This is a genomic window from Clostridium sp. AF29-8BH (assembly GCF_003478145.1).
Classification (GTDB): Bacteria; Bacillota; Clostridia; order Lachnospirales; family Lachnospiraceae; genus Otoolea; species Otoolea fessa.
The window spans coordinates 1-53697 of record NZ_QUEL01000018.1 but is presented as its reverse complement, the minus strand read 5'-3'; the positions used below and the strand labels follow the sequence as shown (position 1 = coordinate 53697).

General features: G+C 42.3%; 77 protein-coding genes, 2 tRNA genes and 1 pseudogene. 71 read left to right on the top strand and 9 right to left on the bottom strand.

The features are described from left to right. Window positions 1-123 precede the first annotated feature (123 nt). From DWZ16_RS11130 to DWZ16_RS10925, 42 genes and pseudogenes are all read left to right on the top strand, one after another. Window positions 124-324, top strand: a complete 201-nt coding sequence (locus tag DWZ16_RS11130) for a hypothetical protein (protein ID WP_118522844.1) — start codon at window positions 124-126, stop codon at window positions 322-324. Between the two features lie 20 nt (window positions 325-344). Next, window positions 345-417: transfer RNA gene (locus tag DWZ16_RS11125), tRNA-Gln, on the top strand. Between the two features lie 93 nt (window positions 418-510). Beyond that, window positions 511-582 (top strand) — tRNA-Ile (locus DWZ16_RS11120). A gap of 68 nt (window positions 583-650) precedes the next feature. Beyond that, a pseudogene (locus DWZ16_RS11115) lies at window positions 651-723 on the top strand. Between the two features lie 135 nt (window positions 724-858). Then, complete coding sequence (locus DWZ16_RS11110; RefSeq protein WP_118522843.1) at window positions 859-1083, top strand: DUF3310 domain-containing protein; 225 nt, start codon at window positions 859-861, stop codon at window positions 1081-1083. A gap of 221 nt (window positions 1084-1304) precedes the next feature. Further along, window positions 1305-3038 (top strand): hypothetical protein, encoded by a 1734-nt coding sequence (locus DWZ16_RS11100; RefSeq protein WP_118522841.1) that lies wholly within the window; start codon window positions 1305-1307, stop codon window positions 3036-3038. Next, a complete protein-coding gene (locus DWZ16_RS11095) occupies window positions 3035-3451 on the top strand; it encodes a hypothetical protein (RefSeq protein ID WP_118522840.1) in 417 nt (138 codons plus the stop codon). The genes DWZ16_RS11100 and DWZ16_RS11095 overlap by 4 nt, the downstream gene beginning before the upstream one ends. Before the next feature lie 356 nt (window positions 3452-3807). Beyond that, window positions 3808-5649: a hypothetical protein gene (locus tag DWZ16_RS11090; RefSeq protein ID WP_118522839.1), complete on the top strand. Its 1842-nt coding sequence runs from the start codon at window positions 3808-3810 to the stop codon at window positions 5647-5649. Window positions 5650-6053: 404 nt separating this feature from the next. Continuing rightward, window positions 6054-7397, top strand: coding sequence for an RNA-directed DNA polymerase (locus DWZ16_RS11085; protein WP_118522838.1), 1344 nt, complete (start codon window positions 6054-6056; stop codon window positions 7395-7397). Next, window positions 7390-7572 carry a hypothetical protein gene (locus tag DWZ16_RS15535; RefSeq protein ID WP_118522837.1) on the top strand — a complete coding sequence of 61 codons (183 nt, stop codon included), beginning with the start codon at window positions 7390-7392 and terminating at the stop codon, window positions 7570-7572. Before DWZ16_RS11085 ends, DWZ16_RS15535 begins: the two co-directional genes overlap by 8 nt. 94 nt (window positions 7573-7666) lie before the next feature. Then, window positions 7667-7801, top strand: a complete 135-nt coding sequence (locus DWZ16_RS16910) for a hypothetical protein (protein ID WP_412694335.1) — start codon at window positions 7667-7669, stop codon at window positions 7799-7801. Between the two features lie 198 nt (window positions 7802-7999). Then, on the top strand, window positions 8000-9445 hold the full coding sequence (locus tag DWZ16_RS11070) for a phage portal protein (RefSeq protein WP_118522835.1): 1446 nt from the start codon (window positions 8000-8002) through the stop codon (window positions 9443-9445). A 17-nt stretch (window positions 9446-9462) separates the two neighbouring features. Continuing rightward, window positions 9463-9714, top strand: a complete 252-nt coding sequence (locus DWZ16_RS11065) for a hypothetical protein (RefSeq protein WP_118522834.1) — start codon at window positions 9463-9465, stop codon at window positions 9712-9714. After that, window positions 9715-9906: a hypothetical protein gene (locus DWZ16_RS11060; RefSeq protein WP_118522833.1), complete on the top strand. Its 192-nt coding sequence runs from the start codon at window positions 9715-9717 to the stop codon at window positions 9904-9906. Between the two features lie 8 nt (window positions 9907-9914). Continuing rightward, window positions 9915-10529, top strand: coding sequence for a phage minor head protein (locus DWZ16_RS11055; RefSeq protein WP_118522832.1), 615 nt, complete (start codon window positions 9915-9917; stop codon window positions 10527-10529). 114 nt (window positions 10530-10643) lie between these two features. Continuing rightward, entirely contained in the window at window positions 10644-11204 is a 561-nt protein-coding gene (locus DWZ16_RS11050) for a hypothetical protein (protein WP_118522831.1), read from the top strand. A 12-nt stretch (window positions 11205-11216) separates the two neighbouring features. Next, complete coding sequence (locus DWZ16_RS11045; RefSeq protein WP_118522830.1) at window positions 11217-11561, top strand: hypothetical protein; 345 nt, start codon at window positions 11217-11219, stop codon at window positions 11559-11561. Window positions 11562-11580: 19 nt separating this feature from the next. Next, the gene (locus tag DWZ16_RS15530; RefSeq protein WP_182427348.1) at window positions 11581-11718 is read left to right on the top strand and encodes a hypothetical protein; all 138 of its coding nucleotides are present in this window, start codon (window positions 11581-11583) and stop codon (window positions 11716-11718) included. Next, window positions 11685-12677, top strand: coding sequence for a major capsid protein (locus DWZ16_RS11040; RefSeq protein WP_118522829.1), 993 nt, complete (start codon window positions 11685-11687; stop codon window positions 12675-12677). Before DWZ16_RS15530 ends, DWZ16_RS11040 begins: the two co-directional genes overlap by 34 nt. Before the next feature lie 16 nt (window positions 12678-12693). After that, window positions 12694-12960 (top strand): Rho termination factor N-terminal domain-containing protein, encoded by a 267-nt coding sequence (locus tag DWZ16_RS11035; protein ID WP_118522828.1) that lies wholly within the window; start codon window positions 12694-12696, stop codon window positions 12958-12960. 13 nt (window positions 12961-12973) lie between these two features. After that, window positions 12974-13336: a hypothetical protein gene (locus DWZ16_RS11030; protein WP_118522827.1), complete on the top strand. Its 363-nt coding sequence runs from the start codon at window positions 12974-12976 to the stop codon at window positions 13334-13336. 127 nt (window positions 13337-13463) lie between these two features. After that, a complete protein-coding gene (locus DWZ16_RS11025; RefSeq protein ID WP_118522826.1) occupies window positions 13464-13769 on the top strand; it encodes a hypothetical protein in 306 nt (101 codons plus the stop codon). After that, window positions 13769-14032 carry a phage holin family protein gene (locus DWZ16_RS11020; RefSeq protein WP_118522825.1) on the top strand — a complete coding sequence of 88 codons (264 nt, stop codon included), beginning with the start codon at window positions 13769-13771 and terminating at the stop codon, window positions 14030-14032. The genes DWZ16_RS11025 and DWZ16_RS11020 overlap by 1 nt, the downstream gene beginning before the upstream one ends. A gap of 20 nt (window positions 14033-14052) precedes the next feature. Continuing rightward, complete coding sequence (locus DWZ16_RS11015) at window positions 14053-14478, top strand: hypothetical protein (protein WP_118522824.1); 426 nt, start codon at window positions 14053-14055, stop codon at window positions 14476-14478. Next, entirely contained in the window at window positions 14478-14987 is a 510-nt protein-coding gene (locus tag DWZ16_RS11010; protein ID WP_118522823.1) for an HK97 gp10 family phage protein, read from the top strand. The genes DWZ16_RS11015 and DWZ16_RS11010 overlap by 1 nt, the downstream gene beginning before the upstream one ends. Before the next feature lie 40 nt (window positions 14988-15027). Further along, window positions 15028-15441, top strand: coding sequence for a hypothetical protein (locus DWZ16_RS11005; RefSeq protein WP_118522822.1), 414 nt, complete (start codon window positions 15028-15030; stop codon window positions 15439-15441). Window positions 15442-15500: 59 nt separating this feature from the next. Beyond that, complete coding sequence (locus tag DWZ16_RS11000) at window positions 15501-15998, top strand: hypothetical protein (RefSeq protein ID WP_118522821.1); 498 nt, start codon at window positions 15501-15503, stop codon at window positions 15996-15998. Window positions 15999-16126: 128 nt separating this feature from the next. Further along, window positions 16127-16549 (top strand): hypothetical protein, encoded by a 423-nt coding sequence (locus tag DWZ16_RS10995; protein WP_182427347.1) that lies wholly within the window; start codon window positions 16127-16129, stop codon window positions 16547-16549. A 44-nt stretch (window positions 16550-16593) separates the two neighbouring features. Beyond that, a complete protein-coding gene (locus DWZ16_RS10990) occupies window positions 16594-16929 on the top strand; it encodes a hypothetical protein (protein ID WP_118522819.1) in 336 nt (111 codons plus the stop codon). Between the two features lie 10 nt (window positions 16930-16939). Then, a complete protein-coding gene (locus DWZ16_RS10985) occupies window positions 16940-17722 on the top strand; it encodes a CHAP domain-containing protein (RefSeq protein WP_118522818.1) in 783 nt (260 codons plus the stop codon). Window positions 17723-17807: 85 nt separating this feature from the next. Next, window positions 17808-19793: a hypothetical protein gene (locus DWZ16_RS10980; protein ID WP_118522817.1), complete on the top strand. Its 1986-nt coding sequence runs from the start codon at window positions 17808-17810 to the stop codon at window positions 19791-19793. A 65-nt stretch (window positions 19794-19858) separates the two neighbouring features. Beyond that, window positions 19859-23125 carry a hypothetical protein gene (locus DWZ16_RS10975; RefSeq protein WP_118522816.1) on the top strand — a complete coding sequence of 1089 codons (3267 nt, stop codon included), beginning with the start codon at window positions 19859-19861 and terminating at the stop codon, window positions 23123-23125. Next, window positions 23106-23408: a hypothetical protein gene (locus DWZ16_RS10970; RefSeq protein WP_118522815.1), complete on the top strand. Its 303-nt coding sequence runs from the start codon at window positions 23106-23108 to the stop codon at window positions 23406-23408. The genes DWZ16_RS10975 and DWZ16_RS10970 overlap by 20 nt, the downstream gene beginning before the upstream one ends. 252 nt (window positions 23409-23660) lie before the next feature. Further along, window positions 23661-24275, top strand: a complete 615-nt coding sequence (locus DWZ16_RS10965) for an ORF6N domain-containing protein (RefSeq protein ID WP_118522814.1) — start codon at window positions 23661-23663, stop codon at window positions 24273-24275. Between the two features lie 14 nt (window positions 24276-24289). Further along, window positions 24290-24511 (top strand): hypothetical protein, encoded by a 222-nt coding sequence (locus tag DWZ16_RS10960; RefSeq protein WP_118522813.1) that lies wholly within the window; start codon window positions 24290-24292, stop codon window positions 24509-24511. Between the two features lie 317 nt (window positions 24512-24828). Next, window positions 24829-25242, top strand: coding sequence for a hypothetical protein (locus DWZ16_RS10955; protein ID WP_118522812.1), 414 nt, complete (start codon window positions 24829-24831; stop codon window positions 25240-25242). Between the two features lie 6 nt (window positions 25243-25248). After that, window positions 25249-26235, top strand: coding sequence for a hypothetical protein (locus DWZ16_RS10950; RefSeq protein ID WP_118522811.1), 987 nt, complete (start codon window positions 25249-25251; stop codon window positions 26233-26235). Then, the gene (locus tag DWZ16_RS10945; RefSeq protein WP_147353422.1) at window positions 26181-27467 is read left to right on the top strand and encodes a hypothetical protein; all 1287 of its coding nucleotides are present in this window, start codon (window positions 26181-26183) and stop codon (window positions 27465-27467) included. Before DWZ16_RS10950 ends, DWZ16_RS10945 begins: the two co-directional genes overlap by 55 nt. Before the next feature lie 2 nt (window positions 27468-27469). Continuing rightward, complete coding sequence (locus DWZ16_RS10940; RefSeq protein ID WP_147353421.1) at window positions 27470-27880, top strand: hypothetical protein; 411 nt, start codon at window positions 27470-27472, stop codon at window positions 27878-27880. Beyond that, a complete protein-coding gene (locus tag DWZ16_RS10935; protein WP_118522808.1) occupies window positions 27880-28341 on the top strand; it encodes a hypothetical protein in 462 nt (153 codons plus the stop codon). Before DWZ16_RS10940 ends, DWZ16_RS10935 begins: the two co-directional genes overlap by 1 nt. A gap of 1 nt (window position 28342) precedes the next feature. Continuing rightward, entirely contained in the window at window positions 28343-28771 is a 429-nt protein-coding gene (locus DWZ16_RS10930; protein ID WP_118522807.1) for a hypothetical protein, read from the top strand. A 13-nt stretch (window positions 28772-28784) separates the two neighbouring features. After that, a complete protein-coding gene (locus DWZ16_RS10925; RefSeq protein ID WP_118522806.1) occupies window positions 28785-29744 on the top strand; it encodes a hypothetical protein in 960 nt (319 codons plus the stop codon). On the opposite strand, the gene DWZ16_RS10920 is transcribed toward DWZ16_RS10925, so the two are convergent. Then, window positions 29741-30511, bottom strand: coding sequence for a helix-turn-helix domain-containing protein (locus DWZ16_RS10920; protein ID WP_182427346.1), 771 nt, complete (start codon window positions 30509-30511; stop codon window positions 29741-29743). The two genes, DWZ16_RS10925 and DWZ16_RS10920, sit on opposite strands and share 4 nt — an antisense overlap. Window positions 30512-30763: 252 nt before the next feature. On the opposite strand from DWZ16_RS10920, the gene DWZ16_RS15525 reads away from it, so the two are divergent. From DWZ16_RS15525 to DWZ16_RS10910, 3 genes are all read left to right on the top strand, one after another. Further along, window positions 30764-30904 (top strand): hypothetical protein, encoded by a 141-nt coding sequence (locus DWZ16_RS15525; protein ID WP_182427345.1) that lies wholly within the window; start codon window positions 30764-30766, stop codon window positions 30902-30904. After that, on the top strand, window positions 30879-31124 hold the full coding sequence (locus tag DWZ16_RS10915; protein WP_147353420.1) for a hypothetical protein: 246 nt from the start codon (window positions 30879-30881) through the stop codon (window positions 31122-31124). The genes DWZ16_RS15525 and DWZ16_RS10915 overlap by 26 nt, the downstream gene beginning before the upstream one ends. A gap of 118 nt (window positions 31125-31242) precedes the next feature. Further along, window positions 31243-31422, top strand: coding sequence for a hypothetical protein (locus DWZ16_RS10910; RefSeq protein ID WP_118522803.1), 180 nt, complete (start codon window positions 31243-31245; stop codon window positions 31420-31422). On the opposite strand, the gene DWZ16_RS10905 is transcribed toward DWZ16_RS10910, so the two are convergent. The 3 genes from DWZ16_RS10905 to DWZ16_RS10895 all read right to left on the bottom strand — a co-directional run bounded on the left by DWZ16_RS10905 (window position 31419) and on the right by DWZ16_RS10895 (window position 32339). Continuing rightward, window positions 31419-31598, bottom strand: coding sequence for a hypothetical protein (locus DWZ16_RS10905; protein ID WP_118522802.1), 180 nt, complete (start codon window positions 31596-31598; stop codon window positions 31419-31421). The two genes, DWZ16_RS10910 and DWZ16_RS10905, sit on opposite strands and share 4 nt — an antisense overlap. A gap of 202 nt (window positions 31599-31800) precedes the next feature. Next, the gene (locus DWZ16_RS15360) at window positions 31801-31998 is read right to left on the bottom strand and encodes a hypothetical protein (protein ID WP_147353419.1); all 198 of its coding nucleotides are present in this window, start codon (window positions 31996-31998) and stop codon (window positions 31801-31803) included. A gap of 2 nt (window positions 31999-32000) precedes the next feature. Beyond that, window positions 32001-32339 carry a helix-turn-helix domain-containing protein gene (locus DWZ16_RS10895; RefSeq protein WP_118522800.1) on the bottom strand — a complete coding sequence of 113 codons (339 nt, stop codon included), beginning with the start codon at window positions 32337-32339 and terminating at the stop codon, window positions 32001-32003. A gap of 216 nt (window positions 32340-32555) precedes the next feature. Between DWZ16_RS10895 and DWZ16_RS10890 the strand changes: the two genes are divergently transcribed. Beyond that, a complete protein-coding gene (locus DWZ16_RS10890; RefSeq protein WP_118522799.1) occupies window positions 32556-32744 on the top strand; it encodes a helix-turn-helix domain-containing protein in 189 nt (62 codons plus the stop codon). Window positions 32745-32757: 13 nt separating this feature from the next. After that, window positions 32758-33540, top strand: a complete 783-nt coding sequence (locus tag DWZ16_RS10885; protein WP_118522798.1) for a phage antirepressor — start codon at window positions 32758-32760, stop codon at window positions 33538-33540. A gap of 156 nt (window positions 33541-33696) precedes the next feature. On the opposite strand, the gene DWZ16_RS10880 is transcribed toward DWZ16_RS10885, so the two are convergent. Next, window positions 33697-34119, bottom strand: coding sequence for a hypothetical protein (locus DWZ16_RS10880; RefSeq protein WP_118522797.1), 423 nt, complete (start codon window positions 34117-34119; stop codon window positions 33697-33699). 194 nt (window positions 34120-34313) lie between these two features. Here DWZ16_RS10880 and DWZ16_RS10875 point away from each other — a divergent pair, with 194 nt between their 5' ends. The 24 genes from DWZ16_RS10875 to DWZ16_RS10770 all read left to right on the top strand — a co-directional run bounded on the left by DWZ16_RS10875 (window position 34314) and on the right by DWZ16_RS10770 (window position 48953). After that, on the top strand, window positions 34314-34592 hold the full coding sequence (locus DWZ16_RS10875; RefSeq protein ID WP_243022004.1) for an antA/AntB antirepressor family protein: 279 nt from the start codon (window positions 34314-34316) through the stop codon (window positions 34590-34592). Window positions 34593-34791: 199 nt separating this feature from the next. After that, window positions 34792-34965, top strand: coding sequence for a hypothetical protein (locus DWZ16_RS15520; protein ID WP_182427344.1), 174 nt, complete (start codon window positions 34792-34794; stop codon window positions 34963-34965). Then, complete coding sequence (locus DWZ16_RS10870) at window positions 34958-35680, top strand: hypothetical protein (RefSeq protein WP_118522795.1); 723 nt, start codon at window positions 34958-34960, stop codon at window positions 35678-35680. The genes DWZ16_RS15520 and DWZ16_RS10870 overlap by 8 nt, the downstream gene beginning before the upstream one ends. A 281-nt stretch (window positions 35681-35961) precedes the next feature. Next, entirely contained in the window at window positions 35962-36144 is a 183-nt protein-coding gene (locus tag DWZ16_RS15515; protein ID WP_182427343.1) for a hypothetical protein, read from the top strand. Window positions 36145-36240: 96 nt separating this feature from the next. Next, window positions 36241-36411, top strand: coding sequence for a hypothetical protein (locus tag DWZ16_RS15510; protein WP_182427342.1), 171 nt, complete (start codon window positions 36241-36243; stop codon window positions 36409-36411). Then, on the top strand, window positions 36402-37451 hold the full coding sequence (locus DWZ16_RS10855) for an AAA family ATPase (RefSeq protein ID WP_118522792.1): 1050 nt from the start codon (window positions 36402-36404) through the stop codon (window positions 37449-37451). Before DWZ16_RS15510 ends, DWZ16_RS10855 begins: the two co-directional genes overlap by 10 nt. Before the next feature lie 152 nt (window positions 37452-37603). Then, window positions 37604-38338, top strand: coding sequence for a hypothetical protein (locus tag DWZ16_RS10850; protein ID WP_118522791.1), 735 nt, complete (start codon window positions 37604-37606; stop codon window positions 38336-38338). Next, entirely contained in the window at window positions 38339-39088 is a 750-nt protein-coding gene (locus tag DWZ16_RS10845; protein ID WP_118522790.1) for a recombinase RecT, read from the top strand. A 12-nt stretch (window positions 39089-39100) separates the two neighbouring features. Beyond that, window positions 39101-39493 carry a hypothetical protein gene (locus tag DWZ16_RS10840; RefSeq protein ID WP_118522789.1) on the top strand — a complete coding sequence of 131 codons (393 nt, stop codon included), beginning with the start codon at window positions 39101-39103 and terminating at the stop codon, window positions 39491-39493. Window positions 39494-39502: 9 nt separating this feature from the next. Further along, a complete protein-coding gene (locus DWZ16_RS10835; RefSeq protein WP_118522788.1) occupies window positions 39503-39817 on the top strand; it encodes a hypothetical protein in 315 nt (104 codons plus the stop codon). A 3-nt stretch (window positions 39818-39820) separates the two neighbouring features. After that, window positions 39821-40525 carry an MBL fold metallo-hydrolase gene (locus DWZ16_RS10830; protein ID WP_118522787.1) on the top strand — a complete coding sequence of 235 codons (705 nt, stop codon included), beginning with the start codon at window positions 39821-39823 and terminating at the stop codon, window positions 40523-40525. An 18-nt stretch (window positions 40526-40543) separates the two neighbouring features. After that, window positions 40544-40957 (top strand): single-stranded DNA-binding protein, encoded by a 414-nt coding sequence (locus tag DWZ16_RS10825; RefSeq protein ID WP_118522786.1) that lies wholly within the window; start codon window positions 40544-40546, stop codon window positions 40955-40957. Window positions 40958-41035: 78 nt separating this feature from the next. Next, window positions 41036-41887 carry a site-specific DNA-methyltransferase gene (locus tag DWZ16_RS10820; protein WP_243022003.1) on the top strand — a complete coding sequence of 284 codons (852 nt, stop codon included), beginning with the start codon at window positions 41036-41038 and terminating at the stop codon, window positions 41885-41887. After that, window positions 41884-42024, top strand: coding sequence for a hypothetical protein (locus DWZ16_RS15505; RefSeq protein ID WP_182427355.1), 141 nt, complete (start codon window positions 41884-41886; stop codon window positions 42022-42024). Before DWZ16_RS10820 ends, DWZ16_RS15505 begins: the two co-directional genes overlap by 4 nt. A 106-nt stretch (window positions 42025-42130) precedes the next feature. Further along, window positions 42131-43336 carry a hypothetical protein gene (locus DWZ16_RS10815; protein ID WP_243022002.1) on the top strand — a complete coding sequence of 402 codons (1206 nt, stop codon included), beginning with the start codon at window positions 42131-42133 and terminating at the stop codon, window positions 43334-43336. 448 nt (window positions 43337-43784) lie between these two features. Then, entirely contained in the window at window positions 43785-43985 is a 201-nt protein-coding gene (locus DWZ16_RS10810; RefSeq protein ID WP_118522784.1) for a hypothetical protein, read from the top strand. Next, window positions 43982-44329: a hypothetical protein gene (locus DWZ16_RS10805; RefSeq protein ID WP_118522783.1), complete on the top strand. Its 348-nt coding sequence runs from the start codon at window positions 43982-43984 to the stop codon at window positions 44327-44329. The genes DWZ16_RS10810 and DWZ16_RS10805 overlap by 4 nt, the downstream gene beginning before the upstream one ends. Next, window positions 44322-44663: a hypothetical protein gene (locus DWZ16_RS10800; protein ID WP_118522782.1), complete on the top strand. Its 342-nt coding sequence runs from the start codon at window positions 44322-44324 to the stop codon at window positions 44661-44663. Before DWZ16_RS10805 ends, DWZ16_RS10800 begins: the two co-directional genes overlap by 8 nt. After that, complete coding sequence (locus DWZ16_RS10795) at window positions 44664-45254, top strand: GIY-YIG nuclease family protein (RefSeq protein ID WP_118522781.1); 591 nt, start codon at window positions 44664-44666, stop codon at window positions 45252-45254. Window positions 45255-45270: 16 nt separating this feature from the next. Then, entirely contained in the window at window positions 45271-45912 is a 642-nt protein-coding gene (locus DWZ16_RS10790; protein WP_118522780.1) for a hypothetical protein, read from the top strand. 10 nt (window positions 45913-45922) lie between these two features. Next, on the top strand, window positions 45923-46588 hold the full coding sequence (locus DWZ16_RS10785; RefSeq protein WP_182427340.1) for a replicative helicase loader/inhibitor: 666 nt from the start codon (window positions 45923-45925) through the stop codon (window positions 46586-46588). Next, complete coding sequence (locus DWZ16_RS10780; protein WP_118522778.1) at window positions 46585-47256, top strand: hypothetical protein; 672 nt, start codon at window positions 46585-46587, stop codon at window positions 47254-47256. Before DWZ16_RS10785 ends, DWZ16_RS10780 begins: the two co-directional genes overlap by 4 nt. A gap of 14 nt (window positions 47257-47270) precedes the next feature. Continuing rightward, a complete protein-coding gene (locus tag DWZ16_RS16905) occupies window positions 47271-47675 on the top strand; it encodes an excisionase (RefSeq protein ID WP_118522777.1) in 405 nt (134 codons plus the stop codon). Window positions 47676-47756: 81 nt separating this feature from the next. Beyond that, window positions 47757-48953: a tyrosine-type recombinase/integrase gene (locus DWZ16_RS10770; RefSeq protein ID WP_118522776.1), complete on the top strand. Its 1197-nt coding sequence runs from the start codon at window positions 47757-47759 to the stop codon at window positions 48951-48953. A 449-nt stretch (window positions 48954-49402) separates the two neighbouring features. Here DWZ16_RS10770 and DWZ16_RS10760 read toward each other — a convergent pair whose 3' ends face one another. The 4 genes from DWZ16_RS10760 to DWZ16_RS10745 form a co-directional block, all read right to left on the bottom strand. Beyond that, the gene (locus DWZ16_RS10760) at window positions 49403-50818 is read right to left on the bottom strand and encodes an alanine/glycine:cation symporter family protein (RefSeq protein WP_117796004.1); all 1416 of its coding nucleotides are present in this window, start codon (window positions 50816-50818) and stop codon (window positions 49403-49405) included. Between the two features lie 40 nt (window positions 50819-50858). After that, a complete protein-coding gene (gene glsA / locus DWZ16_RS10755; protein WP_107001281.1) occupies window positions 50859-51791 on the bottom strand; it encodes a glutaminase A in 933 nt (310 codons plus the stop codon). Between the two features lie 233 nt (window positions 51792-52024). Next, on the bottom strand, window positions 52025-52957 hold the full coding sequence (locus DWZ16_RS10750; RefSeq protein WP_118467010.1) for a LysR family transcriptional regulator: 933 nt from the start codon (window positions 52955-52957) through the stop codon (window positions 52025-52027). Between the two features lie 118 nt (window positions 52958-53075). Beyond that, on the bottom strand, window positions 53076-53697 hold a 622-nt coding region (locus DWZ16_RS10745; RefSeq protein ID WP_182427339.1), incomplete at its 5' end, for a polysaccharide biosynthesis C-terminal domain-containing protein.

Here is a 53697-nt window from a genome sequence, read left to right as displayed (position 1 = left end):
CGGAGGTATTAACCTGCATTCTGTGTAGGCAGGGGCATGGCGCTGACGGGAAAAGAGAAAATATAACAGAGATGTTCAAGTGCCAATTAAGGCACATTGACAATAAAAAAGGAGGTTCTGAAAATGAATTGTAAAAAACACAAAGTTCATGATGTAAACCACTACAAAAACGAAAAGCCGGATACCAGATGCAATTGTGAGGGCGAAGGTGGTTCAGAGCGCGGCGTTGGCATGGGGCCGGCTACGGATCCTGAGCTGGTAGCAAAAAGCAAAGCACCATTAGAGCATCCGAAGCAGCCGGAAGCGACAGGCCCGGCGAAATAAGCAGGTGGAAACACCTGTTTTGGGTCATGGCCAAGCGGTTAAGGCACAGGACTTTGACTCCTGTATTCGTTGGTTCGAATCCAACTGGCCCAGTTGGGAACGTGATTCCCGAAAAGACATTTTTCTCCTCACTCCACTAGCGGAAAGCTGAATAAAGGATCGTCACAAGGTTCGGTGGAGTTCTATTGGGATTTAATTCAGTGGTAGAAGCTATGTCTTATAAACAGAGTATCGCAGGTTCGATTCCTGCAATCCCAATTTGTAAGATTTAGTCTTACAATTTTCATACTTTTTGTCCTTTCCGAAACTAAAAAAATGGTGTGGTTTCTCTGGTAGCTCAATTGGAAGAGCAGTGAACAAACATTCATATCGTTGGAGGTTCAACTCCTCCCCAGAGAAAGAGGTTGGGTAGCGCCCAACTAGCAGGAGACTAGCGAAATGCCCTGCGAAGATAAAAAGTTCCGGTGGCTGTAAAAGTTGTCTTCTTGAAGATGGCAATTACAGCGCTGGAATCGCTCAAAAGGAGGACTGTCTATGGAGACAATCAATCCAAATCATTATACAAGGCTGAAACCAGAACCAAAAGATGTTATTAGGTCCTGGGATTTAAACTATAATCTTGGATGTGCGGTAAAGTACATATCGCGTGCAGGTTATAAGGATGATGCGATAGAAGATTTACGGAAAGCACAGACATATTTACAGTTCGAAATTGATGCATTGCAAGCGGGAGGTGTTTTGGATAGCGAAATTAAGTGAAAAAAGATTCTGTGAAGCATATATGGAATTTTACAATGGGAAAATGTCTATTAATAAGGCATCAGAATATCTGGGGATATCTAGGCCTACCACTACAAAATATTTTTCTATGGTGCTGTTAGGACAGCCACTCCCAAAGGATCTATTCAAAAAAAAATTCAAGAAAAAGAGTCGTAAAAATCCATAGTGCCTCTAATTTCTGTGAGGTGTAAAACTGTTTAATGTTATCTACAAGTCTGCAAAAAACAGTCGGGTCGTATGAAAACTACATTTCAAACCGTGGACTTGATGAAAGTGTGGTATACGCTTATTGTGATGCTGCACAGGTGGCATTTAATGAAAAAGACATCGAAAATGCGTTGAAAATATCAGGAAGAGCAAAAACGCTAATAGAAAGTTTCGTGCAAAAAACAGCTGGCGGATCGGTATGGGATTTAGAAAAATTTGCGTTTGCACATGATATGCATTATGACATTATTGATAAATTCTATTCGGTATTACTTCCTGAAGCTCAGAATCAGGTTGTTGACAGCGCTTTTAGATACCTTGAGAAGAATCGGGAACCGAAAGAACGTTTCTATTTGCCTAGAAAAAAACAGTTCATGAAAATTGGACTGATAGATGCGCTTCAAGGCATGATAGATGATAAGTACAACATTCTTTGCATTTCGTTGCCACCTGGAACAGGAAAAACTACAGTGGAGAAATTCTTTCATGCATTGGTTATAGGCTGGTTTTCAAGTGGATTTAATTTGTTTTATTCCCACAGTAGTGAAATTACAAGAATGTATTATGATGGCGTTTACGACATAGTAACGAATGCGGAAGAATATACGTGGAATGAAATTTTTCCGAGACTGAGCGTAACTTCCCAAAACGCAGCAATACAGCAATTCAATGTTGGAAAATATAAGCCTTTCCAATCTGTACAATGTACATCCGTTGGAAGTAAAAATGCCGGTAAGGTTCGTGCGAATAAATATCTGCTGGTTGATGATATGATCGGTGGAATTGAGGAAGCATTGAACCCTTTGTACCTTGATAAGCTATGGAGTAAATATTCTGTAGATGCTCGACAAAGAAAAATACCAGATAATGATGGAAAGCCGTGTAAGGAGATACATATTGCGACCAGATGGAGCGTAAGAGATGTCATTGGGCGGATTATACGTGCATACGAAGGCAATCCACATATAAAGGTTATTTCGGTTCCGGATATCGATCCTGTAAGCGGAGAAAGCAACTTTGATTATGAGTTTGGCGGATACACAGTAGAAGATTTCAAGGATATTGAAAGGTTGATGGATCCTATATCATATCGTTGCTTATACAAGCAGGATCCTATAGAACGTGAAGGTCTATTGTTCCCGGATGATAAGATTAGGAGGTACCTGAATTTACCGCATGGGAAGGCTGATATCGTTACGGGACAATGTGATACAAAGGGAAAGGGAACGGATTTCTTTGTTCTCCCAGTTTTACAAAAATATGGAGATGATTATTATTGTGTCGATTGTGTTTGCGATAACACGGCTGACTATGAGCTGCAATATGAGAATGCCGCAAATGTTTTGGTAAATAATGAAGTCCAAGAATGTGAATTTGAACGGAACGCGGGCGGAGACAGGGTCGCGATGGAAGTTAATAAGCGTGTTTTACAAAAAGGGTGGATTTGCAACATAACAGATACACCTACGGAAAGCAATAAAGAGGCACGCATTTTCCAGTGTTCTAACTGGATATTACAACATGTTATTTTTAAGGATCCGTCATTATATGAGCCGCAAGAACCGTATGGAATTATGATGTCATTGCTGAAGCAGTATTCTGTATCAGGAAAAAAACAGTTGGATGATGTGCCGGATGTTTTTTCTAACTTTGCATTAAGAGTTACGCAAGGAGCTAGGATGGCAAAAGTGGAAGCGGCAGTAAATCCGTTTAGGAGGAGAGCATGACAACAAAGGAGTATTTATCACAGGTTAGAAGATATGATACTATAATATCAAATAAGCTGGAAGAATTGACAGAGTTGCGAATTATGGCATATGGACCTAGAGGGTACAATTTCGGAGAAAGGGTTCAAACATCCAAAAGCAATGATAGGGCATTTGCTGATCTTATAAAAATAGCTGACTTAGAACGTGAAGTTGATAAACTCGTCGATAAGAGAGTTGATATTATCCAACAAATCGAAAGTTTGGAGAATACAGATTTATATGATGTGATTGCAAAAAGATATATTTTGAACAAGGACATCAAAACGATTTCAATGGAAACTAATAAATCAACCCGTCAGGTTTTTAATCTTATTGACGAAGCGATAGATTATTTCGAAAAAAAGTATGGAAAGCTTTATCTTTTGCATTAAATTTCATAAAATTGCAGTATAATTCATATTGTAAACTAAAAACAGGTATTATATAATATGATTGTAAAATTCAAATCCACGAATACCCGGCGAGAGGCATTGTCATTTTTTGACAGTGCCTCTTTTGCGTTGAAAGAGGAAAATTATGAAACATGAACCTAAGATCATTTATTGTCCCATATGTAAACGAAGAACCGGAATGTGGGATGGGAAGTCAACAACAAACATAATTGTAACACGTTGTGAAAAATGTTGGAAAAGGGTTATTTATTATACAGATTCGGAAGAAATAAAAGTAGCTCCTGTGCCAAAAAGAAGCACTTCTTCTGGCATGACTTTTTTGTAATGGAGGGAATATGAGACTAGATAGTGTTAAGGAATATGCTGCTAAAAAATGGGAAAATGCGCCATCAACTGCTACTCCTATTACAGCTGAGAATCTTAATCATATGGAAGATGGAATTAAGGATAATTCTGTTGCTATTAAAACAATAGTTGAATCTGTTGGTGATGATGTGTCAGAAGATCCGAATAAGATTGCTAGCATGGTGGCATTGTATAAAATTGATAAGAAAATAGGAAGTGAAACACTTCCTGGTGGAACGGCTGACTTGTCTGCCTCTGTCAATTGGATAAATGAAAGAAAAGTGGACAAGCTTGACGCTATGACGTGGTCTAATTGGTTCGACGCGCATCGTACCGGCTGGCATGGAGGCGTGACATTCCCACAGTTTTCCACCTCTCAGTCTACGCTTGGTACGAAGAGCGGGGATAACGCAGACATGGTAGCTGAAACATCAACCAACACCGCAAAGGGTCGTAATGATTACGCGGACAAGCCGGTCACTGACCTGATGTTTAACGGCATCGAGGTCAACGGATACATCGACGATGAAGGAGAGCCGCATATTACGGCAGTCAAAGGATCCCCCGGCTTTGCACGTGACGGAAGCAATGGCGATGTGTGGATGGCATACATGACTCCGTACTATAAGCGCATTTACACTGACACAGAGGAAGGTTGGGACTTTGCAGACCACCAGGTAGATGATCTCGTGCCGTGGCCGGATAGTGTCAGACCGGACGGAACTGTCAGAAGCTTTTACTTTAAATCAAAGTATCCGGGTGTAATCGGAAAAGATGGCTTAGTATCCTCCATCTCCGGCAAACCATTGATTAGAAACGTATCCCACAACGGGCAGCTTACCGAGATTGCAAAGAAAGGCGCTCAGTACTGCGGCATGACAACCACAGACATGGCTTGGGCGCAGTGGATGTTTGATATGAAATTTGCTAATCACAACTCCGAACTGATTATGGCCGGGATGACGGGCTACAGTGGTCAGTATGCAGCAACCGTAGTTGAGGAAGGCGTGAGACGTATTATTATCCGGAAAGAGGATGCGAAGCAGCTTCTGGTCGGCTCCTATGTCTCTATTGGCTATGGAGCCATCTCGAACGGAACTATATCAAACGACCGAGGTAACCAGTCGATGCATGCATATGCAGACGATGTAAAACTCCTCAAAATCGAGGACTATGATGCAAATAACAGTGCAGTCTATGTGGATGCTGCATCCACCTTTAGCACTGCCAGGGTCAAGCTAAACGACACCCTAGAGTCTCCGGTCTACATCTCAACCATGCACTGGTGGTCCGGATCCTGTGACGATGTAAAGGGATCGGACGGAAGCCCCAGCGATTGCAAATCCAGAAAAGAGCCGTTTATCCTGTCCGGTGTAGAATTTGGTCATGGCGGATACTACGTCCTGGCAGATATTGTCATGTCCGGAACCTATGATGCAGAGGCGGACGTATACGGTCAGACCCCGTACATCGTCAATGACTCCCGTAAGATTGCCACCAGTCTGACGGATGACTATGCAAAGATGGGCATCACAACACCAAACTTGCAGGACGGATGGAACTATATCTCCAAGGAGGGCTACGACCCGAAAGCGCCTTGGCTGCAGATCCCCATCGAGGCAAAGGCCACATCCAGCACCGGCTTTGCGGACAGTATCAATACCGGTAATAGAAGTACCGGCTTGCGTGAAGTCCTCTGGTTCGGCTCTCTGGTCAATTGGTCGGGTACGGGCCTCCGGTGCGTGCGTCTGTTCAACTGGCTGGGCAGGGGGTGGTGGGACTGCCTGTGTCGCCTTTCCTGTCTCCGTCGTGGCGTAGCCACACGGGGGTGAATCCGCTTTGCGGAGAGGGGATCGCCCCTCAAATAAAAAAATAAAAAAATTAGATAGATATCAAGGGCTGCAAGGTGCCTACTCGTCAGGGTTTGATCCTCTTGCCTCTGGTTCGGCAATCTGAACAATTGGTCGAATACGGGCCTCCGGTGCGTGAATCTGAACAACAGGCTGGGCAGGAGGTGGTGGAACTACCTGTGTCGCAATTCTGAAAAACATTTGATCGCATGTTGTGATTGCATCTTGCAGCGCCCCGCAACAGACATGCCGAAAGGCATCCTGGGAGAAATCCCGAAATTGATCGAGACGGCATCGGGATGGAAACATCCTGACGGCATGGCGAATGGGACATGCCAGGGGGTTAGTAGTAAAACCGAAAGCCCTTGAGATCAGAAAGGTTAACTATGAGACGTTACTGTCAAAACGTCGATATCACAGATATAGGCTTTATTGAGCGCTGCATATATCTCTGGATGGAGAATAAGAAGTCCAGAAGAGATGTGCAGCGTTTCTTTGCTCACTATACGACATTTACCTATCAGCAGATCCGAAAGATGGTAAGAATCGGCGAATATAGCTGGCTCCTGGACTGTGTGCACAAGATTGCAGAGGACGTACAAAAAAGGCTAATCGATGAGAGACTAGACCTTCCACCGATTGAATTTAAGGATAAATACGACGATGTTTGCGGAAAGTGGAGACGGATCGGCATCCAGAAGCCCATCCATCAAATCTTTGATTACATCGCCGTAGAAGCCTGCAAAGATATGTTTATGGCCAAGATTGGCCCGTATCAGATGGCATCCATCCGAGGCAGAGGCCAGGAGCGTGGAGCAAAGCGAGTCAAGGAGTGGATCCGGGTTGACAAGAAAAACTGCCGGTACTGGGTCAAAGGAGATGTAAGGAAATGCTATCCGTCCATACCGCATGACAAGATAAAGGCCCTGTTTGCCCGTGATGTGAAAAATAAAAAATTGCTTTGGCTGATACATGAGCTGATTGATTCATTCCCAGAAGGGCTGTCAATCGGCTCTTATTTTAGCCAGTTTGCATGCAATTATTATTTATCGCAGGCATACAGATACGTCTCCGAGCTCCGCAAGGCAAGGAGAAAAAGAAGTGGAGGGGTCACATCCGTAAGGCTCGTACATCACGAGATATGGTTTATGGATGATGTTCTTTTGTTGGGCTCATCCATCAAAGACCTGGAGCAGGCTATGCGATTGCTTGCGGGCTACATGGAGTCCTGCTTAGGGCTGACCATCAAACCGACTTGGAGAGTGTACGAGACAGACTACATCGGTCCGGATGGAGAGCATCACGGCAGAGATATCGACATGATGGGCTACAGAATATACTGCGATCACCTTACAATACGCCGCAGAACATTTAAGCGCCACAGGCGAGCACTTTTGAGGGTCAAGGCTAAGATAGGTCGGGGCGAGGAGTTAACCCTTGCAGAAGCCCGTAAGGTAATGTCTTTTAAGGGCAAATTTAAGCACAGCAACTCTTTCGGAATCCGAAAGAGCCTGAAGCTGGATAAGGTATCTGCCAAAGCCAGAGCCGTTATCTCAGCATATGATAGAGCAAGACAAGACAAAATCAACGATGAAAGGAGACAATGGGATGATTACAAAAGCACATGCTGCGGAGAAACCGCAGGAAATCCAGTACACGGCCCGTTCGGATGGTTATTCAGATGTTTGGATCAGAAAAAATATCACCAAGCAAAAATCGGATTTGGATGATGGTTCTGAAGAGTATGTGTATGATGAAATATTTTTCAGAACTGCTTTAACACAGGGCGAAGTCGAATCTAACATTGATAATCGGATCGATGAATGGGAAAAATGGGAGCCAATGATACCTATGACAAAAGAGGAACAGCAGGCTGCCAAAATTTCCGAACTTGAAGCGGAGTAAAACAGGCCAAAACGGATAATAACATGGCAATAGCAGAGCTTACCATCCTGATGTCTTCTATGACAAATGGCGTGTAAGAAATGGAGGATAACTAATGTTTGATAAAAATAGTCAATTGGTAAAAATATGGGTCAGCCTAATTATTAGTGGCACATACAAAAAAGAACAGGTTCCAAAGCTTTCAAATTTGCAGGAAGTAGTAAGCGAGGTAGTAGATTCTCTTACCTAATTGGATATGGATATAAGTGAAGTATTTGACGTGCAACAAACCATTATAGAGTTGCAAGCAAAAGTTATAAACGATTTGCTCTTGACCGTCATGCAGCACGTGACAACCGATGAGGCTGACAACATGAAGTGTATAGGGCATATAAAAGAGTCTGAAAAGCTTAAGAGCGAAATTGACGTCGAGTAAAGGTGTATAATGATGGATTATTTGAGAAACACGATGAAGTTCCAGGACTTGGTCCTAGGTGCATATGGACGAAAAGTCGCATATACAGATGTTGAGAAAATAACGGTTGATAATGTTGTTAAGGTTATTGGAAATTGCATTGGCGTATTCAATTATAACAAGCCGATTATTCGTTATCTATGGAGATATTACAAAGGGGATCAACCGATTAAGTATCGTGAAAAACTCATTCGGGATGATATTTGCAATAAAATCGAAGAAAATCATGCATATGAAATTGTCCAGTTTAAGGTGGGCCAAACTTATGGGGAGCCGGTTCAATTTATCAGCCGCAAGGATGATGAAAAAATAAATAAGGCAGTAGATGAACTGAATGATTACCTGGTTGATGCCAATAAACAGGACAAAGATATTAAGGGTGGGGAATGGCAGTCTGCCACAGGAACGTCTTTTAAAGCGATTCAGCGTATTGTGGATGGAGACATCCCATTTAGGATAGTTGTTCCAAGCCCACTAAACACGTTTGTGATTTACAACCGGAACACAGAAGAACCGGTTCTGGCGGTGCAGGAATTGAAGGATGAAGATGGAAGATACTATAAGATGGCTTTTTCCGACACAATGTCCTTTAAAATCGTTGATAGTAAAGTGACTGAAGCGAAACTTCATACATATGGTGGAATTCCGATTATTGAGTATCCCAACAATCATGAACGCCTTTCTGACATTGAGCTTGTTATTGATTTGCTAGATGCTATCAATAACATGCAGTCGAATAGAATGGATGGTGTTGAGCAATTTGTTCAAAGCTGGATAAAATTTGTAAACTGCGAAGTTGACACAGAAGCTTTTGAAAAGATGAAGCAAGCTGGTGCACTGGTCGTGAAATCTATCAATAAAGACTATAAGTCTGAAGTGGATGTAATGACTCAAGAGTTAGATCAGACGCAGTGCCAGATTTCCAAAGATGATTTGTGGGACAATGCATTGTCCGTTCTTGCAATCCCTACGAAGCAAAGCAACACAGGCGGAGATACGCAGGGAGCTGTTGAGCTTAGAAATGGATGGGATTTTTCTAAAACAAGAGCAAAACTGAAAGATTCTCTTGTGAAATCATCAGAAAAGCGTCTTGCTGTAGCGGTTCTGAACACCCTGCGAATATCTGGGAATGATTTAAAGCTATCTGTTAGAGACTTCGATGTGCAGATTAACCATAGCCCACAGGATAACATGTATACGAAATCACAGACTTTGTTACAGCTTCTGCAATGTGGAATCCATCCGCTTATCGCAATCAAAACTGTTGGACTGTGGGGAGACGCAGAAAAGACATTCCTGCTGTCTAAATCATATCTTGATAATTTGTGGAAGACTATCGATGATGCAGAAGAGCAAGAAAGAAAAGCACAGGAAATCGTAAACCGAATGCAGGACAACGACTTTCCTGATAATACATAAAGGAGGAGTGCTAAGAGATGAAATATGGGTATGCAGTGATGCAAGATGGCTACACCTACGAGCCGGGCGTGGAAGTGCCCGATTTGGGAAGTGTAAGATGCATTCAAAAAAATGGAAATAAAAGAAAATATGCGTTTTTAAGCAAGGACTTAGACAAACTCCCTACTTATGACAATCTTTCAAGCGGAAGTGCGGCTCTTGCTACAGATACAAATAAGGTTTACGTCTATGAATCTACATCTAAAACATGGTATCAGCAGGGAGAATAGATGATGGAAATCGTAAATGATATGCTTGTAGGCAAATTGTTTCCACAAAAGCAATTGATTTATGATGGATTGCATCCTTCTAGCAAAATATACCCGGGAGAAGATGTTTATCCATTAGAGATGAGTGCAAGCGGAGCACTTCCTAAAAAGACTGGATTAAGAATGTGGTTTAAAGAAAATACTATTATCTAGGTAAAAAAATGGCAAAGCTCAAAAATGATGAGTTAAATATAGTTTCATATGAACAGTATTTCGGCGAAATGGAAATATCCGAAAAGGAAAAGCAGGACAGGATTAAACTTGCTTATGAGTTTGAAGAGTATCTTGTTTGGCTGTTCCTTGCTCTGGCCGCAGAAACCTGGACACTGGAAGAGTATTATCGGATGGCTGATGAAAAGTATTGTCAGATAGCCGCAAAATATATGGGAGTAAAAGAGATCCCGGCATACATTACTGATTATGCGGCAGAGATAACCATGTCGATAGTGGATACGACACTTAACAATAAGGAAGTTGACTATTATCTATCTGATGAAAGAGCAAAAGCCATAGCCGCGAATGAAGCAAATTCCATTGGCAACTATCGGGAACAAGTCGAGATGGTAAAGCAAGGCTACAAGTACAAACAGTGGCTGACTATGAAAGATAATCGGGTCCGCCATACGCATGTGCAGGTGGATGACACAAAAATAGGGATATTCGACCACTTCCTTGTTGGTGATTCCGAAATGATGTTCCCTAAAGATACATCATTAGGGGCTGAACCAGAGGAAATAGTGAACTGCCGATGTTCCCTCAGATACACGAAAGATTGAGCAATCCCAAAAGGGGTTGCTTTTTTCTTATAAAAAATTGCAGCTGTGCGGTAAACAGCAGAACTCAGCAGGAGCAACCTGCGGTAACAAAAGCGTGAGTATATGGAGGTAATTATGACAAGAGAACAAATCTTAAAATTTTTTCCGGATGCAACCGATGACCAGATCACTAACATTCTGAATCAGAGTAATTCAGAGATGGCTAGAGAAAAAGCCAAAGCAACCCAGTATAAGGAAAAGGCTGATAAAGCGGATCAGCTACAGGCAAAGATTGATGAGTTGGAAGCTGGAAACATGACTGAGCTGGAAAAGGCGAACAAAGCTGTAGAGGCGGCGAATAATCGCATTGCTGAGCTGGAAAAAGAAAATGCCATCAGAGGGCAACGTGAAGCTGCTATGAGTAACTTCAATATCTCTGCGGATCAGGCTAAAACCGTTATCAAGGATGATGGCACGATGGATTATGCCGAACTTGGAAAGATTATCTCTGCAAAGGAAGCTGCTTCAGCCCAGGCAAAAGAACAGGAAATTGCAAATGGACAGGCAAATCCGAACGGTGCTGGAGCCGATGGAAAGGATAAAGATGAAAAGCCGGATGATGTGAAGAATGCTGAAAGTATCTCTTTTGGCAATACAGCAACAGACGCAAAGGCACAAAACTACTACGTACTTTAAGGAGGTTTGGTTATGGGGAAACCTATTGAAAGAAATTGGACTCAAAGCAAGGGAATCTTAAAGTTTTTCCCTTATGAAGGTGCGGCTTGTTTAGTCCCGCAGACAATGAAACCTGCGGCTGATGGAAATGGGATGAAGATTGTACCGGCTGGTACACCGTTCCCGTCTAATGATGACTCTTGCCTGGGTTATCTGCTTGAGGATGTTGATGTTACTCAAGGCGATGCACCGGGTACATACGTATACCAGGGCACTATCGATTGGGAAAAGGTTAAGAGCCTTTCCATTACAGAAAAAGCAAGAAAAGCTACCCCAAGAGTAACTTTTTACGGCGCAGAAAAGCTGACACAGGCGTAACTATAGGAGGTATTAATACATGGCATTACCATTAAGTGAAGCATTTACCGCCAGAAGTCTTGGCGTGTTATGGAATAACTATGAGAAAACCCTTGGTACTCCGCCGTACCTTGGCAGACAGAAATTTGGAACAAGAAAACAGGACTCCTTGATCTGAGATTCATCAAGGGAAAAAAAGGGCTTCCGGTATCTCTAAAGGCATCTAATTTCGATGCTCAGGCAGAGTTGAGAGATGTTGGTGGGTTCTCTGATATCCAGAATCAGATGCCGTTCTACAGAGAGTCCTACATGGTAACTGAGAAAGAGGAACAGGAGTATGCAAACTATCAGTCTGCTGAAAACTCCACTATGGCAAATCAGGTACTGAGAGAGATCAGTAAGAAGCCTATGATGCTGATTGAGGGTGCAAGGGTTGTACCAGAGAGACAGATCTGGCAGTTACTGGCACCGGAAGATGGTATTCCGAGAGTTAAGGTAACCATTGGTTCCAGTGATTACTACATTGACTATACATCTGATAACGGAGCAGAGCACAAGACTAATCACTTCGTTGATATTTCTGGCAGCGAAACTGATAAGTGGTCCGCTTCTGCAACTGCTACTCCGCTGGACGATCTGATTGAGGAAAGACGTACCTTTGCTAAAAAGACCGGATATTCCCTTACCAGATTTACCATGAATACCGAGACTTGGGAAATGGTTCTTAAAGCTGAGGACACCAAGAAACAGGTGCTTGGTATTACTGCATATACTGGTGGAATCCGTTTACAGCAGTCTCAGGTTACTGATTATCTTCGCGGTTATGGTATTGAAATTGAAATCTACGACAAGCTTTATATCGATCCGGCAGACAATACCACTAAATACTTTATTCCGACAGGCATTGTTTCCTGTACTTCTGCCGGAGTATATCTTGGAGATTACGTGTTTGGGCGCACGCCGGAAGAGAGAAGCGGCAGTTTAACAGATGGCAATCTGTCCATCGTAGAGACTGGTGTTGCTGTATATACCTATGCTACGCAGCATCCGATTAACACTCACTGTATCGTATCTATGATTGGTCTTCCGACCTTTGAGGGAATGGATAGTGTAGTTGTTATGAAAGTTAATGCGTAGATAAAGGAGGATTGGCATGGTTGCTGAATTTACAGTAAAGCGTAATGGAAAATGGTATCATGCCGGAGAACAGCTTCCGGAATCTCAAACTGAGAATGACGATTCAGAACAGACTGGATCGTCAGAGCTTCCGTTTGAAACTCCTGCATACACCAAAACAGAGATAATGCGTATGCCGGTTGCTCAACTGCGTGCGCTTGCAGAGCAGTTAGGCATTGAAGGAGCGACATCCTTGAATGGGAACGAACTCAAAGAGCAAATTATAGCATTACTCTATTTATGATGGGGGGCGACTCATGGAATATACAGTTCTGGAACAAGTAAAGATTCGGCTGAAACAATTCCATATTGACGACAGCTCAGGGTCGGATGTGACAGTATTTGACGAGAAAGAAGATAATGTGCTCTTGGAGCAGCTTATTAAGCAGGCTAGAGAAGATGTCATCAGCAGGAGGATGTATCCTGATAATTACACCGATGAGCAGATAGAGGTTGACCTGAAAAAGTTTGAAAGTGTAATTGTAAACCTTGCTGTGTATGACCGCTCACAGGCGGGAGAAGCATTCATGTCAAATTATACAGAAAATGGGACTCAACGAAGTTGGAGAGATAGAGACAGCCTCTTAGCTGGGGTATTCCCATTTATAAAAGTGCTTTAAACCCATCGAAATCTATGGTGTTAGAAGATTGTGCGTATCGTTTTGTTGATGTCAACAAGATGATGCAGGGAGTACACAAAAAAGTGGTGGTGGGCGGTGTACAATTATAAAAGTCAGGAGTTCCAAAATGAAAGAGCTTTTATTACAAACTTACATGATTGCGTTGCCTATATTTCTTGGCTATATTGTCTGGCTTTTACAGCAGCAGAAGCGCGACAGGGGCGCGAATAGCAAAGGAACAATGCTTTTGCTTCGTGTCCAGCTGATAGAATATCATGATAAGTACGTGAAAGAGGGAGAAATCCCATCCTACGCATTTGAAAATTTCGAAGAAATGTATAATGCGTACCATGCGCTTGGTGGAAATGGCATGATTACTAAAATGTATCATGAAATTCAACAGCTACATTTGAGAAACGGAGGGAAACAGTAATGGATATTACACAGATTGGAACATCGCTTGCAATAGTGGTTATCTGCTATCTGATTGGGCTTGGAGCGAAGATCATTCCGGCAGTTAAGGATAACTACATTCCAGTGATTGTTGGAGCTTTTGGTGGTGTTCTTGGTGCCGTAGGCATGTATGTCATGCCGGAGTTCCCAGCCAATGACATTATGACGGCTGTGGCAGTTGGCATTGTAAGCGGTCTGGCAAGCACCGGAGTAAATCAGATTTATAAACAGATTAAACAATAATTTTTTGAAAGTGAGCCGATATGTTAGACATCAACAAGCAGAAAATGAAGTATTCCAAACATGGACAAAGAATCACTGTCTATGAGCGTGATGATGATGGAAATATCAAGTATTACATGGATAGTGATGGGCACAAGATCCCGATGATTGCTGATGAAACTATCGGTTTCTCTGAACCAGTTGATTTCCGGGCAAACATCAGCAACAAGCTGAGTGAAGTGATGGTTAAAGAGTTTGGAATTGATGATTCCAGCACATATGTACAGATCGTCACGGATAAAGGTTATTTGCCGATTAAGGCTGGCGATGTGGTATGGAAAAGGTCTGACGTGGGATACGATTCCGATGGGAACGTGGACCCTTTAACAGCTGATTACACGGTTAAGGGTGTGGCGGATGAAGGGCTGACAGTCGATCTGTTCCTTTTACAGAAAGTGGTGAAGTGATGGCAAAACATGTTATCAAGATGTCACTGTCTGTAAGCTCAGTGAAAGCCGCTCAGAAGGCTCTAGAGGACTACAAAAAAGACTTGGAGAATAAATGCTTGCTGTTGACAAAAAGGCTGGCTAAAAAGGGCGTAGAAATCGCAAAAGCACAGATTATTGGTCTTGATGCAGTGTTTACCGAAGAACTTTTGGAGAGCATTCATTCAGAAGACAAGGGCGGTAATGTATGGGCGGTTGTAGCTGGCACTAATCACGCTATGTTCGTTGAATTTGGTACAGGACAGGAGGGCATGACAAGCCTTATCCGTATGAATTTCCAGATGGTATTACGTGGAATTACAATTCCGGGCAGACCATCAGACAGGCTCTTTCGGATATTGTGGTACATGGCAGCGTGTTTGTTAAAACCGGTGAGTATTACTGGACGTACATCGGAAAAGACGGAAAGCTGCATATTACAAAGGGTATGCCTAGTAGACCGTTTATGTACAACACAGCGAATGAATTAAGAGAAATTATCCTTGAAACTGCAAGGGAGGTGTTTAATTCATGATAAGTGTAAATCAATGGGCGTATGAATTGGAAAAGAAGATTTTTTCGATTGTGAAATATAGAGCTGGAGAAAAGCTGAAAAGCAAATATCCGAATATCTATATTACAGATATTGAAAAGAATACTTCTAAAGCAATTTTTCCCACAGTATACATGCATGAACTTCCTGGACTAGAAAAACATCCGGACCTTGAAGGGATAATGATCAATGCCGTCCAAGAAACTATACAGATTGATGTGATTACAAATACGGGTCAGAGTGATGCGAATAAGGTTATGGCAATAGTCCTTGAAGAGTTTAAAAAGATGTGTTTTAAAATTACTGCTATGCCGGAATTCAGCGGCACCGGTGATACGTATCGAAGCACTGCAAGAGTACGAAGGGTTATCAGCCACAATGACATATTATAACAGACAATAAAGAGCAGAAATGCTCTTATTTTTTTACTAAAAATTAGGAGGTATTAAACATGGCTACAGGTTTAAAATCGAGGATTGCATACAAAACACCGTCTTCAAGCCCAACGAAAGGTGAATACTGGACCGGTACGTATAAATTACTTATACGTGCAAAAACTATTCCGTCTCCGTTTGGTTCTCAGAATATGGTAGATACATCGACTCTCGAGGATCTGGTTGAAACTCAGGAGCTGGGCAGACGTTCGGCTGGATCGATGGAGATTGAGGGAGCATTTGAGAAAAAATACAAAGATGAAATGGTAACGAATGAGGGCAAAAAGCTTGATTTCCTCATTCTGTATGGTACTGATGGAAAAGGTTCAGAAGGTATTCTGGGCTTTATCGGACAAGAGACTTTTGCACCGGGCGAGGCATCTGACGATCATTTAACAGGTACAGCAACGGTATCGGTACAAACTGTGCCGAAGTGGATTGAGGACGAATATACTGTTACGACACAGGAGGATGATGACGGAAACCTTGAATCCATTACACTGGCAAAAAAATAGACAGCCAGTCTTTAATGGCCGGGGAGACTGGTTATGATAGCACGGTCACATCAGAAGCTGAACATATTTATTAACAAAGGGGCTTTACAGCCCCTTTTTCTGCACGAGCAAGAGAAAGGAATATGATTATGAAAACAATTAAGTTTGGAAATAGAGAGTTAAATATTAAATACGGATACAAAGCAACTTTACGTGGCGGTCTTCTTAAAAAAATCATTCAGATGAGCGATATTGGAGCCGATATGGAGTCAGTTGAAAGATTGCTTGATTTCCTGCCGGAAATGCTTCTGGCTGGTTTACAGAAATTTCATGCAGATGAGTTCGGCTACGATCCAGACAATGAGGCGCAGAAAGCTGAAAAAATGAACAAGGTATACGATCTCCTGGACGATTATTTTGACAGCGATTGCGGGGATATGCAAACCCTTTTTGCTACCTTACAGAAGGAGATGCTTGACAACGGTTTTTTATCCAAGGTGGTAAACAGAAAGACCAAGAAGAGCAAAACAGAACCGACGGAAATCGAGGAAGCAGGAGAGAGCGAGAACTAACCTGGGAACTGTACAGCAAAGAGATCCGACCGTATTGGCTGCTGATGTCAAAGGGGTATGGGTTATCTGTAGATGATATAGATAATTCTTGCCCGTCTGATTTACAGCCATATGCAGAAAGCTATAAGCTAGAACGAAAGATAAAGGATACGGAGGCGTGGACAGAATGGGGAAATTATGGACTTAGCGCCATTTTGATTGCACTTGAAAAGTGCCTGGCAGGAAGTAAGGCAAAATTAAAGTATTTTTCCCATCCTATAATGTCTGAATCAGAAGTTTCTAATGGCAATAAAGAATCAAATGAGGAATGCGCCATTTACGAAATGAAGCAACGAATAAAATTATTACGAGAATCCGGATTACCGGAAAGCCCGGATTAAGGGAGTAACTATGACAGGTGTAGAAAGTGTTATAAAAATTGCCAAAAGCGAAGTAGGCTATTTGGAAAAACGAAGTGCAGATGCGCTTGATAGTAAAACTATCAATGCCGGAGATGCAAACTATACCAAATATGCAAGAGATGTTTATCCATCATTACAAGGTCAGCCGTGGTGCGATATGTTTGTTGACTGGTGCTTTGTACAGGCATTTGGGAAAACAACCGCCAAGCAGCTGCTGTGTGGTGGGTTTAGCGCATATACTCCAACTTCTTCTCAATATTACAAGAATCGCGGGCAATACCATAAATCGAATCCTCAACGAGGGGATCAGATTTTCTTCCGTAACTCACAAAGGATTTGTCATACAGGGCTTGTGGTAGGCGTTTCTGGCGGTCGTGTTTACACGATTGAAGGAAATACCAGTAACGGCTCGGAAGTTGTGGCAAATGGAGGTGCTGTGTGCGAAAAGTCGTATGCGTTAAGCAATAGCCGGATTGATGGATATGGTAGACCGGATTGGAGTATTGTTGATAACAAAAAATATACTGTGGGCTGGTATCATGACAGCACCGGTTGGTGGTATGCAGATACGGAATCCACCTACTTAAAATCGTGCTGGAAGGTTATTAACAAGCACAAGTATTATTTTAATGATGATGGATATGCGGTAACTGGGTGGCAAGAATTAGAGAGCGGAAAATGGTATTATTTTGAACCACGTTCAGGCCATCCATACGAATGTGCGCTGTACTTAACTGATGGAACGGGGGCACAAGATGTAGGAGTGTTTTAACGATTTAGAGTAGCTGCGTTTAGAGCGTGTGGAGAATGAAGTGTTCTCTACACGCTTTTTTTTGTAGGAAAAAAGGTGGTGTAATATGTCAGAAGTCGATAGCTTAGAAGTCTCGATTGAAACGACTGCCAAAGATACTGAAAAGGCATTAGACGGCCTTATAAAAAAATTAGAAATAGTAGCACAGGGAATCTCTGCAATTAAAAATAATTCAGGTTTAGAAGATTTCCGAAAACAGGTGCAGGAATTATATAAAAGTTTTGGTGCTGCCGGCCAAGGAAAGAAATCTTCAAAAACCGGGAAGCAAATCAGCTCTAACTTTCGGGTTATTGAGGAAGATTTCAGAAAAACTGTGTCTGAAATAAGGGCTCAATTTGAAGATTTGGGTAAGGATTTTGAATTTTTTGGAGATGCTGAAAAAATTCAAAAGAAAATAGAATCGCTTTCTAACAAGCTGGAAGAAGCAAAATTAAAACAAGATAGCTTGATTGCGTCTGGAAAAACAGATGGAGAGCAGTTTGAAAATGCGGTTAAAAATGTTGTTATTTATGAAAACCAAATTGAGAGCTTAAAGCGGAAACTTGAGTCATTAAAGAAAACTGAAATAGAAGCAGCGAATGTAAAAGCTGTTCTGGCGCATGATCCGAACGTCTTTTCCGGAACAATAACTGGCATGGGTCATGAAAGCAGCAAAAGCAATAAAAGCATCGCTGAAGAAGTGAGATCTTCCATGATTCCAGCGTCTAGTATGCAATATAACGCAGAAGCAATGGCGCAGACGTTTGGAGAAAGTGCACGAAATATAAGGGAATACGCACAAGCTGTAGAAGAATATGGAGCGCGTGCTGGAGATGTACTGAATAACCCTGACTTATTTAACAGTGATGCTATACGAGAAACGGCAAACGGTTTTGAGACTCTTGCCGAAAAATTAAGTAAACTGACTGTCCCAGAGATTAATACCAGTAGTCTTGAGGAATTGCAAAAAGAACTCCAAAAGACAGAAAATAAAGTAGAAGAAGCAAGAGTTAAGCTTGAGAATGGCGTTACTATGGGAACGTTTTCCGAAAGCCCGGATAACAAGACCTATGTAAAAATGCAAACGGACATTGCTCTCGCCGAAAAAAAAGCAGAGGCACTTCGGGAGAAGATCGAGGAGATTAAGAAATCATCAAGTTCCACCAAAAGTGGGATATTTGAAAAGATGAAGGCTATAGTCAGTGCCCTTTTGCCGATGGTTTCTAAGCTTTCCGGTGCAATAACCAGTAAATTATCAAATTCCTTTAAAGAAGTTGGGGAATCGGCTGAGAATTTCCACAACTCAATTTCGAAAAATATACTCTCGTTGCTTCGCTATGCAATAGGAGCCAGAACAGTTTATATGCTGGTTCAGAAGCTTAAAGCGGCATTTGTTTATGGAATAAACAATTTAGTGCAGTATAGCAATCAGACAAATTCAAGTGTATCGTTACTGGTTAATTCTGTGAATCAGTTAAAGAATTCTGTAGCGGCTGCTGCATCGCCGCTCCTAAATGCACTTGCTCCGGCATTAAATACGATCATCCAGCTGTGTATAAATGCGGCGAATGCAATTAACCAGTTATTATCGGCACTTACGGGGCATGGCACATGGATTAAGGCTAAGAAGCTTACTGACAACTATGCATCCAGTCTCGGGGGAGCTGCTAAGGCAGCGGATAATTTACGGACACATACTCTTGGCATTGACGAGCTGAATGTTGTTGAGCCAGATAAAGGATCCGGCGGCGGAGGAGGCGGCGGCGGAACGAGCGGCGCCGATATGTTCGATACGGTTGAGATTGAAAGCAAATATAAAAAACTTGCTGATGAAATCAAGAAGTATTGGGACATGGGGGATTTTACGGCGCTTGGTGCTTCTGTGGGACAGTGGGTAAAGAATGGCCTTGATTCGATTGACTGGAGAGGAATTCAGGAATCTGCCAGAAAAATAGCATCCTGCATTGGAACGTTCATCAATGGATTTGTTGAAACGGATGGTTTGGGGACACTATCGGAAGAACCCTTGGGGAAGCAATTAATACAGCGGTAGACTTTGCCAATACATTCCTTGATGTTACTCACTTTGATTCTATAGGAAAGTTCCTTGGAGATGGTTTGAACGGGCTTGTTGATACGATTAATTGGGCCGAATTCGGTCGCCTTTTCGCCTCTGCTTTAAATGCCGTAGTGGAAACAGCACTGAATTTCGGAGAAACAATTAACTGGGTCAAAATAGGAACGGCAATTGCGACTGCGGTTAATCAGTTTTTTGCTACTTTTGATACTGCAAAACTGGCAAAAGGGATTAATGCGTGGGTAAATGGAATAAAAAAGGCCATTACGACAGCGATCAATAAAATTAAATGGAAAACTGTTTTTAAGTCGTTGACAGATTTTGCTTCCAATCTTGATTTGAGTTCGGCGTTTGTGGTTGCTATTCCGATTATTGGAGCTTTTTATAAGGCACTCAAAGCAATTGACATTGCTTCTTTCGGAGAAAAATGGAACGGTTTTAAAAGCACGATGGGTTTAGTTGTACAGGCGTTCCTTGGGAATGCTAGTGCGGCGCAGAGTCTGTCCCAGTCTTTCCCGGCGGTAAGCAATGCGGTGAATCTCCTTGGAACAGCATTCCAGAGTTTGATCTATGGAATTAGAATCGGAGATTGGGCCGGCGGCGTGAGAACGGCATTTTCAACTATTACGGCAAGCCTTTCCACATTGAGCAAAGCGCTTATTGGAGGTGGAGGCATTCTTTCTGATTTCCTGCTTGTCAAGAGTGGATTTAATGATTTGGCTTTAGGCAGTGATAATCTGGTTGCATCTATCGGAAAAATAGCTGGCGGTGTTGCGATCGCCGTGGCTGCCTTAAAACTGATTGGGTTATCTAATCCGTTTACAGCACTTATTGTGGGAGCAACATCACTTGTAGCTGCTATTGTGGGAGTGAATAATGCTTTCAATGAGCTTGACGCGGAAAGAGCGGGACAAACAATTGCAGATGCATTTACAAAACCAGGCGGCACTCCGTTTGAAACTATCGTTCAAGATGTAAAGGACCAGCTGTCTAGTATTGGCACTGAATTTGACAATGTGAGCACTCATATTAATGATTTCGAAAATTCTAAAGTGCCGATTCAAAATGTGCTTTCTGAAATTGATAAGATTCAGACGAGCATGAATGCGGGCGTATTAGGAACGGAAGATGGTGTTGCGCAGCTTAAAGCGGCCTATCAAGATTTAGTTGACGCGGCAAAGCTACGGTTTCAGGAGTATGAAACCCTTGTATTTACAACGTTTTCGGATGGTAGCGAAGCATCAAAAGCATTCGAGGCTGCTGGACTTGACATTGAAGCGTATAAGGAACGGGTAACAGGGTTCAGCTCTGAGGCTCAGCAGAAGATTCAAGCGTTGGTCGATGAAATCAGCAATTATGCATCAACCGATCCGACAAACCCACGAATGACTGAAGCACAAAGTGAACTTGCTGGATTGCTTGGAGTGACGGATGAACTGACAAAATCTATGGGGGACTTTGACACATATATTTCAGGAAACCCGATTGATTGGTCGAAATATATCAATGGCAATGCCTTAGATGTGGATTCAATCAATAGCGATCTGGAATCTCTGTTCACGAAAGCCGAAGAAACTCAGCAGAAATCAAGTGATGCCCTTCAAGGTATTGTGAATGCTGCGAAAGATGCAGGAGACGAGCAGAATTATGAAGCATTGAAAACGGCACTGCCAGGAGCGATTGAAGCTGCGAATCAGGATGCGGCTGGAAAAGTCAAGGAGCAGACCGATCTTATTCAACTACAGCTTCTTGATGTGATTAGTAATTCAATTAGTGACGCACAGCAAAACTGGTCTGAGATGTCTTCTATCGAAAAGTGGCTCAAATGGGGTAACGATGAGGATGCTTATATTTACAATTATGTTAATTCTGTAAAAGCAAGCACCATCGATCCTATGTCGAGCACGATCGAAAGCGGACTTGAACAATTAGGAATTGACGGCGCTGGATGGGCTAGTGGAGCAGCAGAGAAAATGATTTCCGCTCTGTTCGATGAAGTGCCGCTGTATGCGGAAAAGGCGTTGCCTGGAACGACAGAAACGCTCAAAACTGATTGGCAAACTATTCTTGACGATGCTCTGAAAGGTGCTACAGAAGCGGTAGATACTGAAAAGTATGGAAAGGATACTGTCGAAGGATTTAATAATGGTATCACTAACAATGCGGACAGTACAAAAAGCAGCATCGAACAATGGATGGATAGCATTGACACCAACATTCATGATAGTGCGCTTAACTTTGGTTCTCCGTCCAAAAAGGCAGAGGAATACGGACAGTGGGTCATCGAAGGATTCAATAATGGTATTGTGAATAATACTCAGAGTTCTGTAAGTGCAATCGAGACATGGGTTTCGGCGATCGCATCATCTGTTAATGAGAGCACATGGGCGAATATGTTTGCCGGGATAGTTGGAGGCTTTCAGACAAAGTGGAATGAAGTTACATCGTGGTGGCAAGGAACGGCGATGCCGAATTTCTTTAGCTCAGGTGTTGCCCCGTGGTTTACTGCGGCAAAGTGGACAACTGCGACAGACGGCATGAAGTCCGGGCTTGTTATGAAGTTTGATGAGTTTGTAGCCCAATGGAAAACGAAGATTAATTCGTGGTTCGAATCCAATGTAAAACCATATTTTACGGTAGCTAAGTGGACTGAACAGGGAGAACATATAAGAAATTCTCTCAAGAGTAAGTGGGATGAGTTCCAGAAGCAATGGCAGACGGATATTGCAGCATGGCTCAAAACAGACGTTGAACCAAACTTCGCGAAAGAAAAATGGTCTGGCTATGGCACTCAAATGAAAGAGGGTATGTATGAAGGCTTCAAAGGTATTGCTGAACAAGTCAAGACAATTATTAATGGTCTAATTAGTGCGATGAATACCGCCATGAGCCGAATCACGAAGAGCGTCAACGACCTTATTGAGGATTATAATGACTCTATCCGAGAAATGGAAGAGGGAGACAGCACGGTTAGAAAGATTTCGTTTCATTCGATTGAAGCTGTCAGCATCCCAAAATACGCCACCGGAGGATTCCCGGAGGATGGAATGTTTTTCGCTAATCATAATGAGATGGTCGGAGAATTTGCCAATGGAAAAACTGCGGTAGCGAATAACGAACAGATTGTAGCTGGAATCGCATCGGGCGTTAAGAGTGCAGTATCGGAAGTGCTTGCTCCTTACCTGTCACAGATCGCTGACAACACTAGAGAAACAGCGGATAAAAATATGTCTATCAGTCTTGATGGGCGTGAGCTTGTCAGTGGAATTAATAGCAGGTCTAAACGAAATGGCTTTAGCTTTACTTAAAGATATTCCCAAAATGCCCCTTATGTGCTATGATCAGTGCAAAGGGGGCAATATTATGGGATGCTTTTATTGGCTAATTGTTGGGTGGTGGCTTGAACCGATATTGTTTGTTATCAAAGCGATTTATATGCTTTTTGTCGGATTCCCTTTAAAGATTATGAAGTGGTGTGCGGTTATCGCGGTTGCACTTGTGGTAGGAACTTTGCTTGCGGGTTCGCTTGCGGCCGCTTTGTTTTTGGCCGCCATGATTGCGATTGTCACTGGGCTTGTTAGTAAGAAATGATGGCTTGGTGCTGTGAGCAGAATACATGCCAGATGTTGACTCGGCGGTGTGATTTTGGTATAATAATTGCAGAAAATTTAACCGAGTTCTGTAGATCTGCCCGGGGCCGTGAGAGGGATGAACAGGTTGTAACAGAATAGGAGAATTGAGCAAGGACGGCAAAATGCAAAAATTCAGCACGCTCGCCAGATGTAGTGGATAAACTATGTCTGGTGGGCGTTTTTTGCGTTAAAAAAGGAGTGGAGTGTGATTATGAACGAATTAAAAATAACAGAATATAGATGCCAGAGAGTCCTGACGACTCAACAGATTGCTGAAGCGTATGGGACAGACAACAAAACGATTTCATACAATTTTAATCATAACAAGGATAGGTATATTCTTGGAAAACATTTTATTTTACTTGAAGGAGATTCCCTTCGGGCGTTTCGTGAAATTCACGATTTGCCAACCAACCTCAATAAATTGTATCTTTGGACAGAAAAAGGGGCATTCCTCCATGCAAAATCTCTAAATACAGATAAGGCATGGGAAGTGTATGATCACCTTGTGGATGAATATTTCTCGAAGAAGGATAACAGTGGCACGCCAATGACATATCGGGATGCTATAGCACAGCTCTTGGAAAGTCTTGATCGAGAGGCTGAACTGCAAGCACAGCTTGACACTTCTAAGGATTGGTATTCTATCAAGCGTGTAGCAGCGCTGAATGGAGTACCATGGAAGACTTTCAAATGGAGAAGATTAAAAGCCGCCGGTGACAAGATGGGATACGAGGTAAAAAAGATTTTTGATGCTAATTATGGAGAGGTGAATACGTACCATCGTAGTGTTTGGGAAGCGGTTTATCCAGATTATGAGCTTTAATAGGAGGGGGAACTATGGCAGTAATTGAAGTATGCGATATTTGTGAAAAAAAGATAGCCCACAGCGATGGAATCACTATCAGATGCTCAGATCTTAAAGGAGATGGAGTGGTGGGGCTAGAATGGAGACAAAACGTAAGAGAGCGAATATATGATATTCGGATCTGTGACAGGTGCATTTCTAAAATCAAGAAATACTGCAAAAAAAGAGCGGTTATGGAAGATTTGTTTCAATAAAAATTCCCTATTTGGTAGTGAATTTGGTGATCGCTGAGTGATCGCTTTCATGATCGCCTAGTGATCTTAAAATGAACTTGCGGTCGAACCAGCAATGCGAAGCCGATAATTGTTGTAAAATCAATAGTTTTTATATATTTGTAAAATTGAACGAACCAGCAGGCGGACTACCTAGTGAACCACCAGATGAACCACCGAACGAACCACCAGACGAACCACAAAACAAGAATGTAAGAATATAAGAATGTAAGAAAAAAGAAAACATAAATTTACTTCGTAAATTTATCAAAAGAAAATATCAAAAAGGAGGTGTTTGTGTGGCATATAGAACTGTCAAGTCCGGAGAAGGACTATCCTCTTTTCTGGTAGTGAATGGGGTTGAATTCCCTTGTCCGAGGGTGGGCTTTAGCTACATCATATCGACAACGGTCAATGCAGGGCGAAATGCGAATAATGCAGTTATCGGTCAGAAAATTGGCAGGGACCTGTATAAACTCAATAATTTGGAGTGGGCGATGCTAGATGCTGAAACCTGGAAAAATATGCTGGCGGCGATAGAGCCGTTTTATGTGCCAGTGACATTTGAGGACTATCGGACAGGGGAACCGATCACAATAACTATGTATCCAGGAGACAGAGAAGCTAAACCTATCTTTGCCGATCCGCAAACACACGTAGTTACTAAATACGAAAACTGCAAGTTTAACTTGATCGACTGCGGATTGGAGTGATGAGAAATGCAAAAAGCAAGTGCTGCCTATAAAAAGGCCATGAAACAGCCGATCAGAAATCGGGCATATATCAACGCCAGAATTGGTATTGTTAGTTCTGTGGCACAGAATAATGTGGTTGCTGATTGGGACAAGAATGGCTTTGCATACTTCACAAACAACACAGAACCATTTAAGGAAAATTCGGTGGAAAGACGATATGCAACGTGTGAACAGGATTTCTCGTATCTGGACGGGAGCATGTATTTTTTGCCGCCGGAGGGAAGCAACTACGAGTATTACAACAACGGACTGGTAACTAATGAATTATTGGGGAGCATTTATATTGATTTTGATGGTGCAGTTGCGGACATCAAGGGTGTTACCATTGATTTTGGGGAATATTACCCGACTTCGCTTGATATTGAATATGACAGCGGAACGAAAAGTTACTCAAACGCTTCACGGACGTTTGTGACAGAGGATACGTTTGATGCCATAACTTATATGGTTATCACTCCTAAAACGCTTGTAAACGGGCAAGGGCGGCTTAGAATCGAGCAATTCACTTGCGGTATCTCCAATACGTTTACGAACAAGCAGGTTAAGAGCTACAGCTATAAAGAATATGTGTCAGCCATCTCGGAATCGCTGCCTAGCCATGATATGACGTTGACGGTTGACAACCAGAACCTTTATTACAATCCAGACAGCCAGGAAAGCGCAATTACCTATATGGAGCAAGGGCAGAAGATGTATGTGCGCTTTGGCTATGATGTCACGGGAAATGGAGATATTGAATGGCTGCCGGACACAGTTGCATTGTTGAAAAGCTGGAGCGCAACGGACAAAGAGGCGAAGTTTACACTGGTAGATGTGTTCGATATGAAACTTAACGAAACTTATTATCGTGGTCAGTATCGGGAGAATGGAATCAGCTTTATGACTTGGCGGTGGATGTGTTTGAAGATGCAGGATTCTTGCCGGAAGAGTATTCTATTGATCCGTATCTGAAAACATTAGTGGTAAAAAATCCGATGCCAGTAGTAAGACAGAGCGAAGCGTTACAAATTATAGCAAATGCTGGAAGATGCATATTGAGCGCTGATCGCTCTGGAAAGGTTCGGATATTTAACACTATAGTTCCAAATATGGAAGTTACAAGTGATAATCAGACGGAGTTCAGTATTGTTGGAAACGTCCTATCTGGAAAACAAGATTTTTATGCTATGGCAAGTAAAGACTTTTCCTCGTTAGATGGTACGATGATGTTTCTTCCGAGAGCAGGTGCGTATCTGCCAACAATAGGTTATGTCAGTGAAAGTGTTGCGGATGAGAACGGGAATTTTACAAATAATCCTGTCGTGACGATTACTTTGGAAGCAAGTGCAACATTTTTTGGATTCACAATACAGTTCCAAAGCACCGCACCAAGAGAGTTTAAAATTACCACGTATTATCAAGGCGCTACAGTACAGGAAATAGCTGTACAAAATGAAGAATTGTTATGCGGAATTACAGATGAGTTAAACTTGTTTGATAAAATGACACTGGAATTTATAAAGGGATATCCGAACGCCAGAGTTGCAATTGATAATATCATATTTGGTGGTAATTCAGACTATAGTATGGATTACAATATCATGAAAGAATCGCCAGATAGCATTCAGGAAGAAAAGGTTTCCAGGGTTGAGGTGGTACAAAGTCTTTATAGGTTGTCTGATAAGGTTAATAATAGCTTTCAGGAAAAAGTGGATTTAACAGAATATGACACATATACATTTTACTTTTCTAATCCATCGTATGAAATTGAAGTGAAAGCGGATGAAACAGTTCTTCCAGTTATTGACAGCAGCAGCTATTATGCTACTGTCGATACAAAGAGCCTTTCAGGAGAACATGAGCTTACAGCTACGTGTAAAGAATATGTAGTTACCAACAGACCGACAGCGAAGACGATTAATAGTGTTGGCATTGTGAAAACCTGGGAAAACCCGCTCATTAGTGACGATGAGTTGGCAAAAAAATTGGCAAATTGGCTTGGGCATTATTATGAGAACAATATTAATTACAATATTACCTATGCCGGGGAGCCGAGAATTGATTCTGGGGATATTGTCCTTTTGGAAAATAAAATTTCGAACGGTGTGAATGCTAGAATTTATGAGCATGAGCTATCATTAATGGTGCGTTTTCTGGCACAGCCAAGGCACATAAAAAACGTCACATATAATGAGATTAATTAATCATGCGGAAGGAGGATGAAATGCCAAATCCCTTTAATTCAACAAGCAAATTTAATTGGAGCGATTATATGCAGCTTCGAGCTATGATAATGGATCTAAATTCTATGGCAAATGAGCTGTATTTGAGCTTTCAGATTAAAACCATGCGCCCAATCAAGACTTATGATGATTACTTCTATGCAGAAGATTTTAACCGCATAGAAGAAAATCTGGAAATCATTAACAAGCATGTTTTCACACAGGATATAGGAGAAACAAAAACGTTCTATGACAATGGACAATTCATCAAATATGACGAACTGAATCGGCTGATTAATGGACTGTATACATTGTCTGATATGCTTAAAAATCAGGCAAAAAACAGGAGAAAGCTGGAAATTCGGCTAGGAAACATGAAAGGAGTGAAGTGTTAATGGCATTAAAAACTGACTATAAGGATGATATTATCAAGGACGGCGGCGCGAGGAAATACAAGCAAACTACAAATAGCGATGGAACGATCAGCCTTACCGACAAGACGGTTTATTCACAGGAGGGTAGCACTTTCGCGGCGAAGGATATCAATGAAACGAATGCGGCGGTTAATCGTTTGAATCATGTGACGACAGTTACGCTTACCGCTAGTGGCTGGAATCAAATAGAAGCGTCTGGAATATATTCACAGCAACTTAGCCTTGATGGAGTGACGGCAGAAGATGAGCCGCTTCTTGTGAGCGCGTTGGAGGATGGGGCTGACACATCGACTCAGCTGGCATATAGTAAAGCGTTTGGAATTGTGGCATCTGGTACGGCAGTCACGGGAGATGGATATGTTAGCTTTAAGACATACAAAAAACCGGCGACAGATGTTACGGTAGGCTTAAAGGGGGTATAGCATGGGACAGGTTAGAATGGCTGGTGGTGGTTCTTCTGTGGATCTGGATGTGACTACGGCAACGGCAGGGGATGTGGTTTTGGGAAAAGTGATTCTGGATATCGATGCAAATTTGGTACAAGGCACTCTTGCACTGTCCGGAACAGCAGGAACAGGGGATGTATCATCCGGACGAACCTTTTATTCAAACGACCCACAGAACAAGCAAAGCGGAACCATCGTTGAACGCGGAACCAATCAGTATGGCAGTGGTTCGATTTCGGGCGGATATCTTGTGCTGAATGCCCCGTCTGGAATATATCGGAAGAATGGCTATAGCTGGGCACCAGAAGTGCGGATAAGCTACGCAACACTTAGGAGCCTCTTGGGATTGACGGCTGACAAGCTGAAAAAAGGAGTTACAACTCTAGGTATTACGGGCACGTATTAGAAAGGAACATGAAATGGGAAAAATCTGGATTCCTGGTGGCGGTGGATATGTTGATATTGACAGCGTGACCGCTACGGCAGGAGACGTGGAAAAAGGAAAAGTATTTGTAAATTCGAATGGTGATCCTGTGACGGGGACACTTGAACTGACCGGAAATGCGGCTGCGAATCAGGTGTTATCAGGAAAGACATTTTACAATACGCAGTTAAGAGAAAAGCAGACGGGGACACTCCCAGAACGTAGCGTTACGCAAAATGGAACCCTTGGAAATGGTTCTGATTATATCGCCATTAACCAGCTTCCAGAGGGATTTTACAGGAGCAATGTGCAGGCGCGTGTTCCGCTGAGTACTCTGGCTAATTATTGCGGTTTGACTCCATATACCATAAAAGAGGGCGTGACGATTGCAGGCGTTACCGGAAAATATAAAGGGGCTACGCTTAAACTGCAAGAAGTAACTGGCTCATTCTCTACCGAAAAGATCAATTTCTATAACGGATATTTGGGTTTTTCTAAAGATAGGGCTTGGCATTTGTACGGACAGAACTATCCGTGGAATAGTCTGGAATTATTAGGTAGTTCTTACAAGTATTTGGGAATCAAAGGGGGAGTGGGTAGTTCCTCAACGGGCCTTAAAGGTCTTTTCAGACTGTCCGATCCGATTGATGTGACTGCATATACAAAGCTGAATGTAGAGCTTTCAACCAGTGGATACAAAGGTTCAAGTAGCTCGACGAAGAGAGATTGGGGTGATGCAGTGAAATTCGGCTTTGGCGCCACGGGAATGTCAACGGATGCGTTTGTGGCGAGCATAAGCAGGGCATCTAATTCGGATCTGGCAACAAGCGTCGTGGATGTAAGCGGGCTATCAGGAAATTATTCTCTGTTTGCGCATGTGTATATTCCGGCGCAAGGCAGTAGTGGCGGTGCATATCTTACTGTTCATACAGAAGACATCAGCCTGACAATTTAGCACCTTGGCTTGAAAACATAAGGGATATATCCCAAGACATCATCAATATCAGTTTCCAGACATCGAAATTTGCCGTCCCGGATGCTGTAGTATTCGTGAACACCGGATGCGTTTGGGAAAGGGCTTCGCCTGGCAATAAAAACATTGTCGCCATAGACGATGACACTGTTCTCGTTTGCTTTTGGCGGTCGGTCATTGGCGATTAGAAGTGTATCGAACGGACTACAGAACGGCATATAATAGTTCGTATTGACGGAGAGTCCACAGAAAATTTGAGGTTTTATGTTTGCCGGAATGTCAGTGATGTCGAGAGAATGTAAGTTGCCGGGAATGTGAAATGTCCCATCTGTGTGTTCATCCAAGTCCATGATAGGGATAGTCTTTCGGGCTTGGCGGTAGCCGGATTTCATTACTTGATACTGCCTGCATATGAACCAGCGGACAAAGTATTGGTAATGCTCTGGCATGGAGCGAAACATTCGGATGCAGGATTCATCTTCTTCGGAAAGTGTATCAGCGCCGACCAGCTCATCGATCGTGAGATTCAAGGCGTGGGCGAGGGATGCGGCTGTCGATAATTTACAGTCTTTGGGGTTCTGGTAGAGCAAATTTTTCAGAGTGTCGAATGATATGCCGGATTTGTCCGCAAGTTCTTTTTGAGTTATGTTAGACATGTATGCCAAAAGATTGTGTTTCAAGTTGCTAGTAAGTGAAGTGTGGTTTGAAACCAGTTTTGAGGATAATTCCCCCGATTTTGTGTCTTTCATGGCATTTCCTCCCTTTACTGTAAGCGGTACAATAGAACTGTCCTCTAAAAGGGCAATACAACTTCTGGCTTGGGGAATGTAGCTTTCTGTGGTGCATTCCCCATAAAAAAAAGTGTACGCTAGTTGATAATGTGTGTCAATAATGTGCCCAGATAAGATTTTGTAAAAAAATGGACTTCTTGACATTGCAGAACATATGTTCTATAATTGCGCCATCGCTACCGGAGTGCGGACTCCATCGGGGGGATTTGAATGGAGACTGAATTTTACAGGAAAGAAATTATTGAGATGATCCGGGAGATTAAACGGACGGATATCTTGATATACATTTACAAGCTGACTAAAGATGTGATTCTGGAGGATTGCAATGATGAAAAAGGATTGCAGAAATAAGCCGAAATCTATATTTTCTCGATTTTTTCAAAGAAAACAGAAAGATTCCGGCATTGACACAAGCGTCGAAGGATTCCGATATGTTGGAATCAATCTGACAGAAGAACAATATCAAGACCAACATATCGTTGATGAGTGGGAAACGAGATTCTATCCCTGTTTTCAACATGATGATTCTGTTGAAAATTTTAGGGCTGTTGCCACCCGAAATGATATGTGAGGTAGGCAATAACCAGACCGGCAACGATGGTGGCGATGATTTCCGCGAGGAATTTCAGCGAAAGTTTGGAAAATTCAAAGAATGATTTTTTGATTGTTTTGGAGAGGAGATGAGGCCGATGAGAAAGCCGTATTGCATGGATGAGGACAAAGCACATAGAACTTTGCAGGATTTTGTGGAGCAAATGGCTGTAGGAATCGCTCATGAAGTGGTAGATGGCGAGAAAATTGAGAAGATACAAAACGAATGCAAGATACTCAATTCTCTCACCGAAGCGTTAAAAGCAATCAAAAATTAACGTCTTGTCCGAAATGGATTTGATACTGCTTCTACCTTGGCTAAATCTGGTTCTGGTAACGAATTAACGGTTTCTGAATAGTATTGGTCGTACAGTTTCTTGAAATCATCAAAAGAATTATCGAAACCACAAATTTTGGCAACGGCATAAAGAGAAGCGTATTCTTTATCTCCCATAATATTCACCTCCTATCTTGTCAAAGATTTTACTGAAAGGATACAATGATGGACATGGATTACAAAAATCATGATTGCACTGTTTACGATATGAACAATCAAGGCTCTTTCCAGTGCCTTGCTATCGCTAGGACGGAAGAAGCGAAGAAGGAACTGGAAAGCAGGGGGTATCTGGCATTCTTTACACCAGATATGCATGGGACTAATTGCTGGATTCTAGTTCGGGATAAATCGGAGGTTGATTTCCCTCCCATTCAAGATGAACCCAAATGTAATCATTGCTAGGGAATCCGGTTGAGATTCCACGAAATGTCCAACCAACATTTTCATATTTGGCTATGAGTTCGCTTCTCTGCTGCTGGGTTAGTCCGGCACAGTTGATAGTTTTACCTTTTTCCATATCTACACCTCACTAAGCACGTTTATTGTTTCAATAACGTGCTTTTTCTTTCTGTCTGACAGTTCCATGTATTTTTCCAATGCATTCAGCAGCTCTTTGTCGTGCCGGATCGCTACCCAGAGATCGGCTTGCGCTGACAAATCTACCTTGGGTTCTTCTCCGGTCAGAAGGTAATCTGTGCTCACGTTGAGAAAAGCTGCAATTTCTTTAATTCTACTACTTGGAATATCTTTTGCTTTTGCTAGGGAACCATTACTGTATTTTAATGTTTGCTCTAGTGCAGTGATGCTGATGCCCTTATTTTCTCTGCATAGTGTTTTTATGCGTTCTAGTACTGTCATACAATCACCCCTTTGAAAAACTAGAAGAAAATCTACAAAAGTGCTTGACAAACTAGAACATAATCTATATACTATCCTTATCAACTAGAAAATGTTCTACAAAAAGAATAGAAAATAGAAGATGTTCTTTATTATGTGTGGTAGCTTAATTTTAGAATATATTCTAATAAATGTCAATAGAACATTATCTAAATAAAAAAGAAAGGGGGACACTTGATGATTTACAAAAAAATCATTAGATATTGCGAAGAGAACAATATCTCGATTTCTGCATTTGAAAAAAAATGTAACATTGGAAACGGGACTATTGGAAAGTGGGAAAAGGGCGGAAAGCCTTCACTTGACACTTTGGAAAAAATTTCAAAGGTAACAGGAATTACAGTAGCCGAGCTAGTTAGCAGATGAGAGGAATGAGGAGATGAACGATTTACAAATTTTCAAAAATTCAGAGTTTGGTGAAATTCGGACTGTATCTATTGATGGAGAACCTTGGTTTGTGGCAAAAGACATATCGGACAAACTTGGATATGCACAGACAAGCAATATGATGAAGCGAATTGATGAAGAAGATTCCAAATCATCCATTTTGGATGGTATGAATATGAAATCGTTGCTTATCAATGAAAGCGGTTTATATTCTGCAATATTAGGTAGCAAGTTAGAATCTGCTAAACGATTCAAACACTGGGTCACATCCGAAGTGCTCCCGTCCATCCGCAAGAACGGCGGTTACATCGCCGGACAGGAAAACATGACCGATGAAGAACTTCTGGCAAATGCGGTTCTGGTGGCGCAGAAAAAAATTGCGGAGAGGGACAAGAAGATACAGGCACTCGAAACCGAAGTAGTGGAAATGAACAACACCATTTCAGAAATGCAGCCGAAAGTGAATTACGTTGACATGATTTTAAATAGTAAGTCAACCGTTTTGGTAACGCAGATTGCACAGGACTATGGGATGTCGGCAAAAGCGTTCAATAAAATTCTGAATGATTTAAGAGTTCAGCACAAAGTCGGCGGTCAGTGGATTTTATACCGGCAATATCAAGGACTTGGATATGTCCACAGCAAAACAATTGATATTACCAGATCAAGCGGACAGGCAGATGTTGTTATGCAGACGGAGTGGACACAGAAAGGCAGATTGTTCCTTTACGAGCTGTTAAAAAAGCATGGGGCATATCCGCTGATTGAAAGGTAAGAAGTGGTAGGAAAGGGGATGAAAACGTAGTGAAAATGCTTCATTACAGCAGTCTGGATGCAATACCGATTACGGTAGTTGTTCTCTTGACTTGCATTATGAGCTACTGGCACGGGAAATCCGAGCATGGATGGCGAATTGCAGGGCTTTTATACACTATAATTTTGGGAATAATTGCTCAGATTCTTGTAGGATTTTTCCCAATGTTTGGGTAACGGCAAGCAATTTTTCAGAGGAATCATTTCTTCTATTGAGTAATGACTCATGGAGAGATGATAGCTGTTCCCAGTATTCGGACGGTGTATATAAAACCAATTCATGGTAAGAGCGTATGTATTTAGTTCGCTCACTCTGATAATTTGATTCTAATTGTTTGGAAGCAAATTCCAAAAAATGGTTGAAAACAGACTGTTGCTTCTGATAGTAGGCAAGGTGCTTTTCGTATTTCAATTCAAGTTTTCTCATGTGAGCGCTATGAATGTTATTGATGATGGTAACGAGAATTGGACAGATTATTGCAACGCATAAAGTTATGGCAGATATGGCAAGTTCCAAGTGATCTGTGTTTAGTGATTCCATAATATGTACCTCCGAAAAAGTTTTAACTATTATACCACAGAAGAGGAGTGAGGTATATTGCCATACGGAAAATCCCCAAACTTTAATCATTTCACAGGGAAAAAGAATCCGATAAAAACGGTAAAAAAGAAGAAAGTTAGAAAGAAACAAAAGCCACACGAAAACAAGTACAAGAAAGAGGTAAAACGAAAATAGTGAATGAGATTTTAAAAGTTGACTTCGATACTCAGACAGTGTCGGCAAGAGAGCTGCATGAGCAGTTGAAAATCGGAACCAGATTTAATGATTGGTTTCCACGAATGACAGAATATGGCTTTTCTGAAGGAAACGACTTTTACTCAAAAATGAGTAAAACCTCAGAAACCGGCGGAAGACCACAGAAAGGGGATGAGAGGGACGAGAGAAAAATTAGTAAATGGACGAATAGCAGCTACATACGAAGGGGAATCGTACATTCTCTTGAAGAAGTGTAACAGTCGGAAGATGAATAATCTGGAGAAAGCTGTAAAGGAACTTATCGCCGAAAACGATCTGACCGTCACACAGGCTAAAGGCTTTCTGAGATACATGAGAATTCTTATCGAAGAATGCTCGTGTCTTCCGAAAGAGAAATAACCTTGATCGAGTGCTCCTTGTATTGGAATAAGGAGATTATAACACAGAAAGGAAAATATGAACGATACAAGATTTTCATACATACCCGAATCACTCGGAGAAGAGTATGCGTTTCTGGCAGGGCGGGTTGCGGCGCTGGAAGGATACCTCAGCACCATCGACAGTACATTCGTTGATGTGGAGACAGTAAGAAAAATTCTTGGGATTGAGGAGGAAAAGAAAAATGGGTGAAAAAGGATACAAGGCTTTTAAGCCAGGATTAATCTGCAAAGACAAGCAGTACCAGGAAAACACAACTTTCGAAGAAGAAGGGGCAGAAGACATTTGTCTGCCTGGAATGATGCATTATTGTAATAATCCATTTGATTGCTTGAACTACTATCCATTGGTTAATGAAGATGGAAAGTTTTCAGACTTTGCGGAAGTGAAAGCGCTTGGAAACATTGTTAGAGGCGATGACAAATCAGCGACAAATAAACTCCATATCGGAGCAAAGTTGGGGTTAAAAGGATTCATTAAAGCTGCGATTGATTTCACTATTGAGAAGACAACTTTTGAAACAAGTAGAACATTAGAAGATATTTCAAGCAATGATGAGGATTCCGCCCAGATTGGAAGTTCAGGATATTCCGCCCAGATTGGAAGTTCAGGAAATTACGCCCAGATTGGAAGTTCAGGAAATTCCGCCCAGATTGGAAGTTCAGGAGATTCCGCCAAGATTGATTCAACAGGAAAAAACTCAGTAATTATGGCTGCCGGATTCAAGTCTATTGTTAAGGCTACTATTGGAAGTTGGATTACTTTAGCTGAATACGGAAGAGATAAAAATGGAGTATTAGTTCCGGTGTGTGTAAAAACCGAATATGTGGATGGAGAACGCATCAAAGAAAATGTCTTCTATACACTTCGCAACAAGCAATTTGTTGAAGTAAAGGAGGCAGAATAAATTGGCTAAAATGAAGAATTATAATTGCTCGGCAGAAGGGGAAATCAGCTATGTGTCCATTTGGAGTGATAGAAGAATTCGCAAAATGGAACGGCTGAGAGGCACATTGAAGTTCGTGAGAGCTTTTCTTATAGCTGCATGCGTAGTATTCACGATTTCACATATGGTTGCAGGAGTTTAAAAGGAGGGAAAATAATGTATATTAATCCGTTTTTAGCAGGTGCTATTTCCATTGTTTTACTGGAATTGATTCTTTTTTTTGTGTGGGGGATTTACAACACATGGAAAAAGTAAAAGTGAAAAAGGAATGCGACACCTGCCTTTACGAATACACATGTGACTGGAGTCCGGCAGAAAACGGATGGACTTGTACGAACTGGACAGGGGACATGAACAATGAGAACAAAAAAATTAGTGAGGTGGCAGAAAGAAGCAGTCTCGGCAATGCATTTGCGTGCGGATGATTGGGAGCTTGTAGAAGAGCGGGAATTTTACCTAGTCATTTCTAACAAGGCAACTGGCAAGAGGCGGTTTGTTGATAAATTTCTGAGGAGGCGAAAATGGGACAGAACCTGGTAGATTCAATACGGATCCCTAGAATGGAATACAAAGAGCTTATCGTTTTAAGGGCTCGGGTTGAAATTCTCGTAGGGATGCTTGAAAAAGGGGAGCACTTGAACAATTCAGAGGTTATCAATATTTTGGGCCGGGAATATACCAAATGGAGGTAATGATGCGAATAAGAATTTTACGGATGATCGTGGAAAATTTCATGAATTATGTAGAGAAGACATTTGATTTTTCTGATTTCACTAGCATTTCGGGAAGAAATGGGATTGGAAAATCAAGCATTGCGACCGCATATAACTGGTGCTTATTTAATTGCGACTATGATTTAAGAGATAACCCAGTAGTGCGCAGGGAGGTAAACGGGAAACCGGTTGATGATGTGGATGTAGCTGTCACACTGGTGCTTGATGTGGAAGGCAAGGAAGTGACGATGCGTAAGGTGCAGAGACGTACATATAGTAAGTCTGGAGATTCCTATAAGGATGATAATAAATATTTCGTCAACGATGCTCCGAAAACGCTGAAGGATTTCAATGCGTATCTGAAAACAGACATGAAAACGCTTTTGATGTGTAGCAATATCAATGCTTTTTTGAACCAGAAACCGGCAGAAATGAGAGAGTTCTTGTTTGGAACAGTTGAGGATGTTTCCGGCATTGATGTCGCGAAGAAAAAAACAGAATTATCAGCGCTGGCGGTGCTACTTGAGAGATACAGTGCTGATGAAATTGAAGCGATGAATAAAAAGGTCATTGCTGATGTTAATAAAGAATTGCCGATTTTGGATGGACAGATCAAGGAAAAAGAGCGAGATATTCAGTTTAAATCAGATGTTGATGTTGCTGAACTGGAACTTAAGAAGAATGCGCTTGAAGAAGACATTAAACGGACTGTTGAAGAGTCGGAGAAGAATGAGAAGATTTTTGAAAGTTTTAAAAAGATTTCTGATGAAATTCTTGAATTGAAGCTAAAGCAGTCCAAGCTTCAGAATGAAAATGATGAAATTTTTCTTAAAAGGAAAGGAAAGCTTAATGATGAAATCCTTAAAAAGAAATTTCTCATTTCCGATACTAAAATGACTATTAAAGATACTCTAATGGGTATTGACGCTAGTAAAACAACGATTGAAAGGCATAAGAAACATATTGATTTATTCAGAAAAAGGTGGACGGAAGAAAATAATCGAAAAGTTGAAGATTAGGGCGTTTTTGCCCGTATTGCAAACGGGAGATTCCAGATGAAATAAGAAACAAACACATTGCTGATTTTGAAAAGGAAAAGGCACTCAAACTTAGGAAAATTGCCGTAGATGGAGATCTGACGAAAAAACGTCTGGATGATGAGATTTTAGAATTGGCTCGTCTGGAAAAAGAAGTTAAAGAACATAATGAATCTTTGGAGATGCTTGAGTCTGCCAAAAGTGAATTGGAATGCAAATTGAATCAGATTGAAGATTTGACGGATATTACGGAAACGGCAGAATACAAAGATTTGCAAGATAAGATTGCTGAAAAAGAAAAGCAGCTCCAGAATTATGGGGATATTTCAGAATACCGTGAAAGAATACGGGAAAAGGAAAAAGAGTTAAGAAAGAGCTTATTGCATTGCGAAAAAACGCTTGCGTTTGCTAATACGGAGGAAGACGAAAAACGGCTGGAAGCTTTGAAAGGCGCGAAGCTTGATGCAGTGCAGAAACAGGCTGATGCAGAAAAGGTCTTAGACATGTTAAATGAATTGAATATGGCAAAGAATGACTACCTGTCCGATGAGATTAACAACAAGTTCGATTTAGTTAAATGGAAACTTTGGGAACTGAACAAATCAGGCACTTATAAGAACGTCTGCATTCCTATGGTAGACGGGAAATCAATCTTAACTACAAAGAGTAATAAAGGCAATCGCATTCTTGGGAAAGCTGACATTTGCTGTGGAATTCAGAAAATTACAGGAATCAATGCTCCTATCTGGTTGGATGATTGCGAATCACTGGATGCTGAGAATCAGAAGAATATCAGAAATATGGTGGACGGGCAGCTGATAGTGCTGATTGTAAATAATGAAGAAAAATTGAAGGTGGAGGGAAAATAAATGGCAGATACACAGGTAGCAGTAGCAGAGGAAAAGAAAAATGAAGTGGTACAGCCGAAAAACAAAGTGACGGATTATAGCCTGGGGATCTTCGGAACGTCTGATAACTTCATCATGGCAATGCAGATGGCAAAGGCGCTCTCAAGTTCTACGATTGTCCCGCAGACATTCCAGAAAAACGACTCAAACTGCCTTATCGCGATCGAACAGGCACAACGACTGAGGGTCAGCCCGCTGATGGTTATGCAAAATCTGTATGTGATTCAGGGAAGACCGTCATGGAGTTCCAAGTTTTTGATTGCAGCTATTAACAATTCTGGCAAGTTCGACATGGAATTACAGTTTGACGAAGCAAAGGACAAAGAGGGAAAACCATTTTCTTGTGTGGCATGGACTATGAAAAATGGCAGACGTGTTGAGGGTATGACAGTAGATATGGACATGGCAAAAGCTGAGGGATGGCTTGCGAAGAATGGAAGCAAATGGAAAACTATGCCACAGCTGATGCTGAGATACAGAGCTGCGTCTTTCTTTTCAAGCCTTAACTGCCCGGAACTGACTATGGGACTGTATACGAGAGAGGAAATGGAAGATAATGATTTCAAGAAATACCCGATGGAAGAGTTACAGGAGCAGGTGCAGCACGAAATTGAAGCTAATGCCAATGCGGTGGAATTTGAACCGGAAGAAGAGCAGAAGATGGTTGAAGAATCAGATGGACAGCAGGCTATGCCAGAGTTTATGAAATAGGGAGATGAAAAAATGAAGAAAATTTTTAAAATGCTTTTAATTTCTGCACTTATAGCAGTTATGATTTTAGGCACGTGTGGATGCAGCACCGCAGACACAGTAAACCATAATCTCAACAAAGAAGCTAACGAGTTCAATGTATATCGTAGAATCACAGTCACAAATGCCAGAACAGATACGATTATGTTGCAGGCGGAAGGATATATGTCATTAAGCAATAACAGTGACAACGAACTGGTGGTTACATTTAAAACAGGAGACGATCGTTATTATAAAGACTACATATATCTGAATGATTGGACGTGTTATGTGATGGAGCAAGTAGAGCCGAAATCCACGGACAAATATCATTATGAACTGGTATTTTATCCGGAAAGGCTCGTGCCGAATATTGAAATTAAGTAGGGGGACGTTATGAGAGTTATTTCGCAGGACGGAACGATGGATGTTCCGTATGAAAAATTTATATTTTACATAGCTGCTGATAATAGCATAATTGCGACAAGGAATTTCGAAGGATATCCAGATAGCCTTTTTAGCGGGAGAATTGCTGAATATTCGTTCAGGGAAAAAGCCTTGAAAGCCATGGAAATGCTGAGAACGACATATTTATCGAGGATGGAGCTGGAAGGCGGTTACGACCAAATAAATGGGTGTTATGTTCAGCCAAATTTTTGGGTACTCCCAAAAGTTTTCCAGTTCCCGAAGAATGAGGAAATCGAGGTGTAGAGCATGTTCTTAAAGACAGTTTCAACGGGCAGTATCGGTAACTGTTATCTGTTACAGGAAAACAACGGAGAAACACTTATCCTTGATTGCGGCGTACCGCTCAAGGACATCAAAAAAGGTCTGGACTGGAATATCCGGAATGTGGCTGGATGCATCGTGACACACGAACACAAAGACCATAGCAGAAGCGTAAAAGACCTGCGCAATATGGGAATAAGAGTTATTGCCCCGTATGAAAGCGGTGAAGTTCACTCGATGCATTTCAAACTGGGGGGATTTGACATACAAGCTTTTGAAGTGCCGCACAACGGAACTTGGTGTAATGGATTTTACATCAAAACACCATTGCCGGATGAACAGAGAATCCTTTATATGACCGACTTGGAGTATTGTCCGTACAGCTTTAAGAAGCAACGCATTAATCACATGCTGATTGAGTGCAACTACATTGCGGACATGGTAGATTCGGATTTGCCGAACTTTTGCCACAAGGTAAAGGGGCACTGTGAGCTTCAGACCACTAAGGGCATTGTGGAGACGAACAATTCAACCGACCTTAGAACCGTCATATTGTGCCATATGGGATGTAAAACATGTGACAACGATAGAATTGTTGCAGAAGTCCAGAAAGTAGCACCACAGGCTCATGTGTGCGTTGCAGAACCTTGGAAAACAATAGAATTACGGACAGATAATTGCCCGTTTTAGAAAGAGAGGTAACAGAAATTGAATAAAGTTAGCTTAGTTGGGCGTTTAGTCAGAGATCCGGAGGTTAGATATTCACAGGGTCAGAACTCTACAGCAGTAGCAAGATTTACCCTTGCTGTGGACCGTAGATTCAAAAAAGAGGGCGAAGCAAACGCAGATTTCATTAGTTGCATTGCATTTGGAAAGACCGCAGAGTTCATTGAAAAGTATTTCTTTAAAGGGATGAGACTCGGCGGATCTGGAAGAATCCAGACTGGCAGCTATACTAAGCAGGACGGCACGAAGGTTTATACCACAGACGTTGTTCTGGATGAAGTGGAGTTTGTAGAAAGTAAGTCCCAGTCTCAGGACGCACAGCCACAGAGCGCTGATTCTGATGGATTTATGAGTATCCCAGATGGAGTGGATGACGTTGGTTTACCGTTTAACTAAATTTCTTAAATAGTCAATAAATTATTGAAAGGAGACCGACCTCCGGCCGGGGTAACGCTATAGCAGGTCTTCTGAAAGATGAAAAAGAAAATTAAGTGTGAGATATACAGAGATTCAATGCAGAATTACAAAAAATACGGAATCAGACCGGCACAGCTGATTATTGCCGATGTCCCGTATTGCTGTGGGAACAATTTTTATGGCAGTAACCCGATGTGGTATAAGGGCGGCGACAATTCCAATGGAGAAAGCAAACTGGCAGGAAAAGCAGCATTCAATTCAGATTTCAATTTCAACCTGTATGAATACTTCCATTTTTGCAGCCGGATGCTAAAAAAAGAGGACACTAAAAAATCCATCAGAGGACGTAGCAGCGACAGCCCATGCATGATTGTGTTCTGCGCGTTTGAGCAGTGCGGAACGCTTATTAAGGCGGCCAAGAAGCACGGATTTGTGCACTACATACCATTGGTGTTTGTCAAAAATTACAGTCCACAGGTTCTTAAGGCGAATATGCGGATTGTAGGGGCTACCGAGTACGCATTGGTATTTTATCGGGATAGGCTCCCCAAGTTCCGAAATGGGGCACAGCGGGACGAAAACGGAAAGACAATTCGAGGAACCGGAAAGATGATATTCAACTGGTTCTCATGGGAGAAGGATGGGAAAGATATTCCGAAAATTCATCCAGCGCAGAAACCGGTAGGTCTGTTGAAAAAACTGATTGAGGTATTCACAGACCTGGGGGATGTAGTAATTGATCCGTGTTGTGGCTCAGGCTCTACGCTTCGGGCGGCTGTGGAGAGCGGCAGAAGCGCTTATGGATTTGAGATTGACCGGAACTTCTATGAACGTGCCAAGAACGAAATGCTGATGTTTGAGCGTGATGAGCAGATGACCATAGAAGATTTCCCGGAGGTGATGCCATGATTAACGGAGAGCTGATTGTAGACAACTTTGCCGGTGGAGGAGAAAGCACCGGGATCGAAATGGCAACGGGGTATTCCGTGGACATCGCGATCAATCATGATCCGGAAGCGATTAAAATGCACAAGGTTACCGTTTAACTAGATTTCTTAAATAGTCAATAAATTATAGGAAGGGAGCCGAGACTCTGGCCAGAGTGATGCATATGCGGTCTCCTTTAAGAAAATGGAATCAGTTTTAGAGAGAATGAAACGTGAAGGAACGAGCGAAAAAATCGCGTCCTTCATGGTTAAGGAGAAACAACCATATGAGTTCAAACGTAAATATGCACAAATCAGAGTGGAAGAATTTGCGCAGGAATGTGACAACAGAGGATTGAATTGCCATGTGTCAGTAGGTGGACTGGACAGCATTGTTTTGTATTTGTTCATCAACGAAGTGTGCGGTATTGAAGTTCCGGGTGTGAGCGCATCGTTCCTGGAAGATAAATCCATACAGAGGGTGCATAAGGCACTGGGAATAATCAATATTCCACCACTTGAACGGGCAGATGGTACGAGGTGGACAAAACAGAAGGTTATTCAGGAATTCGGGTTCCCGGTCTTAAGCAAGGAGATTGCAGCGAAGATCGAACTTTTGCAGAATCCATCTGAAAGGAATAAAACCGTGCGCCATGCAATCATAACTGGAGAAACAGGAGAATATGGCGGCTGGCAGAAAAACAGCCGCATGAGGATGAGTCAGAAGTGGCTTGAAAAGTTTGGTGGATACGAGAATGAGAACGAGGGAACAAATTATCAGAAGCCGGATTTCAAAGTTTCGTCCAAATGCTGCTACTACCTCAAAGAAAAAAACAGTGATGACTGGGGTAAGGCACATAATTCGGTTCCGTTTTTGGGGCTGATGGCTTCAGAGGGCGGGAGAAGAGCAAAGAGTTTGAGAATGCATGGATGTAATTACTTCGGGAAGTCCACAATTCGATCGGCACCATTTGCAATCTTCGGAAGACAAGATATTTTAACTCTTGCTCTTGAAATGGATGACATGTGGAGATCTGGGCTGAAAGAGAAGTATTACGAGAAGCTATTGAAAGAGGGAAAGATCGCAGAAACCTTTCAAATGCCTGAGACCATTATTCCAGAGATATATGGAACGATTGAGCATGATAGCACTAGAGCGTTGAGAACTACGAAGGCACAGCGGACAGGCTGCTCCATGTGTGGCTTCGGAATCCACATGGAGAAACGTCCACACCGGTTTGATCTGCTTTACCAAGATAGCCCAAAAGAATGGGATTATCTGATGTTCCATCTTTGCAAAGATGAGAATGGTAATGATTACGGTTGGGCGAAGGTGCTTGATTACATCGGTGTTGGATGGCGGCTAGAAGAAATCGAAGAGGGAATTCCCGGTCAGATAAGCATTACAGACTTCCCGGAGGTGATGCCATGATTGACGGAGAGCTAATTGTAGACAACCGATACCGATGGCACTGGTAAAAGCAAATCTGAAAGAATTATGCGTTGCAAAGAGGCTGCCAAACTGCCGCGCGGATCGCCTGGGAGAAGATGCAGGAGGGCAATTAAGATTCGCATAAAATCGAAGAAAAAAATAGAAATAAAGGGAGGTGGCACCGTTGGACAAAGCAAAACCTGAGCTGAATGTTGCGCCAACTGCAAGAACTGTGTAGCATATCCGAAAAACAACCGGTATGGAGACGTTGATTATATGTGTTTGATTAGCGGTTATTATATCGCCGGAGCACACAAGGATCGAAACAAGGTTCGGCGCCTTACTCCGGGCGGCAGAAAACTTGAATGCAGGTATGAAAAATCAAGCGCGGAAACGATGAGAACGTGAGACGCAGAAAGAAATTCGGGCAAATTAGAAAGGAAAGTATATGAATATAGGTAAAGCTTGTGGAATTTTTAAACAGATTGAATCAGACAAGTATACAGACATAGAAAAAACTATTGCCATAGATTCCGTATTGAATATGGAAACGCACAACGGAGTAACAAAAGATGAAATTTTGAGAGCATTTAAGTGGTTTTTAAATTCAGAGAGAGAGCCGGAAGAACAGAAGGAGGAAAACAGATGAGAAGCACGGATGAAATTTTGAAAAATAAACGGATCTGGGATCACAAAGCACAGTTCCCGTTCTTCCACACGGCAATGGTAAAACTGCCGGATTGTGGAACGTGTAGTGTAGTTTGGAACGGTAGTGAAGATGGATATGAACACGTGAGCGTATCCCCAACGCATAAGTTCAAAGTTCCAACATGGGATGATATGTGCGTCCTAAAAGACATCTTTTTCGAGGATGAGGAAGAAGCATACCAGATTCATCCGAAGAAGAGTGAATATATAAACCTTTCCCAAAACTGCCTGCACCTGTGGAAACCAAAAGATCACGAATTGGGAGAGCTGGTAAAAAATGAATGAGCTTAATGTGAAAGTTGGAGATAAGGTTTTGTTGAGTGGCGGCTATGGGATTAATAAACACGAAAAGATAGCAACTGTAGAAAGGATCACGCCGACGGGAAGAATCAAGGTTAGTGGATCAACGTCATATTTCAACAAGTATGGAGATGAAATGAGGAAGTCTGATTCTTGGGCGCTCAAATACTATTTGAAAATTCCGACTCCAGAAGACTTTAAAAGAATAGAAGATAGAGACTTTATAAGAAGAGCGCTACGTATAGTGGAGAAGCTTGAACTGAGTATGACACTAGAACAAGCGAAAAAGATAATCGAAGCTTTTGGAGGTGAAGCGTAGGTGGATTATAAAAAACTGAGACAGACTAAGGCTATAGAGCGGAAGAATAAGCAGCTGTTTTTGAAACTCAACAAAAAATTGAATGATAGCAGCGGAATTTACATCTTGTTTCGGACGGATGAAAATGATATCAAGTATTTTTATTGCGGTCAGGCAAAGCATATACTTTCTAGACTTGCACAGCATATGTCCGGATATCAACATATAGACTTGAGCCTCAAGAAGAGGGGCTTGTGGTCTGAAAATAATCCTTATGGGTGGATAGTGTTTTTTAAGAATTACCAGGAAAAAGAGCTTGATGAAAAAGAACAGTTTTGGATTCTTGAGATGACAAAGAGAGGCTATCAGTGTCGGTATAATAAGACGGCCGGAGGGCAAGGAAGTGGAAAGGAAAAGATAAATGAGTTCCGGCCGGCAAAAGGATACCGAGACGGAATACAGCAGGGCAGAAAAGCAATGGCCAGGGAGTTATCATCCATTGTGGAAAAGCACCTCACAATTACTTTGAGAGCCGAGAAACAAGGGAACAAGATTTCTGAGCGGCAATTTGAGAAATTCAAAGAGTTGTTAAATGAGGGGACATTGGAATAACTTTTGGAGATGTTAAATGGATAAGGGATGGATAAAATTACATAGAAAAATTCTTGATTGCTCTATTTGGAATAGTAGAGAACCGTTCGATAAGAGATCGGCGTGGATAGATATTTTACTTTCAGCTTCGCATAAGGACTTAAATTTGATGATCGGCGGAATTGATGAAAAAATCCCCAGAGGGAGTTTTATGTTCAGCATCGAAAAACTGTGCGATAGGTGGGGCTGGTCCAGGAACAGAGTCAAGAGATTTCTTGCGCTGCTGGAGCGCGAACAGATGATAGAGACAAAAAGGACGAATAAAGGGACGCTTATAAGTGTACTTAATTATAATGCTTTTCAGTCGGTGGAAGAGGTGACGGAGAAAGAGACTGAAATATCTGACGCACATGAAACCGCAAAAAAAGTAGCACGTTTTATCCCTCCCACCGTTGATGAAGTACAGGCATATTGTGAAGAAAGGAAGAATGGGGTTGATGCTCGGTGCTTTGTAGATTTTTATGAGTCAAAAAACTGGGTTGTTGGAAAAGCAAAAATGAAGAACTGGAAAGCTGCCGTTAGGACCTGGGAAAGAAACAGGAGAGATAAGGTAACTAGAAATACTGTGAATGCAAACAATTCTTCGCAGTTACAGTATTTACTTGAGTCGATGGAATAGAGGTGTAAACGTGACTTTAGATGAAACAAAGAAGGTTATTGCAGTGATTATATCGGCCTATCCAAATTACCATCCGGCCGATATTAAAGCGGTGGTGTCTGTGTGGAAAGAGTTGCTTGAAGAGCATTCGTATGAGTGCGTGAGCACGGCATTGAGAATGTATATGTCAACGGATTCTAATGGATTTGCACCATCTCCGGGGCAAATTATAGAACGGGTAAAGCTGCTTACCTCAGAAAGGCGCTTGAACGAAATTGAAGCATGGACGTTGGTTCGCAAGGCAATACAGAATAGCGGCTATAACAGCGTTGAAGAGTATGCTAAGTTACCGGAGGAAGTTCAGAAAGCGGTCGGGCAGCCGGAGCAGCTTAGAATATGGGCACTTGATGAACATTACAATGAAAGCGTGGTAAGCGCGGCATTTATGCGAAGTTACAGAACTGAGCTGAAAAGAAGTGAGGATATATCGAAATTGCCTCAGAAGCTCCAGGAAAATATTAGGGGAAAAGAGGGGAAACAATACGCTGAAATCACAAGGAAATTTCAAGAGGCGGTAGAAAGACTTTCCGCAGAGAAGAAGCTGGAAGGCAAACTTGAGGTCAGCAAAAGCCAGATGCCAGAAAGATGCGTCCAAAAAATGGCAGAAATGAAAATGATAGGGGGTGCGCTTTTTTGAGAACTGATGATGAAAGAGAAAGGAACACTTACCTCAAAAGAATGTGGGTTCATCGAAGAATAGACAATGGATTGTGCCCTAAATGCGGGAAAGAAAACCATTCTGGAAACTATTATTGCGATGAGTGCCGAATAAAAGAGGCGAACAGGTGCAAAGAAAATCGGATTAAATTAAAGGAAATGGGAATTTGCCCGAAATGTCAAACAGAAATGTTATTTGGAGATGAAAGAACCTGTTTAAAATGCAAAGAAAGAGCGGCGGTTTACAGAGAAACGCATCCGCTTAATCAGGTGGAGAAGATGAGGATACTGGAAAGCAACCGAAAAAGGGCTAAATCTAAATACAAAGAATGCTCTGAAAATGGTATTTGTACCAGATGTGGAAAGAGACCATCAAAACCCGGAAGAAAAAAATGCGCGATATGTCTTTTAAAAGATGCAGAAGTGCATCGCATAAGATATAAAAGTGAAAAGATGAGCAGAGAAGAAAAGGAGGCAAAAGGGCTGTGTATTTACTGTGGAAAACCTTTGGATCACACACATAGGAAACTATGTGCAGAATGCTGGGAGGAATGTCATGAGAGAGGTGTTAGAAATGTTAGAGAACATCCGGAATTGAGAATAAAATGGAAGCAAGCGAACAGGCTTATTTCTAGGAATAAGCAATAGTCAGGGGAGGGCTTATGCGGTCAAGTTTCAAGAGACTTAGTAAGCCGGAAGTTGAAAAAATCACAGAATTGACAAACTTTACTGATGAAGAACTGAATATATTTAAAATGCTCTGTAAAGGAAGGAGTCTTGAAGAAATATCCTTTAAGATGTCAATGTCAAAATCGACAGTAAGCAGAAGAGTAAAAGAGATAAAAATTAAGGTAGGAGGCGAAAGATTGATAAAGACAATTCCTACATGGGAAAAAGTTACCATGACAATAGATGAGGCGGCAGAATATAGCAATATTGGGATTAACAAAATCAGCGCAATGCTCAATGAACCCGGATGCACATTTGTATTGTATGTCGGGAAGGGAAAGAGGCTTGTGAAAAGGAGAGAATTTGAACGATTCTTAGAAAAAAGTAGAGAAATATAACATTTTATTGTATTATATGCCCGTTTGTGCTATCATTCTCGATAACATGGCGGGCTTCTACTTTAATAAAGGAGGTTCCACATGGGAAAAGATTTGAAGGGAAAGGAATTAGGAGCAGGACTATCGCAAAGAAAAGATAAGACATATCAAGGCAGATACAAAGACAGGTACGGGAAAATCAATTATGTGTACGGAAAAAAATTAAGCGATGTTAGAGATCAGCTTGCACAGGAAATATCGAACAATCTGAATTTTGCTAATATACGTGATGATGTTAAGCTGGATGCGTGGTTCGATAGATGGGTTGATGTGTATAAAAGAAAAGGTGTACGCCCAAATACTCTTCGGGAATACACTCACGTTTACAAAAAGAATATATCGCCTTTTATCGGAGAACGCAAGCTAAATTCACTTGTACAGGCTGATATTCAGAACTTGATTGATATTGCTGATGATTCCGGGTATAAATATGAGCAACAGAATAAAATCAAAGTTGTATTATCGGATATGTTTAAAAAGGCGATAGACAATGACTTAATGCTTAAAAATCCGGCTGCCAATATAAAGCTGCGGAAAAGTAAAGAAGTCCATGCATTCGCACTATCAGAGGAAGAACAAGAAATTTTTTTCGATGTATCTCTCGGAACGTTTTATGATCCATTGTTTAATGTTGCTGTTCAAACCGGACTCAGACCTGGGGAGCTGTTTGCATTAACGATATCTGATATTGATTTTGATAAAGGGTACATATCCGTGAACAAAACACTTGTATACCAGAAATATCTGGATGATGAGAAAAAAACTTTTCACATCGAGCCACCCAAAACGAAACAAAGTAACAGGAAAGTACCTATAAATAGTATCTGCAAAAGCTACTTATTGAAGCAGATCCAGCAGAAAAAAATAGTATGTAGCAAAAGACCGAAAGAAGAAAACGACTTTTTATTCGTTACGAGATATAACACCCCGTTAAATTCGGTGCTATATTCTCAAGCAATCAAATCCATAGTACAGGAGATCAATCTAACCAGACCATTTGACAATCAGTTCCCTGTATTTGGAGGACATACATTCCGGCACACGTTTGCGACAAGATGTTTTGAGTGCGGAATCGAAGCGAAAGTCGTTCAATCATATTTGGGCCATGCGAGTCTGCAAATGACAATGGATTTGTACACGCACGTAACAGAAAAGAAGGCAGAAGAAGATATTGAGAAGCTGGTAAAAAATCCGCCCACAGGTGTCATAGACATAGATTCCAGACGGAAGTGTGTGTAAAGAGTGTGTAGTACTACACACATGTGAGTTCACAAGTAGGCATAAAACAAGGAAAAAATGGTAAAATTATACACTACATAGATTACTTACTATGTATACCAGATGACGCCGTACGTGCTGAAGGAGGACGAGCAGGAGTAGGAACAGAAATCTGCTATTTATGAGAGTATAAGATATAGAAATAGAGATTTCGATAAAATTGATCGGGGAAAATATCTTCTTCGAACTGGATGGTGGGAGCCGCCGTCGGAGTGGTGCTGCTGGCAGCTGGAATGTTTTTGATTTGGAAGAACCGCAAATAAGGCTGCAGATTAATAAAACGGTAAAAAGATAGATATAATACAGATATGAAAAAATACAGGCAGGGCTGTCGGAATTTTGCACAGTGTGGTTGAAACCATGTGTGGGAAAGATTCTGACAGCCCTGTTTATGCGGATTTTTGTTTTTATTAATTCCAGAAATCGGTTTCTTCTTTCAACTCAATATCAGCTGCTTTAAAGACCGGATTCTTCCCAGCCTGTTTCTGTGCCCGGTAGTCTTCCAGGCAGCGGAGCGCCGGCTTGGCAATCAGGAAGATAATTGGTACGTTGATGACTGCCATCAGTCCCATCAGAACATCGGCGGTATCCCACACGATGCCGAGACTTGCCACAGAACCGATGAGGACAATCACGATAGCGATCACTCTCTGGGTAATCCGGATGCCCTTGACTGGAGTTTTGCCGCAGAGATAAGCCATGCCGGTTTCAGCAAAATAGTAGTTTCCGAGTAGCGTGGTAAAGGCAAATAAAATCAGGGCAACTGTGATAAATACAACACCTGCGGTGCCGAATACGTTATTCATAGCTGCCTGCACATATGCCATGCCAGCCATGTCTGCACTCGGTGCAACGCCGGAGCAGAGCAGTAAAAATGCGGTTGCAGAGCAGATGACAATAGTATCGATAAATACGGATAATACCTGAACAAGACCCTGTTTGACCGGGTGGCTGACACCCGCGGAACCGGCTGCGGTAGCGGAAGCACCGACACCTGCCTCATTGGAGAACAAGCCTCTCTTGATGCCGAGCATCACAACGGATCCCATGAAGCCGCCGAAGATAGCCTGAATATCAAAAGCCCCTTCAAAAATGCTTGCGAACATACCCGGAATCATGTTTCCGTGGAGAATAATCATCAGCAGGGCAGCTGCAATGTAAAGTCCGCCCATTACCGGAACAAGAATTCCTGTGATTTTAGCGATCTGTTTGCCGCCGCCGCTGATGCAGATGCCGAAGATAACAGCCTGGATGATACCGATGAGAATCGGAGTCAGGCTTGGATTGTAGAAACTGTATACTTTAAAAGAATCTGCCACATTGAAGGATGCAACGAGGTTAAATCCAACCATGTAAGTCAAAATCATGAAAATAGCATAGAGAACACCCAGCCATCTTTTTTTCAGAACGGCTTCAATATAGTAGGAAGGACCGCCGTAGCAACTTCCGTCCTCGGCACGGCGTTTGTAGATCTGTGCCAGCGTACTTTCTACAAATGCGGTTGCACTTCCGAGGATCGCGGTCATCCACATCCAGAAGATAGCGCCCGGACCGCCGAAACAGATGGCGGTAGAAATGCCGGCGATATTTCCGGTGCCGACGCGCGAAGCAGTGGAAACCATCAATGCCTGAAAGGCGGAAATAGACTCATCTTCCTTGTCGGATGGCTCCAGGATAACCCGGATAGATTCAAGTAAGTAACGAAGCTGTACCCCTTTGGTGCGGATGGTAAAATAGATGCCGCCGCCTACCAGCAGGATGATTAACACGTAGCTGTAAAGATAGTTGCTTGCTGTGCCGATTATCTTTGCGTATAAATCTGCCATTTTAAAATACCCCTCTCATACAATTTACATATTGTTTTTGCTATAAAGTGTGCCGCTGCGGATCAAACATATGGAGATGCAGTTCATGTGACATATATTCAAGCACGCATTCTCCAGCGACGCTGTTCCCCTTTTTATCTAACGCCGGTCCGAAGATGCCGATTCCCATCTCGCCGTCTACCACTGATAAGATACCGCCGCCGACGCCGCTTTTGGATGGGATGCCGACCCGGACGGCAAATTCGCCGGAACCATCGTACATACCGCAGGTAAACATGAGTGTTTTGACGATTTTAACCGCCTGGCTGCTTAAAAGCCGTTTCCCCGTGTCTGGATGAATGCCATCGTTGGCGAGAATCAGTCCCAGTCCGGCGAGGCTTTCTGCCGTCACGCTGAGAGAGCACATTTTGACATAAAAATGCAGGCTGTTTTCCACATCTTTATTCTTTTCGATGTACCCCTTGCTCTCCAGCAGATAGGCGATTGCCCGGTTGCGGGAAATATGAGACATTTCCGAGTGATAAACCTTTTTGTCGAGGTTGATGTCCGGATCCATGCAGAGAGCCCGGATGGTATCAAGCATGGTATCGAAACTGATTTCGGAAGCAAGGCAGCTTGCCACTACGATAGCGCCTGCATTGATCATCGGGTTGTAGGGGGAACTGTCCGTATTTTCCAGTTTCATCAGCGAGTTAAATGGATCGCCGGTCGGCTCCATGCCTACTTTTTTAAATACCTGGTCGAAGCCGCAGATTTCCAGCGCGACTGCAAGGGTGATGATTTTGGAGATACTCTGAATACTGAATCGGACTTTCGTATCCCCGACGGAAATCCGTTTGCCGTTCCGACAAAAAACACTGACTCCGAGCTGACTGCCATCTACCTTTCCAAGTTCTGGTATGTAGGTGGCAACTGCACCCTCATGGGTATGTGTTTTTCCCAGTGCAACGGCCTGTTCAAGTACATCTCTCATACTTAAACGCCTCCTGTTTTTTATTCGGTGTTGCTTTCTGATAGTATGGTAGCATGGGGAAGACAGTTTGTATAATGCGTGTCAGCTTTAAGGGATATGACAAAAAGGTATAACGGGATATATATGTCAGATATGAATAAATATTTATGATGAACGGGGAAGAGGTGCTGAAAAGGATCAAAAAAAAACTGCCGGGACGGCTGTGAATGTCCGGCAGCTTTGATGGTGTTTTTTTAGAGAAGTTTTTTCTTTAAGTCATAAATAAATTCTTGTACGATCGCCGTCATTGGCGTGTCTTTCCGCATTGCATATCCAAATTCCAGCATAAAACCACAGTTTGGAATCGGAATAGAAGTGGAGTGGTAGGAGGCTTCTTGTTTGGCGAAATCGTGGATGCCGATGCTGTAGCAGTCACTGATCGAGATCATGTACATCAGGGTGGCGCGGCTGGAAAGATAGGTGATTTTCGAGCGCATTTTTTCTGCATCCTGATCCCCTTCGGAGAGAAGCTGGTAAATATAATCATCGCATTGTCCAAGATACCAAAGAAAGCCGTACTCTGCCAGTGTGTGCAGGTTGACCGGTTTCTGTTGCAGCAGAAGCGGATGTTTGCGGGAAATGATAATGTGTGGTTCGATGTTGGCAAGAAAATGGTATTCCAGCCCTTTTGATTCGAGCAAGGCCTCCATTTCACGCCGTTTGCGGCTGTCAAAATGAAACACGCCTACATCGACACGCCCGGATACCACATCCTCGATGACTTCGTCTGAATTGCCTTCATACAGTCGATGGGAGAAGGATGGCTGATCGCGGTGACGCAGGATTATTTCACTGAAACTTTCCATGATATGAGAAAAACGTGTCATGGAGACAGCCAGCGGATCAGAAATTTTGATTTGTTCCTTCTTTTTCTGAAACCAGAGCTGTTCCATTTCGTCAATGATTTTTTCGGAATGTGTCAGAAATTCCATTCCTTCAGGCGTTAATGTTACGCCTGAGCGGCTGCGGTTAAAGAGCCTGGCGCCGAGATTTTCTTCCAGATCGTGCATGATTTTCCCAAGATACGGCTGGGAAATATAGAGCGCCTGGGCGGCTTTATTGATGGATCCGAGGCGCGCTACCTTGATAAAATATTCTAAATGCCGAAAATTGATATCGTATTTCAAAAAAGTTCCCCCTTTGTAAATCCCCCTGAATGTAATAAGTATAAAATAAAAAAATGTAAATTGCCAGAAAATACCTAAACATATTGCATTTAAGGGATATAGCAAAATAGCATATAATTTATTGTTTGACTGTACCTGTATGTAAGAGAAGCAGTCCTCCTATATACAGCAGGCAAAGGATACCGGACTGGATGAGGACAGGCGGAAACAGGTGAGGCAGGTAAGACGCGTTTGGAATAACTTCTAACATCCCAATCGAAACCAGCAGGCAGAATGCCGGTTTTACAATGCCCTGGCTGACTGGCAGGCGGATCGGGACTTCGCAGGCGAGGGCGTGGATGTGGAGAAAGGCGAGCACCAGTTCGCTGATGAGAAGCGCCGCCAGATAGGCGAAAATTCCCCATCGCGGGATGGCGAAAAGGACGAGCGACAGGGTGAGAAGCATGGAAACCGTATGGTGGACGAAGACGGTTCCCGTTTTCCCAAGTCCGTTTAAAATACTTCCCATGGTAGTGGAGAGGTAGAGAAACGGGCAGAGCCAGGATAAAATCTGGATGAAACGTCCGGCATCGGCGTTGTGGTAAAAGGTTTCGCCCAGTGCCGGACCGAAGCGGGTGAAGAGCCCGACGCAGAGAATTCCCATGTACAGGCTGTATCGGAGCGCCATGGAGATGGTGTGTTCGATTTTGTCCGGCTGATTCTGCGCCTGCGCCTCCGAGACTGCCGGGAGCAGGACGACG

Bases quoted from the DNA above. Each gene is read 5' to 3' on its own strand.
- DWZ16_RS10895 (WP_118522800.1), bottom strand. From the start codon at position 32,339: ATGACAGTACTAGAACGCATAAAAACACTATGCAGAGAAAATAAGGGC.
- DWZ16_RS11085 (WP_118522838.1), top strand. From the start codon at position 6,054: ATGAGACGTTACTGTCAAAACGTCGATATCACAGATATAGGCTTTATT.
- DWZ16_RS10830 (WP_118522787.1), top strand. From the start codon at position 39,821: ATGTTCTTAAAGACAGTTTCAACGGGCAGTATCGGTAACTGTTATCTG.
- DWZ16_RS11045 (WP_118522830.1), top strand. From the start codon at position 11,217: ATGGGGAAACCTATTGAAAGAAATTGGACTCAAAGCAAGGGAATCTTA.
- DWZ16_RS11020 (WP_118522825.1), top strand. From the start codon at position 13,769: ATGGATATTACACAGATTGGAACATCGCTTGCAATAGTGGTTATCTGC.
- DWZ16_RS11010 (WP_118522823.1), top strand. From the start codon at position 14,478: ATGGCAAAACATGTTATCAAGATGTCACTGTCTGTAAGCTCAGTGAAA.
- DWZ16_RS10995 (WP_182427347.1), top strand. From the start codon at position 16,127: ATGAAAACAATTAAGTTTGGAAATAGAGAGTTAAATATTAAATACGGA.
- DWZ16_RS15505 (WP_182427355.1), top strand. From the start codon at position 41,884: ATGATTAACGGAGAGCTGATTGTAGACAACTTTGCCGGTGGAGGAGAA.
- DWZ16_RS10910 (WP_118522803.1), top strand. From the start codon at position 31,243: ATGAGAAAGCCGTATTGCATGGATGAGGACAAAGCACATAGAACTTTG.
- DWZ16_RS10985 (WP_118522818.1), top strand. From the start codon at position 16,940: ATGACAGGTGTAGAAAGTGTTATAAAAATTGCCAAAAGCGAAGTAGGC.
- DWZ16_RS11030 (WP_118522827.1), top strand. From the start codon at position 12,974: ATGGAATATACAGTTCTGGAACAAGTAAAGATTCGGCTGAAACAATTC.
- DWZ16_RS10930 (WP_118522807.1), top strand. From the start codon at position 28,343: ATGGGACAGGTTAGAATGGCTGGTGGTGGTTCTTCTGTGGATCTGGAT.
- DWZ16_RS10845 (WP_118522790.1), top strand. From the start codon at position 38,339: ATGGCAGATACACAGGTAGCAGTAGCAGAGGAAAAGAAAAATGAAGTG.
- DWZ16_RS10885 (WP_118522798.1), top strand. From the start codon at position 32,758: ATGAACGATTTACAAATTTTCAAAAATTCAGAGTTTGGTGAAATTCGG.
- DWZ16_RS10940 (WP_147353421.1), top strand. From the start codon at position 27,470: ATGCGGAAGGAGGATGAAATGCCAAATCCCTTTAATTCAACAAGCAAA.
- DWZ16_RS10790 (WP_118522780.1), top strand. From the start codon at position 45,271: ATGGATAAGGGATGGATAAAATTACATAGAAAAATTCTTGATTGCTCT.
- DWZ16_RS11035 (WP_118522828.1), top strand. From the start codon at position 12,694: ATGGTTGCTGAATTTACAGTAAAGCGTAATGGAAAATGGTATCATGCC.
- DWZ16_RS15510 (WP_182427342.1), top strand. From the start codon at position 36,241: ATGGGACAGAACCTGGTAGATTCAATACGGATCCCTAGAATGGAATAC.
- DWZ16_RS11100 (WP_118522841.1), top strand. From the start codon at position 1,305: ATGTTATCTACAAGTCTGCAAAAAACAGTCGGGTCGTATGAAAACTAC.
- DWZ16_RS10965 (WP_118522814.1), top strand. From the start codon at position 23,661: ATGAACGAATTAAAAATAACAGAATATAGATGCCAGAGAGTCCTGACG.
- DWZ16_RS10800 (WP_118522782.1), top strand. From the start codon at position 44,322: ATGAATGAGCTTAATGTGAAAGTTGGAGATAAGGTTTTGTTGAGTGGC.
- DWZ16_RS15515 (WP_182427343.1), top strand. From the start codon at position 35,962: ATGGAAAAAGTAAAAGTGAAAAAGGAATGCGACACCTGCCTTTACGAA.
- DWZ16_RS10915 (WP_147353420.1), top strand. From the start codon at position 30,879: ATGATGAAAAAGGATTGCAGAAATAAGCCGAAATCTATATTTTCTCGA.
- DWZ16_RS11095 (WP_118522840.1), top strand. From the start codon at position 3,035: ATGACAACAAAGGAGTATTTATCACAGGTTAGAAGATATGATACTATA.
- DWZ16_RS10935 (WP_118522808.1), top strand. From the start codon at position 27,880: ATGGCATTAAAAACTGACTATAAGGATGATATTATCAAGGACGGCGGC.
- DWZ16_RS10960 (WP_118522813.1), top strand. From the start codon at position 24,290: ATGGCAGTAATTGAAGTATGCGATATTTGTGAAAAAAAGATAGCCCAC.
- DWZ16_RS15520 (WP_182427344.1), top strand. From the start codon at position 34,792: ATGAACGATACAAGATTTTCATACATACCCGAATCACTCGGAGAAGAG.
- DWZ16_RS10920 (WP_182427346.1), bottom strand. From the start codon at position 30,511: ATGAAAGACACAAAATCGGGGGAATTATCCTCAAAACTGGTTTCAAAC.
- DWZ16_RS11090 (WP_118522839.1), top strand. From the start codon at position 3,808: ATGAGACTAGATAGTGTTAAGGAATATGCTGCTAAAAAATGGGAAAAT.
- DWZ16_RS10890 (WP_118522799.1), top strand. From the start codon at position 32,556: ATGATTTACAAAAAAATCATTAGATATTGCGAAGAGAACAATATCTCG.
- DWZ16_RS10760 (WP_117796004.1), bottom strand. From the start codon at position 50,818: ATGGCAGATTTATACGCAAAGATAATCGGCACAGCAAGCAACTATCTT.
- DWZ16_RS10905 (WP_118522802.1), bottom strand. From the start codon at position 31,598: ATGGGAGATAAAGAATACGCTTCTCTTTATGCCGTTGCCAAAATTTGT.
- DWZ16_RS11110 (WP_118522843.1), top strand. From the start codon at position 859: ATGGAGACAATCAATCCAAATCATTATACAAGGCTGAAACCAGAACCA.
- DWZ16_RS10970 (WP_118522815.1), top strand. From the start codon at position 23,106: ATGGCTTTAGCTTTACTTAAAGATATTCCCAAAATGCCCCTTATGTGC.
- DWZ16_RS10840 (WP_118522789.1), top strand. From the start codon at position 39,101: ATGAAGAAAATTTTTAAAATGCTTTTAATTTCTGCACTTATAGCAGTT.
- DWZ16_RS16905 (WP_118522777.1), top strand. From the start codon at position 47,271: ATGCGGTCAAGTTTCAAGAGACTTAGTAAGCCGGAAGTTGAAAAAATC.
- DWZ16_RS10820 (WP_243022003.1), top strand. From the start codon at position 41,036: ATGAAAAAGAAAATTAAGTGTGAGATATACAGAGATTCAATGCAGAAT.
- DWZ16_RS11015 (WP_118522824.1), top strand. From the start codon at position 14,053: ATGTTAGACATCAACAAGCAGAAAATGAAGTATTCCAAACATGGACAA.
- DWZ16_RS10990 (WP_118522819.1), top strand. From the start codon at position 16,594: ATGTCAAAGGGGTATGGGTTATCTGTAGATGATATAGATAATTCTTGC.
- DWZ16_RS10805 (WP_118522783.1), top strand. From the start codon at position 43,982: ATGAGAAGCACGGATGAAATTTTGAAAAATAAACGGATCTGGGATCAC.
- glsA (WP_107001281.1), bottom strand. From the start codon at position 51,791: ATGAGAGATGTACTTGAACAGGCCGTTGCACTGGGAAAAACACATACC.
- DWZ16_RS11060 (WP_118522833.1), top strand. From the start codon at position 9,715: ATGATGGAAATCGTAAATGATATGCTTGTAGGCAAATTGTTTCCACAA.
- DWZ16_RS10925 (WP_118522806.1), top strand. From the start codon at position 28,785: ATGGGAAAAATCTGGATTCCTGGTGGCGGTGGATATGTTGATATTGAC.
- DWZ16_RS11000 (WP_118522821.1), top strand. From the start codon at position 15,501: ATGGCTACAGGTTTAAAATCGAGGATTGCATACAAAACACCGTCTTCA.
- DWZ16_RS11070 (WP_118522835.1), top strand. From the start codon at position 8,000: ATGGATTATTTGAGAAACACGATGAAGTTCCAGGACTTGGTCCTAGGT.
- DWZ16_RS10950 (WP_118522811.1), top strand. From the start codon at position 25,249: ATGCAAAAAGCAAGTGCTGCCTATAAAAAGGCCATGAAACAGCCGATC.
- DWZ16_RS11055 (WP_118522832.1), top strand. From the start codon at position 9,915: ATGGCAAAGCTCAAAAATGATGAGTTAAATATAGTTTCATATGAACAG.
- DWZ16_RS10855 (WP_118522792.1), top strand. From the start codon at position 36,402: ATGGAGGTAATGATGCGAATAAGAATTTTACGGATGATCGTGGAAAAT.
- DWZ16_RS10810 (WP_118522784.1), top strand. From the start codon at position 43,785: ATGAATATAGGTAAAGCTTGTGGAATTTTTAAACAGATTGAATCAGAC.
- DWZ16_RS10980 (WP_118522817.1), top strand. From the start codon at position 17,808: ATGTCAGAAGTCGATAGCTTAGAAGTCTCGATTGAAACGACTGCCAAA.
- DWZ16_RS15525 (WP_182427345.1), top strand. From the start codon at position 30,764: ATGGAGACTGAATTTTACAGGAAAGAAATTATTGAGATGATCCGGGAG.
- DWZ16_RS10770 (WP_118522776.1), top strand. From the start codon at position 47,757: ATGGGAAAAGATTTGAAGGGAAAGGAATTAGGAGCAGGACTATCGCAA.
- DWZ16_RS11050 (WP_118522831.1), top strand. From the start codon at position 10,644: ATGACAAGAGAACAAATCTTAAAATTTTTTCCGGATGCAACCGATGAC.
- DWZ16_RS15360 (WP_147353419.1), bottom strand. From the start codon at position 31,998: ATGGAAAAAGGTAAAACTATCAACTGTGCCGGACTAACCCAGCAGCAG.
- DWZ16_RS15530 (WP_182427348.1), top strand. From the start codon at position 11,581: ATGGCATTACCATTAAGTGAAGCATTTACCGCCAGAAGTCTTGGCGTG.
- DWZ16_RS11130 (WP_118522844.1), top strand. From the start codon at position 124: ATGAATTGTAAAAAACACAAAGTTCATGATGTAAACCACTACAAAAAC.
- DWZ16_RS10870 (WP_118522795.1), top strand. From the start codon at position 34,958: ATGGGTGAAAAAGGATACAAGGCTTTTAAGCCAGGATTAATCTGCAAA.
- DWZ16_RS11065 (WP_118522834.1), top strand. From the start codon at position 9,463: ATGAAATATGGGTATGCAGTGATGCAAGATGGCTACACCTACGAGCCG.
- DWZ16_RS10880 (WP_118522797.1), bottom strand. From the start codon at position 34,119: ATGGAATCACTAAACACAGATCACTTGGAACTTGCCATATCTGCCATA.
- DWZ16_RS10835 (WP_118522788.1), top strand. From the start codon at position 39,503: ATGAGAGTTATTTCGCAGGACGGAACGATGGATGTTCCGTATGAAAAA.
- DWZ16_RS16910 (WP_412694335.1), top strand. From the start codon at position 7,667: ATGTTTGATAAAAATAGTCAATTGGTAAAAATATGGGTCAGCCTAATT.
- DWZ16_RS10815 (WP_243022002.1), top strand. From the start codon at position 42,131: ATGAAACGTGAAGGAACGAGCGAAAAAATCGCGTCCTTCATGGTTAAG.
- DWZ16_RS11005 (WP_118522822.1), top strand. From the start codon at position 15,028: ATGATAAGTGTAAATCAATGGGCGTATGAATTGGAAAAGAAGATTTTT.
- DWZ16_RS11025 (WP_118522826.1), top strand. From the start codon at position 13,464: ATGAAAGAGCTTTTATTACAAACTTACATGATTGCGTTGCCTATATTT.